Below are 56789 nucleotides of genomic sequence, written 5' to 3' on the forward strand. Positions count from 1 at the left end.
ATTAGTGGGTTGGCCGGCGCGCGCCGCGTAAGCGATGTCGAGCAACGCGAGTGCCAATGGGCCGTCGGAGATCGTGGTTCCCGGCGGCAACACCGACCCTGACAACGCCCGTTCGAGCGCAACCTTGAACTCACGCAGCAACTCGTCGTAGGACGTTTGCCGATGCGATGCATCGCTGAGCGCGTATTCCATTCCACGATCTCCCCGGTCAAGCGTCCACTTTGAGGCAGTAGATACCCGGCGGGGGCCAGCGCAAACCTGCTATCTGCGATAAAGCGCGGCGTCGTCGATGTCGGCCCGGGACCGGTTCGGCAGGGCAAGGCCGCATGCGACCGTGACGATGGCGGCGAAGACGATGTAGGCCGAGATCGCGTACGGCGTTCCGGTCTTGTGCAGCAACCACGTTGCGATCAGCGGCGCGGGACCGCCGGCGAAAACCGACGCCAGCTGATAGCCGAGGCCGGCGCCGCCGTAGCGCAGATGGGTGGGGAAATTCTCGGCGATCAGCGCGGCCTGCGGGCCGTACTGCAGCCCGTGAATGAACAACGACACCACCACCGCAAGGAAGATCAACCCGGCCCCACCGTGACTCAGCACCGCGAAGTACGGGTAGGCGATCGCGCCGGTGAGAATCGCACCGGTGAGGTATATCCGCTTGCGGCCGAATCGATCTGACAGATGCGAGAACAGCGGGATCGCGACGAGTTCACACACCGCACCCGCCAGCACGGCCTTGAGAACGAACGTCTTGGTGAACTCGTGCCGAGACACGACGTAGCTCAGCGCGAAAGTCGTGAACAGATAGAACGGCATCTGCTCGCTGAACCGCAGCCCCGCCGACAGCAGGATCTCGCGCCAGTGGTGCCGGATCGCGTCCGCCACCGGGATGCGGGCGGTTTTCCGCTCCTCGGTCACCTTGGCGAACATCGGCGTCTCGAGAATGGACAGCCGGACCAGCAGACCGATGCCCACCAGGACGAGGCTGAAGAGGAACGGAATCCGCCAGCCCCATGAGTTGAATTGCTCGGCCGAGAGCGTCACCGACAGCAACGTCATCCCGCCGGTGCCCAGCACCAGCCCCATCGGCACGCCGAGTTGCGCGAAGCTGGCAAGCAGCCCCCGCTTGCGTTGGTCGCCCCACTCCATCGCGATCAACACCGAGCCGCTCCACTCCCCGCCGATCGCGAGGCCCTGGACGAGTCGCAGCAGCACGAGTATCAGCGGTGCGGCCGCGCCGATGGTCGCGGTGCCCGGCAGAATGCCGACGACCGCCGACGAGATGCCCATCACCAGCAGCGTCACGATCAGCGTGGCCTTACGACCGATCCGGTCGCCCCAATGCCCGAAGATTGCCGCGCCGAGCGGGCGCGCGACGAACCCGACCGCGTAGGTCGCGAATGAGGCCATCGCACCCGCGTACGGGGTCGAGGCGGGGAAGAACAGATGCGGGAAAACCAGCGCCGCGGCGGTGTTGTAGAGGAAGAAGTCGTACCACTCGATCGTGGTACCGATCGAGCTGGCCAGCGCCGCGCGCCGAACCTGCGCCCGCTGTCCAGCCGGATCGACGTCCGAGCTGACCGCGACTCCGTCGTCTTTGACAACCACTCCCTCAGTGTGGAGGGAGTCACGTACCAGCACCGCGATACAGATGTTGCCCAGATGGCGACGGGGTGAACGTCAGGCGCTCAGAACCTTTGCGGCCGCACGCTCGAGACCTACGCTTGATCCATGAAGAAGCACATCGTGTCGCGCGCAGTTCTACTTTTGGCGGCGTGGGCGATCGGGCTGCTGATCGCGGCGCAGGTCGTCCCCGGAGTTTCGATGTCGATGTCGGGGTTCATCGTCGCGGTCGTGACTTTCTCGGTCGCGCAGGAGATGTTGTCGTTGTCGATTTTGAAGTTGCCCCACGCGTATGCCTCGCTGCTCCTCGGCGGCACCGGCTTGGCATTGACCGTTTTCGCGCTGATCCTCGCTACGGCGGAAACGCACGGGTTCACCATCCGCGGCATGGCGTCCTGGGTCGCCACGACGCTCGTGGTGTGGCTCGTGACAACGATCGGCGCGGTCACGCTGCCCGAGTTGTTGGGCCCTGAACAAGCCGGGGCGAATTGAGCATTTCGTCAGATCGGCCAACTGAGTAGCATTTTTCGTATCTCGTCCGACCACGGAGGGAGATGAGATGGGCGACACTCATCACGATCCGACCGATCACTCTCGGACCACGCAACCACATGCCGGCCTGGCCATGAAGGACAACTTCTACTGGCCCGGGCTGATCCTGTTGGCTGTGTCCGCGTTCGGGGTGATCTGCACGGTGGCGGCCGCCGCCTATCGACATTACGAATGGATCAGCACGACGGTGCTGATCGCGGCGCTCGGAGCGGTTGCCGGCGCATTGTGGCTCGTCGTCGAAAACCGCCGGGTGAGCACTGTCGAAAAGGCTTGGCACGCAGCGCATCCCGATGTTGAGGTGCGTTGATGGCCCGTCTCGTCCCGAAATTAAATGCGCAACGCGTCGAGCACGCCGAGGAACTTTTCCTCGGCGCGCGCATTCTTGACCTTTGACTCCAGGCTGGGCGGAAGCGGCCAGTCAGCCCCGACCGAGTAAGATTTAAACGCCGGTAATCTTGCCGGCCCTCAGGGCAGATCACTTGCTGAAGGTGGGGCTCATCGCCTCGCCACGATCCCGTCGCCTTCTCTGAGACTTCTCAGAGGAACTTATGTCTCCCCGCGCCAGCAGCATGCCTTTTCGCAACGCGTCCGAACAAAGCCTTCCCGCAGCTTCCTTTGCGCTGCCCGCCGGTTCCACCGCGATCGTCTACTGCGAGGGCGTATTCGGCGAGCAGGACGGTAAGACCGCCAACGGCCTGGTCCGGCACTCGGAGAAGTACGAGATCCTCAGTGTCATCGACAGCCTGCGGGCCGGAGTCGACGCCGGGAAGCTCCTCGACGGCACCGCGAACGGCATCCCGGTGTTGGCATCGCTCGCCGAGTCGATCTCGCACGCCGGCCACGTACCTGATTACCTGATCTGTGGGCTGGCGCCCGCCGACGGCCTGCTGTCAGACGAGCAGCGGGTCGTGCTTCTCGACGGCATCGCCCGCGGGATGCACATCATCAACGGCCTGCACGAGTTCCTCAACGACGACGCCGAGTTCGTGGCGGCAGCGTTGATCGCCGGTGTCACCATCACCGATGTCCGCCGACCCAAGGCCAAGCGCGACCTGCACCTGTTCTCCGGCCGGATCTTCGATGTCACATGTCCCAGAATTGCGATCCTGGGTACGGACGGGGCGATCGGAAAGCGCACCACTGCCACCTTGCTGGTCCAGGCGCTGAACGCATGCGGCATCAACGCGGTCATGGTCGGCACCGGTCAGACCACCTTGATCCAGGGCGGGAGGTACGGCGTCGCGCTGGATGCGCTGGTCCCCCAGTTCTGCTCGGGTGAGGTCGAGCACCAGGTCGTCGCCGCGTTCGAGGGTGAGGACCCTCACGTGATCGTGGTCGAGGGCCAGGGCGCGCTGAGCCACCCCGCGTACATAACGTCGGCTCACATCCTGCGCGGCAGCCAGCCGGCCGGCGTGATCGTGCAGCACGCGCCGAAGCGCAAGGTGCTCGGTGACTTCCCGATGGTGCCGATGCCGACCGCGGCGAGCGAGATCGCACTGATCGAGGCGTTCGCCGACACCCGCGTCATCGGGGTCACCATCAACCACGAAGAGATGACCGAGGACGAGCTGAATGACGCGATCTCTGAGCATCATTCGCAGCTCGGTCTCCCGGTCACCGACCCGTTGACGCGGCCCGCGTCGGAGCTGGTCGACATGGTGCTGACGGCCTTCCCCGCACTTGCGGCGGCGGTCGACGCGACGACCCCCGTGTGACGCTTCGGATCGAGACCGACCTCGACAAGATCGAGCAGAATACTCAGATCCTGGTTGACCGCCTTGCCTCCACCGGCATCCGGGTCACCGGGATCACCAAGGCCGTGCTGGGCTCGCCGGGAGTCGGCGCGGCGATGCTGCGCGGCGGCGCCCGCGGCCTCGGTGATTCCCGGCTGCCTAACCTCATTCGGCTGGCCGGGCTCGACCGACCGCCGTTCCGCACGTTGATCCGCTCGCCCATGCTCAGCGAGGCGGCACACGTCGTTGACGTCGCCGACATCAGCCTGAACACTGAAGCCGTCGTCCTGGCGGCGCTGAATCAAGCCGCGTCTCAACAGAAGCGGATACACGCCGTCGTGCTCATGGTGGAGCTGGGCGACCTGCGGGAGGGCATCGCGCTCGGCGACGTCCCCGAAGCCGTGCGGGCCGTCCTCGGTCACTCCTCCCTGCGGCTGGCCGGGGTCGGCGCCAATCTCGCGTGTCAGAGCGGTGTCGTTCCCGACGACCGGAACATGGGCATCCTCACCGGGCTGGCGGACGACATCGAGGCACTGCATGGCATCTCGCTCGACGTCGTCTCCGGCGGCAACTCAGCGAACCTGAACTGGGCCCTGCACACTCGCGACGTCGGCCGGATCGACGAGCTCCGACTCGGCGAAGCCATCCTTCTCGGCGTCGATCCGCTGTACCGGACACCGATCCCCGGCCTACACACGGACGCCTTCACCGTGACCGCCGAGGTGATCGAGGTCGCCACGAAACCGGCTCAACCCTGGGGAGATCGGGCTCAGTCGGCCTTCGGCACGGCGCCGGCCCGCAACGGCAGCAGCACTGTGCACCAAGCAATCCTGGCCGTCGGGCGCCAGGACGTGGACCCAGACGGTCTGCGGCCACCGGAGGGCATCACGATCCTGGGGACGAGCAGCGATCACCTGGTGGTCGACCTCGGCGATCACCGCGTGGCGGTCGGCGACGAGATCGGCTTCGGTGTCGCCTACGGCGCACTTGTTCGGGCGATGACGTCGCCCTTCGTCACCAAAGTCGAGCACCCTGGGCGGGCCGACGTACCAGTGCCAGACGCCGATGACGTCGGGGACCTGCCTTCGTTGTGAGTGCTGTTCGGGCTACGGTGCCGGTGTGGCGCGGTGCCCCTCCGACGAGGTGCCCGGGTGGCGAATCGTCTTGTGGCCGAGCTTGCGATTGTGCATGGGTTCGTGCGCCGACTTCTGGCGTTCGAGCTGCCGGATCAACTCGTGCTTGGCTTCGTGAAGGGCGCGGGTGATATCGCGGTTGTCGGCGACGGCCACCAGGGGCGGAAGCCCCGGCAAGGTCGTCCGCAACGTGACGCGCTGCTCCTTGCGCCCGCGGTCCTGCAACGAGACTTCCAGGCTGATGTCGGGCGGGTCCCATCGGCCCAGGTGCGGCTCGAGCGTAGCCAACGCCTCGAGCACATGTGAGCGTTCCTTGGCGACGAATCCCGCACCCATGTGCAGGACATATTCGCCGAGCGGATTTTGCGTTGTGTCGCGGGACCTTCTCATGGTGCTGATGGTGACCTCATTTCGGGTGATCTGGTTGCTGAACGATCGTGGCCAGCAGCTGCGGAAGCGACGCGGTGGTGAAGCCGATGGGGCCGTCGGCGACCCGCGCGACGGTCGCCAATCCACACGGTGTCGGTGAGTAGGTGCCGAGGAAGCCAAAGCTTGGCAGGTACGAAAAGTGTTGCATCCCAAAGGGAGCAATCAATGGCTGAAACAACGATGGAGCATTCAAAATTATCCCGACTGAGCGGTGAAACGATGTATCCGGCGTGAGCGGATGCTCGGGCAGATCAGCGTCAGAAGCTGAGCCGTACCGGATGGGTTGGGAGTACCAACACCGCTAAAGCTACACCCTCACGGGTGAAAAGGCGTGGTTGTGGCGAACTCAGGCCAGAGGACTCTAATCCCTGCCTTGACCAGGAAGCCGAAGAATCGGCCGAGGTCACGCTGCATTCGAAAACAGGTAGTGCACTACTCGTGTCGTTAACGCGGTGGTCAGCGAGCATGGCGTTGTCAAGTCGCACGCTGATAGGAGCACACCATGGTCGCCATCCCAGAAACACATCTGAAGGCCGCCACTGAGATACCGGATCGCTTTGTCATCAACGAGGTTCCGGTAGAACCGGGTATCGCACCGTTGGCGGCGACGCAGCCACCCCCGCCCCTGGGTCCCCTCGCGGCGTTCACCGGCACATTCACCGGCCGCGGCTTCAACACCATATTTCGCCCCCAGAACCCAACGACGCCAACCGAACTCCCCATCCCACAACCGAACAGCGACAACATCCTCGAGTTGAATCTGACAGCCGAGTCGTTGTCTTTCATGGATCCCTTGGGAAGTGTCCCGAACCGGGGCAGGGAACAAGCCGACATATTTCTGAACGGTGTTCCGTACCTGCAGTCGATCAGTGACGTCACCGACCCGCTGAAGGCCACCCCGATTCACCTGGAACCCGGCATCTGGGTCATCGTGCCTCCCACGACCGATCCCGCCCAGCCCGTGACCACGGTGGCGCGGATGGCCTCCATCCCGCACGGCACCACCATCAACGCGCAGGGCACGATCACGTCGATCGCGGGGGGACCGAAGACCGGAGGGCCAGCACCGGCCAAGCAGCAGATCCCGTTGGCGCCCAATGGAACCAGCGCGATTACCCCGTTTTCCACCGTCGGCGGAAACCCCTTTCGCTTTGACAGCCAAACGGTCACAAACGCCGGAACGCCGCGGATACCCCAGGATCTGTCCAGCGTTCCGGCGATCACCCAAGAGCTGCTCGACAACCCGAACAGCATGTTGAACGATCACATTGCGGGAGTGACGATCCTGTTCACCGACGTGCTCACCGTCGACACCCAACAGCCCGCGATACCCGGTGGCGGCACCGACAACATCGACTTTCTTGCCGGTGACGCTGCGGCTCCAAACGCAGACGCCCAACGCATGTCGACGATGTTCTGGATCGAGATCGTGCAAGCCCCGATCGAGATCGGTCCTCTCGGCGCCGGCGGGTCGCAGACCGTGTCACCGGTCGTCCCCGCCGGCGCGCCGGCACCGACGTTCACAGTGACGTCAGCATCGGCAATCACCGACAAACAAGCGATCACCGTGACCTACCGGCAGATCCAATACACCCAAAACGTGTCGCTCAACTTCGCCACCCTCACCTGGCCACACATGTCGGTAGCCACTCTGGTGCCATCCGCGGACATCGCGACAGAGGTCTATGTGGTGATGCCGGGTGACACTCTGAGCGGTATCGCCGGCCGGTTCGGAGTCACTCTGGGCGCACTGGAAGCGGCCAACCCACAGATCACCGATCCCGACCTGATCTTTCCCGGACAGGTCGTCGGAATCCCGAGCGACACTGTCGTCTACACAGTGCAGCCGGGTGACACGCTCAGCGGCATCGCCGGGCAATTCTTTGGCGTCACGCTCTCCGCGCTGGAAGCGGCCAACCCACAGATCGCCAACCCCAACCTGATCGTGCCGGGGCAGGTGATCAGGATCCCCTGACCGGTGCCGCCTCCGGCGGGAGAGCCGGCCGCGCCGTCGAAGGAGGCGCCGCCGTGGCCGTCTTAGCCGGACGGTGTCCGACCGCAAGCGGTCGCGTGAATTTGCTGGTCGACGACCTCGGCAAGGACGCGGAAGCCGCCGGATGCACGCATTTCCGCGGCGATGCGTCGGCTGGCTTCGCGGTAGCGGGGCTCACGAAGGACCTTGAGGATCACCCGCCGCATGGCCTTGGGGGTCGGCCGCTCGGACCGCAGCCGCAGGCCGGTACCCGACCATGCCACTCGCGCACCCACTTCGGGCTTATCTTCTTGACCGCCGGTGGCAACGATCGGTAAGCCGTAGCGCAGGGCGTATTGAACTCCGCCGTACCCGCCGTTGGTGACGAAAACGTCTGTGCGCGAGAGCAAGTCGTCATAGGGCAGGAACTCTGCTGCCCGCGCATTGGCAGGCAGCGGCGGCAGGGTATCAAGGGGACGACCGCCCGTCGCCACCGTCACCAGCACATCTTCGCCGGCGAGCGCTTCCAGCGTCGGCGCGATCACCTGGGCGTAATCCCTGTTTGCTGCCGTCCCTTGCGTGACGTGGATGACCGGGCGCGAGCCATCGAGATCGCCCCACCAATCCGGCCGTGGTGCTTGCGAGGAGGTGCAACTGAGAGGGCCGGCGAAATGAAGCGACGCCGGTGCATCCGAGCGGGGGTACTCGAACGACGGCACGGTGAACTGGACAACCGCGTCGGCCCAGCCGAGCCAGCTCACAATCTGGCCCGGCAGGGGCTGGCCGTGCACGGCGCGGTGGAGTTGGTCGAGGGTGCGGTCGGCGCCCGCCCAGACGCGGCGGCTCAGCGCGGCCAACACGGCGTTGCGCTGGCGGTTGAACAACCGCGCCGGGGGTAGGCCCATGCCGAACGGAGCGGTGTCGGCGCTGGGCATCACCAGCGGAATCACACTGCACACGACGACAACCGGACGTGTGGGACGCGGATGGGCGAGCAGGAACGCGCCGCCGAAGAAATTCTGCTCGACGAGCACGGCGTCGGCCGGCTGTGCAGAGTGGGCGCCCATGACCGCTTCGTACTGCAGTTTGGCCGGCTTGGCGAATACGTGCTCGATGTCAAATGCGGCCGCCCGCATGCCCTTTAGCCTGGCGCGCTCGGGATACGTCGCGACCAGAGCGTCCATGTCGAAGCCGGCGCCGAAGTCGGCTTCGGGCGGCAGCGCGATGTGCTTGGCGCCCGTCGCGGCAACCCGATCGGCGAAGGACGCTCCGGTGATGAACCGCACGTCGTCGCCGCGCTCAACGAAACCACTGGCGACAGCTAGCAACGGCGTGACATGCCCGTGGAATGGAACAGCGGCGAGGATGATCGACGACATCGCTCCCCCTTGGGGTCACGGTTTCAATGGTGTGATGTAGTATTCACTACCATGCCACAGGAGTCAATATCTCGGGTCTACCGGTCGGAATTACGCCAGCAGCAGGCAGAGCAAACGCGGCAAAAGGTGATCGCCGCGGCCGCCGAGCTGTTCGGCACCCTGGGCTATTCCCGCACGACCTTCGCGAAGATCGCGGCGGCGGCGGGTGTATCCGCTGAGACGGTCCAGGCGAACGGCCCGAAGGCGGCGCTCCTCAAAGCCGCGGGCGAATATGTGGTACTCGGCGCAGCCGACAAGGACGACGTGTTCGACCTGGAACTCGGCCAGCGTGTGCTGGCCATCGATGACCGCGACGAGTTCCTCAACTACATCATCACCGAGTGGTGCGAGATGTTCGCGCGCGGCGCGTCGTTGTGGCTGGCGCTGGCCGGGGCCGCGACCATGGACCCCGAGTTAGGCCGCTACCACGCCGATTTCGTGGCCGGCGTGACCCATCAGTACCGCCGACTACTTGAGGTCTGCCGCGATCGCGGATGGCTGCGGGATGACATTCCGTTCGACGAGCTCGTCGAAACGGCCGCAGTTCTCACAAGCGTGGAAACTTACCAGCGGATCGTGAATTACGACGGTTTTGGTCTTGACGCATATCGGAAATGGCTTCGGCGAATGCTGACCGAGACGGTTTTCAGCGCGAAGCAGTCGCCCCGTCGATAGACCACACGGCGCGAGCGTTACTGTCGCCTCCACGGCGATATGACGCGTGCTGGCCGGTTGGTGGTGACACGATATTGGCGTGTGCGGTGGATCGGCAGAGCAGAAGCAGGCAACGGCGCCATTTGTGCGAAAAGCAATTGCTGTTGGGACTCTCTTGCTTACCGTCGCGCCGACATCCTCGTGTGGCTATGCGGCGCACACTCCGCTAAGCGACGGCACGCATACGACGCCGGCGCTGGTTGCAAATCCCGCACCTCCGCCGGCACCAGACCCGGTTCCCACGCCTGCGGCGCCGACGCCCGATGCGGCTCCCGCACCGGACTTCGCGACGGTATCCAAGCTGATGAACGATGCGGTTGCGGCACATACGATCCCAGGTGGCGTGGTGATGATCGGACATGCCGGCAAGGTCGTGTTCCATCAGGCTTATGGCTCGCGCAAGCTGGAGGGTCAGCCGGGCCTAGATGGATCGCCCGCACCCGCGGAGCCAATGGCCGAAGACACCATCTTCGACATCGCGTCGTTAACGAAGCCCCTCGCAACGGCGACCGCGGTGATGCAGCTTTACGAGCGGGGCAAAGTTGCCTTCGACGATCCCGTGCAGAAGTATCTGCCCGACTTCAATGCGGCCAACGATCCACAGCGCGCAACTGTGACTGTTCGCATGCTGCTGACCCACACTTCGGGTGAACCGGAAGACGTCAACCTGGGGGATCCCTGGGGACTCGACGGCGCCGATAAACCAGAAGGCATTCACCGTGCGCTCACCACGCCGCTGCAGTCTGCTCCCAGTGAGGAATTCAATTACGCCGACATCAACTTCATCCTGCTTGGCGCGCTGATCGAGAAACTCACCGGTGAGGCTGAAGACGATTTCGTTCAGCGGAATGTCTTTGCGCCCCTTGGTATGACAGAAACCCGCTACCTTCCTCCGGCCAAAGCATGCGGTCCACATGTGTTGCGGGGAGCCGCGATTGGCTGGGCGCGCGCGCCGATAGGGGGGATGCCGGGGCCGTGTCCCGCGGGCACCTGGAGCACCAGCATCTTGCCGCGCGTCGCACCAACGGTGCCCGACGACGAAAGCAGGAATGATCCGGGTAAGAATCCCGATTTTGGTTTCCTGCTCCGGGGCGCCGTGTTTGACCCGTCGACGCGCCGCATGGGTGGGGTGGCCGGGCATGCCGGTGTGTTTTCGACAGCGCACGATGTCGGCCTCTTTGCGCAGGCGTTGCTCGATCGGCTTGCGGGCCGCCCCAGCAGTTTTCCGCTCAAACAAGCGACGCTGGAGTTGATGACGAGTCCGCAGCAGCCCGGACATACCCCGGGTCAAGTCGAGGCAGCCAACAATGCGTCCCAAGAAGCCATTGCGAAGACACCGAACACATACGATCCGATGCTCGCTCCGCGCTATCCGGCGATCCGGGGACAAAACCTGCGTGGATTCGGCTGGGATATCGATACCGCATATTCCGGCACGCGCGGCATGATTTTTCCCATCGGCAGCTTCGGCCACACTGGCTTTACTGGAACCTCAATGTGGATGGACCCACGTTCGGATACCTACGTCATTGTGCTCACGAGCGCGATCGATCCGCGAGACGATCCACCGATCGCGTATCTGCGAGGTGACGTGGCTACGGCGACAGCTCGGGCCCTGCGCTGAGCAGTGCGTGAACTCCATGCATTCTGACCTGCGGTTTCCTAAGTGGAGCTAAGGGGACTCGAACCCCTGACCCCCACACTGCCAGTGTGGTGCGCTACCAGCTGCGCCATAGCCCCGAAGATGTGCCTGTCGAAGTTACACCACGGCCTGCCCGCCTTCAAAGTCGCTGATCAAGCGGGCTCGGGCTCGGGATCCCAGTCGTTTTGCGTCAGCGGGTCGAGGTGCTGGGTTTCCGGTGCGAACATCCACACGACGGCGGCGCACAACATGACGAACGCGCTGACGATGAAGCCCCACTCGAAGCCGAAACGTTCGGCGATCTTGGCCACGCCCAGCGCGCCGGCAACGGCACCGAGGTCGGCCATCATCTGGAACGTGGCGACGGCGGTGCCCGCCCGCGCCGCGTTGCCCAGGATGTCGGCGATCGCGGCCTGCTGCGGCGAGGCGAACACACCCGAGGCCGCACCCGCCACGCACGCGGCGACCAGGAACACCGTCATCGACGACGAAACGCCCAACCCGACCGTCGCCACACTGCACGCGAGCAGGCCGCCGATCAACAGCCCGCGCCGACCCATCCGGTCCGATAGGTAGCCACTCGGCATCACCACGATCACGTTGCCGACCGCGAAGACCGCCAGCGCCACACCGGTCATCTGCGGCCCACGATGCAGCACGTCCGAAATGAACAGCGGCACAACGGCCATCCGCAAACCGAACACCGACCAGCCGGTCGCGAAGTTCGACAGCAGCGCCGAGCGGTAGGCGCGGTGTCGCAGCGCGGTACGCAGGGTGACAGGCGGATCGATGTGCTCCGCCGGCGCACCGAGTTCCGACCCGCGCAGGCTATAGGAGACGATGAGGGCGGTGAACAGCATGACCACGCCGTAGATGAAGAACGGCGCCCGCAGCCCGAAACCCGCTGTGAGACTGCCCATTAGCGGCCCACCGACCAAGCCGATCAGAAACGAGCTGGCGAACAATCCCGCAACCCGGCCGCGGGCATCGGGCGGGCTGATCCGAATCATCAAGCCCAGCGCGGAAATAAAGAACATCGTCGAGCCGATGCCGCCGATCGCGCGGAACACCAGCAGCTCCTGGTAGTTGTGCACGAATGCGCACGCGCCAGTGGACACCGAGACGATCAACAGTCCGGCCACGTAGACCGGCCGCTCCCCTATCCGCTGAACCAGCAGCCCGCTCGGTGGTGCGAAGCACAGCCGCATCACCGAGAAGATCGTGATCGCGAACGTCACCGCCTCGATGCTGACGCCGAACGTGCGGGCAAATGTCGGCAGCACCGGCGACACGACGCCGTAGCCCAGGGCGGCCACCACGTTGGCCGCGATCAGCACCCACGCTTCACGCGGCAACCTCGTCTTTTCGCGACGCCACGACGTCAGACGGGCCCGTGGAGAGACGAGGATCACCCGATGACTTTATCCACCACCTCTTGCGCCTCGCGCTGCACCTCGGCTAAGTGCTCAGGTCCGCTAAACGATTCCGCGTAAATCTTGTACACGTCCTCGGTCCCCGACGGCCGCGCGGCGAACCAGGCATTGGCGGTGGTGACCTTCAAACCGCCCAGCGCGGCGCCGTTGCCGGGGGCCGTCGTCAGCTTCGAGGTGATCTCTTCTCCGGCCAGTTCGGTGGCGCTGACCTGCTCCGGCGAGAGCTTCGACAACCGGGCCTTCTGCTCGCGATCCGCGGGCGCATCGAGCCGCGCGTAGGTCGGGGCGCCGTATTTGTCGGTCAGCTCGGCGTAGCGCTGCGACGGCGTCTTGCCCGTGACGGCGAGGATCTCGCTGGCCAGCAGCGCAAGGATGATGCCGTCCTTGTCGGTGGTCCACACCGATCCGTCGCGGCGCAGGAACGACGCCCCGGCCGACTCCTCGCCGCCGAAGCCGATGGTGCCGCCGATCAGACCTTCGACGAACCACTTGAACCCGACCGGCACCTCGACGAGTTTGCGGCCCAGGCCGGCCACGGCTCGGTCGATGATCGACGAGCTGACCGCGGTCTTGCCGACCGCGACCCCGTCCGGCCAGTTGGGCCGATGCGTGTAGAGGTAGTCGATCGCCACCGCCAGGTAGTGATTCGGGTTCATCAGGCCGCCGTCGGGCGTGACGATGCCGTGCCGGTCGGAGTCGGCGTCGTTGCCGCTGGCGATCTGGAAGTGCTCCCGGTTGGCGATCAGTGACGCCATCGCGTCCGGAGAGCTGCAGTCCATCCGGATCTTGCCGTCGTGGTCGAGCGTCATGAACCGCCAGGTCGCATCAACCAGCGGGTTGACCACGGTCAGGTCGAGGTTGTGCCGCTCCGCGATCGCCGCCCAGTAGTCGACGCTGGCCCCGCCGAGCGGGTCGGCGCCGATCCGAATGCCTTCCTTGCGGATGACGTCGATGTCCACCACGTTCGGCAGGTCGGCCACGTATGCGTCCATGTAGTCGTGCCGCAGGACGGTCTGCAGCGCTTTGGCCAACGGCAATCTCTTGACCGCCTCGCCGCCTTTGAGAATCTCGTTGGCGCGCTTGGCAATTGCGTTGGTCGCGTCGGTGTCCGCCGGTCCGCCGTTGGGCGGGTTGTATTTGAAGCCGCCGTCATACGGCGGGTTGTGCGACGGCGTAACGACGATGCCGTCGGCCAGGCCGTCGCCGCGGCCGCGGTTGTAGGTGAGGATCGCGTGGCTGACCGCCGGAGTCGGGGTGTAGCGGTCGGCGGAGTCGACGGCCGCGACCACCTCGTTGGCGGCGAGCACCTCCAGCGCCGACACCCACGCCGGCTCCGAGAGCCCGTGGGTGTCGCGTCCGATGAACAACGGACCGGTGGTGCCGTGCGCGGCGCGGTATTCGACGATTGCCTGGGTGATGGCCAGAATGTGCGCCTCGTTGAACGCGCCGTTGAGGGCCGACCCGCGATGGCCCGACGTTCCGAACGCGACCTGCTGGGCGACGTCCTCGGGATTGGGTTCGATCGAGTAATACGCCGTGATCAGATGGGGTAGGTCGACGAGGTCTTCGGGCAGGGCCGGCTGACCGGCGCGAGGGTTGGCCACCATGAGACCAATTCTGCCGAATAAGCTGCGTGAGCACTCCCTGCAAAGGAAGGGATTTCGACGAGTGGCCAGCTCTGCGTCGCCGCGCGACTACCGGGAGTTGGCCGCCGTGTTCGTCGGGGGCGCGCTGGGCACGGTGGTGCGCACCGGCCTGGGTCTCCTGGTGACCACCGATCCGGCGAGCTGGCCGTGGCCGACTTTCACCGTCAACATCGTCGGCGCCTTCCTGTTGGGCTACTTCACGACGCGACTGCTGGAGCGGCTGCCGCTGTCGAGTTATCGCCGGCCGCTGCTCGGCACGGGCGTGTGCGGCGGCCTGACCACCTTCTCCACCATGCAGGTCGAGACGCTGAGGATGATCGAGCATCACCACTACGGCCTGGCGATCGGATACACCTGCGCCAGCATCGTTTTGGGGTTGCTCGCCGTACATCTGGCGTCGGCGCTGGTTCGCCGGGCGGCGGTCCGTTGAACATGATCTGGATCGGGGTGGTTCTCGCGGGCGGCGTGGGTGCGGTGCTGCGGTTCCTGCTGGACGGCGCTGTCGCGCGCCGCGCGGGCAAGTCCCTTCCCTTTGTGGGCCTGCCGTTCGGGACATTGGCGGTCAACGTCAGCGGCGCGGCGCTGCTCGGCTTTCTGGGCGCCCTGGCGTTGAATCGCTACGCGGCGTTGCTGGCCGGCACCGCTTTTGTCGGCTCGTACACCACGTTTTCCACCTGGATGCTGGAGACGCAGCGGCTCGGCGAAGAGCGGCAGGTCCGCAACGCCGTCGCCAACATCGTCGCCAGCATCGTGCTGGGCCTCGGCGCCGCGCTCGTCGGGCAATGGGCGGGGAGCCTGCTGTGAGCCAACCCTGCCTCAAGCTCACCACTTACTTCGGTGAACGCCAGCGTGCTGTCGGCGATGGTCATCGACCCGGCTTTCTGGCCGACACGATGCTGGACCTGTTCGACACCCGGGAGATCGCGACGAGCGTAATGCTGCGCGGCATCGCCAGTTTCGGACCCCGGCACGTGCTGCGCACCGACGAGTCGTTGAGCCTGTCCGAAGACCCGCCGGTGGCGATCGCGGCGGTCGATGTCGAGCCGAAAATCGGCAGCCTGGTCGACGACGTCGTCGCGATGACGGGGCACGGTCTGGTGACCCTGGAACGAGCACGGTTGCTCAGCCGCGACGACGCGGTTGACGTCGGCCCCCACGACGCCGTCAAGCTCACGGTCTACGTCGGCCGTCAAGAGCGTGTCGGGGGTCAGCCCGCGCACCGCGCAGTCTGCCACCTCTTGCATCGACACGGATTCTCCGGTGGCGCAGTCTTTTTAGGCGTCGACGGCACCGCCCACGGTGAGCGTTACCGGGCGGCGTTCTTCAGCCGCAACGTCAACGTTCCGCTGATGATCATCTCGGTCGGGACCGGGGGGCGCGTGTCGGCGGCGATCACCGAACTCAGCGCGCTGACGCCTCGCGCGTTGCTGACCGTCGAGCGCGTCCGGCTGTGTAAACGTAGCGGCGAGTTGCTCGCTCGACCACATCGGCTGCCTGACAACGACGCCCAGGGTCGTCCACTGTGGCAGAAACTGATGGTGCACACCAGCGAAGCCACCACCCACGGCGGCGTACCGATCCACCGCGCACTGGTGCATCGACTACTGGACTCTGGGATGGCGCGCGGGACAACAGCGCTGCGCGGCGTGTGGGGCTTTCACGGCGACCACAAACCCTACGGCGACAGGCTCTTTCAGCTGACCCGTCGAGTTCCGGTGGTGACGATCATCATCGACACCCCGGAGTGGATCGCGCGCAGCTTCGACATCGTCGACGAGCTGACCACCGAGCACGGCCTGGTCACCAGCGAGATGGTGCCCGCGGTGATGTCGATCAACGGGTCCGACCGCGACGGCGATGGCCGGCTGGCCCGCCACGACTATTGAGTGTCAGCGTTTCCGCAGTAGCCCGGCGAGCACAGCGGCGTGACTGCCGTCGATGTCGCGGGTGGCGGTCACCAGCGTCACGACGCCGCTTTTGGTGAGCTTGCGCAGGCCGTCGAGTGGCGCGCTGTCCCGCAGCTCCTCGCGGTAACGCGCGACGAACTCGTCGAAACGCTCAGGCCGGTGGTGGTACCAGTCGCGCAGTTCCTTCGACGGCGCAGCGTCTTTGAACCACGTGCCCACCCGCGGGTCGTCCTTGCGGAATCCCCGCGGCCACAGTCGGTCGACCAGGATGCGCTGGCCGTCGTCGTCGCTCGGTTCGTCATAGACCCGGGCCACCCGGATTCGGGACGTGGCGCTCATGCCGCCAGCGTAGCGCCGTCAGCGCAGTGCCGGCAGTACCTTGTCGGCCAGCAGGTGCACGGACTTCCACGCTTCGTCGACCGGCATGCCGCCGACCAGGGGATGCAGCACCAGCGGGCCGTAGTCCGGTGCGGCGCGGACTTCGGCGATCAGTTCGTCAGGCGTCAGGAAGCGGTAACGTCCTGAGGCGCGCACCTCGTCGAGCGTCTTGACGCCGGGCAAGTGCATCAGCGACCGTTGGTCCGACGCCCATCCCCCGTAAGTGACTGCCTCCCAAAGGATGTGCTCCCCCAGCTCGGTCCATCCCCGGTCGGGATCCTCGTGCAGATAGATCATGCCGCGGTTGACCGGACCCGGCATGATGATCAGCGGGGCCAGCCCCGACTCCACGCACAGTTCCCGGTAGTGATCGGCGACGTCGGGCAGGTGGTCGGCGAGGCTGAGCGGTAGCCGAAACCGTGCCGCCCGCCGCGCGGTGACACGGGCGCCACCACCGATGTACAGCGGTGGATGCGGCCGGGTATAGGAACCGATCTCCGACCAGACCGAGAGCATCCGCTCGATCAGGCTGTCCATCAGCGGGCCACGCTCGCTGAAATCGACTCCGAGGGCCTCGTATTCGCTCACGCGATAGCCGAGGCCGACCGTAGTGTGCAGTCGGCCACGACTCATGTTGTCGACCAACGCAATGTCTTCGGCAAGCCGGACGGGGTTCCACAGCGGGCCGAGGGCACAGTCCACGCTGACGATCAGCGTCGACGTGCCCGACAGGAACATCCCGGCCGCGAGGACCGGGTTACAGCTCCACCCGTGCCCGGTCGCATGGTGCTCGTCGACGCTCACCGTCATGATGCCTCGTGACTCACCCCACTGTGCCAATTCGACTGCCGCGCGGATCAATTCACCTTGGGTACGGGGATCTCCATGCGGCGAGGCGAAGTTGAAGCGCAGGACCGGTAGCACGTCGCGCCTATCAGGACCCGGCCGACGCCGACTTCAGGAACGCCGGAAAGTCGGGAAACAGTTTGCGGTCGACGATTTCGATGCGGGTGCCGAACGCGTCGATGTAGTAGGCGAACAGCGCCAAATCCGGCGGCGAAACGTCGGCAGTCGCCTCGAACGCGAATCCGTTGGCTTCCAGTGCTTTCGCGGTCTCGGCGAGGTCGTCGACGAAGTAGCCCAGGTGGTGCACCGAATTACCGGCCGCCGCCGTCCACGGGCTCTCGGGCACCTGCTGGATGAGCTCGACGTGCGGGGCCTGCAACGAGTACACGAACGTCGAGGTGAGCTCGCGCGAGCCGTTCACCGTGCGAAAGGGCAGCGTGTACGTCATCGGGGTGATCCAGCTGTACCCCGCCACCGCGCTGAGTCGCTCCATCGCAACGTCCAGATCAGGCACCACGATGCCGGTGTGATAGTAATCCTCTGGGTTGAGCGCGAATGTCATTGATTTCCTAACTGTTTCAGACGCAATCCGACGCGCCGTCGACAACGAATACTGCTCCAGATGTGTAGCTGCTCTGTTCGGTGCACAAGAACGCGATTGCGGGTGCGATCTCAGTGACGGACCCGAACCGTCGCAGCGGAATATGCGCCAGTTCGGCGTTCACGAGCTCGACCGCGCCGTGCATCGGCGCGGTCATCGGGGTGTCGATCGCCCCGGGCGCGACGGCGTTGACCCGAATTCCCTTGTCCGCCCACTTGACCGCGAGGTTTCGGGTGATATTGATGATGCCGGACTTGGCGGCGCTGTAGCCGGGCACCATCGGCACCGAGCGCAACGCCGACATCGACGCCAGGTTGACCACGCTGGCTCCGCCGGCGGCGGTCGATGCCTTCAGCGCACGATAGAGCCCAAGGGTCAGCCGGTACGGTCCGGTCAGATTGAGGGCCACCGATGCGTCGAACCCGTCGGGCTTCGACTCGTCAAGGCCGCCAGGGAAATTCGCGCCCGCATTGTTCACCAGCACGTCGAGTCGGCTGAAGCCGGCGGTCAGTGCGTCGACCGAGTCGTGGTCGGTGATTGCGAGCTGGTGATAGGTCACGCCGGACAGATCTGCGTCGTAGTCGGTGGCGGCCGGCTTGGTGCCGGTGACGGCGACATCTGCGCCGGCGTCGCGGAACAGTGACGCCGTCGCATGGCCGATTCCACTGGTCCCACCGGTGACCAGCACCGTGGTGCCGGTGAAGTCGAAACTAACCCGAGCTGTCATGAGTTTTTCTCGATCTGTTCGGTGAGCCAGGCGCGTTCCCAGAAGTTCACGCTCTGCTCCAGCAGCTTTTCGTGTGCCCGCTTCAGCACATCACGACCGCCGGCCTGGTCGGCCACCAGCTCGGCCAAGTGGATGGCGTGCAGCGGTCGTCCGGCGTCCAGGTGTTCGCCCGCCCGCCGCACGAGCGCGTCGGTACCGGCTAGTTCGACTACGTCGGCGGCCACCTCGTCGAAACCCACCGGGTATAGCTCTGTGGTCGAGCGGTGATGGAACCAGCCCGAGTAGTTCTCCCAGATGGCCCGCACATCCCAGGCCACCTTTCCGTAGCCTTGGCCCACTTCGTATTCGGCGGGCAGCACGATGTCGCGCATCAACGTCCGCACATCCTTGCCGGTGTTCATGCCGTCCACTGTCTGGTCGTGGATGTAGCGCAGGGCCTTGCGTAATCGGGTCAGCTCGGCATCGATGCGATCCGCGCCGGCGATCGGCGCGAAGTGGCCGGTGACCAGCAGCTCGGGCCGCAGTGCGCGGACCCGCTCGACCGATGCGATCGCGGTCAGCGCGTCGCGGTAGCGGTCCCCGCGCATCGTCACCAGGTTAGGAATGTGTCCAAATATCGGTCCGAACGTGTTCCCGCACAGGCAGATTCGTTCGTCGGGCAGCCACACCACCAGCGAGTCGTTGGTTTCCCCGCCCGGCACCGCGATCAACTCGATGCGCCGTCCGCCCACGTCGAGCGTCAGGGTGTCCTCGAAGTCGACGTCGACGACCGGAACGCTCTGCCCCGGCAGGCGCTTGGTGCCGAGTCGACGCTGGATCGCCTCAATCCCGGTCGCCAGGGTGTGCTTGAACGCGAACGCGCTTCGGTTGGCTCGGTACGGGATCAGGCGTTCGTTGTCGTCCCGCCACATCGTCCAGTTTTCCTGTGCGACAACGATGGTGTCGGGGTCGCGAACACTGTCCAGCCCACCGACGTGGTCGACGTGGCCCTGCGTGAAGACGATGTAGCGCACCGGCGAAGAGTCGACGGCGTCGAAGTTGGCGCGGTGCACCGGCCCTTCGAAGCCCATCCCGGTGTTGACGATGACCCGGCCCTCGTCGGTGGTCAGCAGGTAGGCGTTCGACAGACCCGGCGAGCACCAGAGCCCAGGGGCGATCTGCTCCGCCGCCTCGGCGCAGGCCGGGGACAGGGCGTCGGCGCCCGGCCGGCTGCGATAGATCGGCTCGAACATCGCTGGTGACTCCTTCATTCGGGCCGCACGTCGAAGCGTTCGAAGTAGAAGCCAAACCGCTGTCGCAACTCCTCAGGCGATACGCCGAAATGCCGTTGCAGATCGTAGCGAATGCTGCCGTGTTTGCCGCGCGGATTGCTATCCAAGTACTGCTGAAACCGCTGGCGCACTTTGGGTGTCAATTCCACGTCGCCGCGCCGGTAAAGCTGTTCCAGCAGCGGCATTTCGTTGCCGTTGAGGTGGTGGAAGCCGATGTCGATGCTACGATCCTCGGGCACCAACTCGCGGTCGCGCACGCACGCGCTGAGCAGTCGGTGCACGCGATCGGACCAGTAGTCGAGTAGCCAGCCCGGCTCGATGCTGGTGCGGCGCAGCCGATCCGAATAAGCCATCATCGTGATCGCCGACTGGATCACCGCGACCGGGTCACGGTGGGTGAAGGCAACCGTCGCGTCGGGGAAGGTCGCGATCAGCGGACCGAGTTGTTCGCAGTGCTGCGGGCTCTTCAGGATCCAGGTCCGTGGGCCCCGCAGGAACGTCAGAGCCTGCAACACCTTTCGCAGGTATGCGTAATGCCGATGCTGATCGAGGCCGAAGTAATAGTCGCGCCAATCCGGCACGCGCGCATGCCATTCCAGTACGTAGCCGGCCAGATCGAGGTCCAGCAGCTCGACCTCTTCCTCGATCGCTTCCGGGAAGCGGTCGTGCATGGCGGCCACCAACGGCGCGCTGGCCATCAGCGCGTCGTGTTCGGCCTTCGCGCGCGCATAGCGGGGATCGACGCCGAAGTTGTCGGGGCCCTGGCCGACAGCGGGAATCGGATCCTGGCTCTCCCAGTACGGCAACGCCCGTCGACGCGGATCGGCGGCGATCAGATTCACCAGGTGCGTAGTCCCCGACCGCGGCATCCCGACGACGATGAACGGCTTCTCGATCGGGATCGACTCGATTTCGGGATACCGCTTGACAAGCTCGGTCAGCGACAACCGGTTACGCAGCAGACGAACCACACGCTGCCGCAGCGACGAACGGGTGAGCTGGGTCAGGCCGTGGTCGGATTCGATCGCGGCGACGTGAACGGCCAACCGATCGCCGAACCCGTCGCCGTCATCGAGATCGCCACCGACCGAGGCCTGCTCGACGGCCTCGGCGAGCATCCGCTCGATGTCGAACTCAACGGGTCGGGCTTCGGTGTACGCCAGGATCTGGCGCTGGACCTCGGTCAGCTGCGGCGACAACAGATCGTCGACGTCGATGTCGCGATCCGAAGGGCTCACGCGGCCGCTCCTCCTCTTCGACGCAGCGCCGCATGCAGACTAGCGTCCCCTGGCCCGGCGTTTAGCCGCATTCTGCGGGGGTACGCCGAACTCGGCCGGTTGACGGCCGTTAATTCATCGACTCATGCAGCGCTGGGAGCAAAAATGTCCGAGATGATTATCGAGTCACCTGACGAGGTGATCGCTTTCCTGAAGGCACAGCACAACCTCATCGAGGACATGTTCGACCAAGTGCTGAACGCCTCGGACCCGCACGCCAGGGAGAAGCCGTTCGTGCAGCTGCGGCAATTGCTGGCCGTGCACGAGACCGCCGAGGAGATGGTGGTGCACCCGCGGGCACGCCGCGCCAAGGAACCCGTCGACTCGATCGTCGATTCCCGGCTCGAAGAAGAGCATGACGCCAAGCAGTTGCTGTCTCAGATCGAGAAGATCGACATCACGTCGCAGCAGTTCATCGAGGAGCTCACCAAGCTTCGGGATGCGGTGTTGGATCACGCGCAGCACGAAGAGACGTATGAGTTTCCGAAGCTGGAGAAGCAACTCGACGCCGAGGAATCCAAGCGCCTGACGACGGCAGTGCGCGCCGCCGAGGCCATTGCGCCGACCCGCCCGCACGCCGGTGTCGAGTCGGCCAAGTTGAACTTCGCGGTCGGACCATTCGCGTCGATGCTCGACCGCGCGCGCGACCTGATCGAGCACGGGCTTGGCTGAACGGCGTCGCTAACCGGTCAGGCTGCTGATCCGCCGGATGACTTCGTCGCGGCCGAGAGTGCGCGCGATCTGGAACAGGTCGGGGCTCTTGGTCGAACCGGTCAGGCCGACACGGATCAACTGCGATGCTTCCCGAATCGAGCCGGGATAGGCCTCGGGGTTCTTCTTGTATTCCTTGGCGTTGCCGGCGAAACCGAACTTGTCGGCCAGGTCGCGGATCTGCTGGAACCACTGCACCGGGTCGTCGAGGTCTTGGTAGGCGGCGACGAAGTCACCCGCGAACGACCGGACCAAGTCCACCGGCAGCCCGCCCAACCGTGAGTCGTCAGCGGCCACCGTCGTGAAAAGGTCGGCGAAGAAGAAGCCGTAGGCGTCGCGGAAGTCAGACCACTTCCGCAGGTCCTTGCGCGGATTCTCGACGCCGTCGCGCTCGACGGCCAGCGCGGCCAGCGTCTGCTCCGGGTGAGCCTCGATCACACCGAGCAGTTCGGGATCGAACTCCGCGGCCCACACCGTCAGCGCGCCATAGATCTGTTGCCCGCTCAGCGTGGCGATGTGGTCGGCGCTGATGTCTTCCAGCTTCACCAGATCCACCAGCGGGCCGGCGCCGCCGCACTCGGCGAGCGAGATCGGCGCGGCAAGCGCTTCGGGCAGCGGGATCTCTGCCAGCCGACCGTTGGCCAGACCGCGCAGGTAATACAGCACTGCGTCGGCGGGGTAGCCCGAACGGATGTAGAAGTCGACGTCGGCTTCGGGGTCCTTGCGCTTGGACAACTTGCGCTTACCGCCCGGGATCTGCTTCATCAGCAAGGCGATATGCGCGTAGGTCGGCGCCTGGAAACCCAGCGCCTCGAACAGCTGCAGATGCAACGCCGTCGACGACAACCACTCCTCGCCGCGGATCACCAGATTGCACCGCATCAAGTGGTCGTCGACGGCGTGCGCGAAGTGGTAGGTCGGAAGCTGCACCGCCGCAGACGATTTCAGGATGACTACGTCGTTGTAGTTGTCTTCCATGGACAGCTCGCCGCGGATCGCGTCGGTGAACGTCGCGCGTTTCTCGGTGCGGCCTGGCGACCGGAAACGCACCACATAGGGCGCACCCTTCTCTAACTGCTCGCGAACGGCGGCGTCGTCGGCGTCACGCCAGATCGCCCACTCGCCGTAGTACCCGGTCGGGCGCTTGAGCTGTTGCTGACGCGTGCGGATCTCGGCGAGTTGCTCAGAGGTGGCAAAGCACAGGTAGGCCTTGCCGGAGCGCAACATCTCTCGGGCATAGCTCAGATAGATCGTCGCCCGCTCCGACTGGCGGTAGGGCCCGTAGTCGCCGCCGGCGCCGACACCTTCGTCGGGGACCACCCCGAAGTAGGCGAACGCGCGATCGAACTGCTCGTAGGCGCCCACCACTTCCCGCGACTGGTCGGTGTCTTCAATCCGGACGAAGTAGCGGCCACCGGTCTCGTGTGCGACGGACATGTCGATCACCGCGGTGTAGATGCCGCCGAGGTGGATGAAGCCGGTCGGCGACGGCGCCAGCCGGGTCGCCTGAGCACCGGCGGGCAGGTCACGCGGCGGGTAGCGCTGTTCCCACGCAGCCGTCTCGGGCAGGTCGGCGGGAAAGAGGCGGTCGACCTCGTGCGGCTCCAGCATTCCGGTGACGACTCCTTTGACGAAGGTGTGCCTGGTCATGTTAGTCACGCTGGTCACGGGCCGGGCCGCCCGTAGGCTGGGCGAGATGAGCGTCGCACCGGACACCACCATTGCCCTGCAGAACCGCTTCGCCAGCGATCTGCCGGAGATGGCCGTGGCTTGGCAAGCTCAGACCTTCCCGGATCCGCGGCTGCTGACGTTCAACGCACCGCTGGCCGGTGAGCTGGGGCTCGACCCGGGGTGGCTGCAAGGTCCCGACGGGCTGCGATTCCTGATCGGCAATTACGTTCCCGACGGCGCGGCCCCCGTCGCGCAGGCCTACGCGGGCCATCAGTTCGGCGGATACGTGCCGCAATTGGGCGACGGGCGCGCCTTGCTGCTGGGAGAGCTCGCCGACGCCGACGGGCGGCTGCGCGACGTTCACCTCAAGGGCTCGGGTCCCACGCCGTTTGCCCGCGGCGGCGACGGGCTGGCGGCGGTGGGGCCGATGCTGCGCGAATATGTGATCAGCGAGGCGATGCACGCGCTGGGCGTCCCGACCACGCGATCGCTGGCGGTGGTGGCGACCGGTGCCGTCGTGCAGCGCGAGACGCCGCTGCCCGGCGCCGTGCTGACCCGGGTCGCTGCCAGCCATCTGCGGGTGGGCAGCTTCGAATACGCGGCCGCCACACGAAATCTCGACCTGCTGCGGCGCTTGGCCGATCACGCGATCACCCGCCACTATCCCGGCGCGGCGATGCTCGACAATCCCTACCTCGCGTTGTTCGAGGCGGTCGCCGCGGTGCAGGCATCGCTGGTGGCCCGCTGGATGCTGATCGGATTCGTCCACGGCGTGATGAACACCGACAACATGACGATCTCCGGCGAGACAATCGACTATGGCCCGTGCGCTTTCATGGAGGCTTACGACCCCGACACGGTGTTCAGCTCGATCGACCACTGGGGCCGCTACGCCTACGACAACCAGCCGGCGATCGCCGGGTGGAACCTGGCCCGATTCGCCGAGGCCCTACTGCCGCTGCTGGCAGACACCGTCGACGAAGGGGTTGCCCTGGCGCAGAAGGCATTTCAGGTTTTCCGCGACCAGTACGACGCAACCTGGACCGACGGGATGCGGGCCAAGCTCGGGCTGCCCGCCGACGTCGACGCTGCGACGGTCACGTCGTTGTCGCAGGACCTGCTTGCGTTGCTCAAGGAAAGCCGCGTCGACTACACCTCGTTCTTCCGCGCGCTGAGCCACAGCCCCGACCGTCTCGACGTGGCCGGCATCGACGGGTGGATCCCGCGCTGGCGAGCGCTGAATCCCGATGCGGCGCGGATGGATCGGAGCAACCCGCTCTACATCGCGCGCAACCACCTCGTCGAGGAGTCCCTGACGGCGGCGACCGCCGGCGACCTGAATCCACTGCAGCAGTTGCTCACTGCCGTCAGCACCCCGTACGACGAGCGACCGGGCCTCGAGCGATACACCCTTCCGGCGCCGGAAGGTTTCGGCGACTACCGAACGTTCTGCGGCACCTGAGATATCGGGGCATGCTGGGTCAGCGCGGCCCGCAGGATCGAGCCCGCGGTCACGAATGCCGGTTTATCGCGGTCAGCGGGCATGATCATCAAACCGGCGGCTCGACGGAGCACCATCAGCGCCAGCGCGCTATGCGTGGTGTACGCGACAATCAACAGCCTGACCTGCGCCTTGTCGCCGACGACGGTGATCACGTGCTGCGGTTTGGTTTCCCACCCGGGCCAGTTGAAGTCGGGCGGTCGCTGCAGGTGCGGCCAATTCACGTTGATGGAGGTGATCTCCCCCAACGACGGGGTCAGAGCGTCAATGAGACCCGGCAGTTCGACCGTCATGCGATCGACTCGCGGCCACCACGCTCCGTCGATTTCTCCGCCCAACTCACTGGCAAGCGATAGCCGGACGGGGTTCGCCGACCGCCAGCGCGTCATCTGAGCGGAAATCGATGTAGGGCGAAAACATTGCGTTCCAACGGGATTCCTTCACGGCTGGCGTCACTCCCTGCCAGCGCAGAGATGCGGAGGAATCCCATTGCCCGCGAGTGCCATGCTCACGTGTCGCGGTGAATTACTGCTGACAACGAAAAGGCTCACTTGCCACGCTACGCCACCAACTGCGGGGTCGGGTAGCCCGGCACACCGCTGTCGGTCTTTTCCGGGTAGAGTGAGGAAAACCCGTAAGGAACTAGTGGTCATTCAAAGTTGGCACGACGCGCCTGAGATCCACCCGTCGCAGATCCGTGTGGGCGACACCATCGGCACACTTCGCGAGACGGCCTTGCGCTACACCGTCAAGCTCATCAGCACCCCACAGCAGACTCCCCGCAAGTGGACGTTCTTCGGCCGCGACGACAAAGGCGCGGACTACGCGAACGTCTTCGGAGAAAGCGATCTCGTTCGCCGGTACGCCAAAGCGTCGTGACAACCGCTCAGCGAGCGACCTCCGCCACCTGATGCGATTGCGGTGCCGACCCCAGCTTGAATGATCGACGAATACCGCTATCCAGCACGCGGGCCGGAGCGAACCTCTTCAGCAGCGCCAACCGCCGCGCGAGCGGTCCGGCGGGGTACCGCAGCTTGGGCGTGGCGCTCGTCGCGGCCTTGAGAACGACGGCCGCCACCACTGCGGGGTCGTCTCCGGCGGGAATCGCGTCCGCGAGCACCTTTTTGACGTGATCACGGATGGGCGCGTACCCGTCGATCGGCGAGTCGGCGTCAGTGGCGCTGGCCTCGAAAGACGTGTGGGTGAAGCCGGGCTCCACCACCAACACCCGAACGCCGAACTCGCGCGTCTCGTGGTCAATTGATTCCGAATAGCCCTCGACTGCGTGCTTGGAAGCGGCGTAGAGCGCACTGTAGGGCGCCGGCAGAAAACCGAGCACCGAGCTGATGTTGATGATCCGCCCGCTGCGCTGCGCCCGCAGATACGGCAGTACTTCCCGGGTCACCCGCACCAGCCCGAAGAAATTCGTGTCGAACAGCTGCTGAGCCTGTGCGGTCGAGCTTTCCTCCGCGGCACCAAGGACGCCGAACCCGGCGTTGTTGACCACGACGTCGATGCGACCGGCGCGCTTGACGACCGTCGACACCGCCCTGGCCACCGACTCGGGATCGGTGACGTCGAGCTGCACGAACTCCACGCCGGCGATCGGCTCGGTACGAGCTGGGTTCCGACTGGTGCCGAAGACTTCAAAGCCCTTCTCCGCGAAGGCCCGCGCGATGGCCTCCCCTATCCCCGAAGATGCGCCGGTAACCAGCACCACGGGCGATCGCTGTGTCATATCTACTCCTAGTAAACCGATTGGTGTACATCTGCTGTCGCCACGCTACACGCACTAGCGGACAATGTAAACCGTTCGGTATACTCCTGACATGAACAAGGTTGCGCCTACCAAGGGCGGCCGGGGCGCGCGCCAACGCATCCTGGACACAGCCGCCGAGCTTTTCTACCGTGACGGTATCAACGCCACCGGCGTCGAAAAGCTTGCCGCGGAATCGTCGGTCTCCAAACGCACGCTCTACCAACACTTCCCGAGTAAGACGGCGGTGGTCGAGGAATATCTTCGCGGCATGGAACAACGCATCGCCGCTAGCGTGATGCATTCCGACCCCCACCAGACACCGCGCGCGAGGATGCTGGCCGCCTTCGATGGCCACACCGCCGACGGCGAGACGTTCCGGGGATGCCCCTTCCACAACGCGGCCGTCGAGGCGGCCGGGACCATGCCCGAGGTTCAGGAGATCGTGCGGGCGTCCAAGCTCGGCTTCGCCGACTGGCTCACCGAGCTGGGCGAGCAGGCCGGGGCCGCGAATCCCAGAGAGCTCGGCAACCAACTCGCCGTGTTGTACGAAGGCGCCGGGGCGCTGGCGACATCTCTCGACGACCCCGAGCCGTGGGCCCGGGCCAAAAAGGCCGCCGAAGCACTGATCGACCAATCAACGGCGCGAGCAGTCCCCCGCAAGCGGGAAGTGCCCCCAGCTAAATCGCCCTAGGATCCGAAATCCTGGGCGATTTTGCGTCTGCTCGCCGAGGTCAGCGCGCGCCGCGAACCAACCGGCCGGGCCGCGCGCCGGTGTCGGCGCCGTCGCGACGGGTCACTACGCCGTTGACGATCGTGGCGTCGTAGCCTGATGCGCCCTGCACGAGTCGGCTGCCCCCGGCCGGCAGGTCGTAGGCCATCCGGGCGGGATGCAGGGTGATCGCGTCCATGTCGATCACGTTGACGTCGGCCCGCTTGCCGATCTCGATAATGCCGCGATCGGAGAGTCCAAAAAGCTGCGCGGTGTCATATGACTGCTTGCGGATGACGTATTCCAACGGCAGCTTCTCGCCCCGATGGCGGTCACGCGCCCAGTGAGTCAACAGGAAGGTGGGATACGACGCGTCGCAGATCATGCTGCAGTGCGCGCCGCCGTCGGACAGCCCGACCACACCCGCGGGATGCAACAGCATCTCGCGGATCGCGTCGTGGTTGCCATGGCAGTAGTTGTAGAACGGCAGCATCAGCATCGACGTTGCGTCGGCCTCGAGCATCAGGTCGTAGAGCGTGGCCAACGGGTCCTCGCCCCGCTCGGCGGCGATCTTCTCCACGGTGCGGTCGTCGGTCGGCTCGTAGTCGGGCGGGTCACCCAGCGCGTAGAGCCGGCCGAGCGAATACTGAGCGAGCGCAAACATGTTGTCGAACAACTTGTTTGGGTCCACCGGAAGGTCGTCCTCGGACAGGATCGCGGCTTTGACGGCCGGATCCGCGAGTCGCTGTGCCAGTTCCTCGCGGCTGCATTCGGCCGTCAACCGACGGAAGGTCGGGCGGTGGGTGAAGGCGTGGTGGCCAGGGAAGCCGAACAGCATGCCGAACGGGCGCGCGGCGATCTGCGGGTATAGCCGGCTACCTGCGGCGTGCGCGGCCGCCGAGATGTCCAGCTGTTCGCGCCATAGCTCTGGGGCGGCGTCGACCTGGATCATGCCGAACGAGATGGGGCGGTCGATTTCGGCGCCCAGCCGCTGCATCCAGTCGAGTTCTTTCTTGGGCGCGATGATGTCCTCTCCGGCCACGCCCTGCGGAGCCAGCTCGAAGACAGCCTGACCCCCGGCCGCCATGGCACGACCCAGTCCGAACAACTCGTCCTCTGCGGCATAGGTTCCCGGCACCGGTTCGCCGTCGATGGCCCGGTGGCCGATAGTGCGTGAGGTCGAAAAGCCCAGCGCCCCAGCCTCGATCGCTTCCTGAACCAGACGCGCCATCGCCTTGATGTCGTCGGGCGCGGCGGGCTCGTTGCGGGCGCCGCGCTCGCCCATCGCGTACGCGCGGATCGCGCCGTGGGCCACCTGGCTGCCGACGTCGACGGCGAAGTTCTTGCGTCCGATGACGTCGAGGTATTCGGCGTAACTCTCCCAGCCCCATGAGATGCCTTCAGTGAGTGCGCTGCCGGGAATGTCTTCGACGCCTTCCATCAGGCCGATCAGCCAGTCCTCGGTACCCGGTCGGACCGGCGCGAAGCCGACGCCACAGTTGCCGGTGACGACGGTCGTCACCCCGTGGCTGCTGGACGGCTCCAACATGTCGTCCCAGCTGACCTGCCCGTCGTAGTGGGTGTGGATGTCGACGAACCCAGGAGCGACGATCTTGCCGGTGGCGTCGATGGTCTCGGCGGCATTGCCTTCCAGTGGCGGACCGTCAGGCCCACGGCGCCGAATCTCGACGATCTTGCCGTCTTTGACGGCGATGTCGGCGTCGAATCGGTCCGCGCCGGTGCCGTCAACGACGGTGCCACCGGTGATTTTCAGGTCAAACACGATTACTCCCTAGGCTGCCGCAGGCTACAGTGACCACTGACAGCGAATGTAACACCGTTACAGAGGCTCCGGGGAGTACTTCGATGACCACGCACGCATCGCCTGAAGTCCGGCGTGAGGATGCGATCGGCACGCCACCGCGGCGGCCGACCCTGGTGCCCGCCGAGCGCTACCACTCCACGGCCTTCGCGAAACTCGAGGTCGAGCGGATGTGGCCGAAGGTCTGGCAGATCGCGTGCACGGTCGACCACGTCGCCGAGCCCGGTGACTACTTCGAATACCGTTGCGGGCCTTACTCGGTGCTCATCGTTCGCGGCGACGACGGCACATTGCGGGCCTTCCAGAACGTCTGCCGTCACCGCGGCAACTCGCTGTGCGCAGGTTCCGGCACGGACCTGCGCGAGCTGCGCTGCGGCTACCACGGCTGGACGTGGGATCTGGCCGGCGCGCTCAAGCGGGTCCCACACCGCAAGGGCTTCGGCGCGCTGCCGATGGCCGAACTTCCGCTGTTCGCGGTCCGTGTCGACACCTGGGAGCGGCTGGTCTTCGTCAACCTCGACCTCGACGCGCCGCCGCTGGCCGACTACCTCGAGGCCGTGCCGGACGACATCGCCTGGCTGGGGCTCGGCGACTTCCGTTGCTACGCAACCATGACCGTCGACGTCGACGCGAACTGGAAGACGATTGCCGACGGGTTCAGCGAGACCTATCACATCCAGACGCTGCATCCCGAGCTGCATCGGTGCATGGATGACGTGTATGCACCACAAGTGATTTGGGGTCATGCCGGCAAGTCCGAGCAGCTCTACGGTCTGGCGAGCCCGCATCTCAAGCAGGCGTTGAGCGATGCCGAGGTGTGGGAGGCCTACGTGACCACCCAGGGCGCACTGATGGGAGTCGCCGAAGGCACCCCGTTCCCCGGCGGCCGTCCTGTGATGGAGGTGATCGCCGATCACATCAGGGCATTCGCCGCCGGCCGCGGCGTCGACGTGAGCTGGGCCAGCACCGATCAGTTGATGCGGCTGCACCAGTACAACGTCTTCCCGAATCTGACCGTGCTCGCCAACGCCGACCACCTCACGGTGATGTGCTCACGGCCAGGGTCCGATCCCGACCATGGCGAATTGGTGATGATGTTGTGGATGCGTATGCCGCCCGGCGCCCCGCGCGTCACACCCGCCGACGTTCGGCTGACGGCGGACCAGGCCGAGCCGGGTCTGGTTCTGACCCAAGATATTTCGGTGTTGGCCGGGCTTCAGCGCGGCCTGCATCAGCCCGGCCTCACCCATCTGACCCTGTCGGCCGAAGAGCGGCGGGTGATCAATATGCATCGCAACCTCGATCGCTACCTCGACCTACCGCAAGGGCAACGCATCAGTGGGGGTGAGCCCAGTGCCGAAAGCCCTTAACGCGGCGACGATCCTCGACACCGCCGCGGGCCTGATCGAACGCCAGGGCGTGGAGGCGTTCAGCATGCGAGGCCTCGCCGAGGAACTCGGTGTGGCGGTCACATCGATCTACTGGCACGTCGGCGGCCGCGACAAGCTCTTCGACAGCTTGGTAAATCGACTGCTCAGCGAGATGGCGCACCTGCCCATCGATGGCGACACGACACTGGAACGTATTGCTTCCCTTGCCCGTTCGCAACGTAGTGCGTTGATCGATCGTCAGCACCTGCTCGCGATCGCACATGAGCGCGACCGGACGCCCACCCTGTTCCTGCCGATCCAGCAGAAGCTGGCCGCCTTGCTGGCGGACTTGGGCGTGACCGGGACCGAGGCCGCGCTGGTCCTGCGCGCGGTGCAGGTCCACGTCATATCGTCGGCGGTGATGCAGTTCTCGGCGGTTCGCGGGGCCAAACACGAAGAGGAAGACCCCTCGCTGTGGGACGACGGCTGGCCGGATCAGGCTCTGGTGCAGGCACTTCAGTCCCCCACCGACTACGACGCCGTCTTTGAGTACGGGCTCAGCGCGCTGCTGAGTCAGATGCCCTCGGGCGCCTGAAAACACGCGACCAAGCTCCCGACATCGCGCCGCCGCGACTCGGCCGGCCACACGACCCAGGTACGCCGCACCAACGGGTTCCCGACCAACGGTGACCAGCTCACATTGTCGGGCAGCGGTTGCAGCCCGTGCTCAGGAGCCAGCGCGAACGCCCGTCCACTGCTGACGGCCGCGAATTTCACAGCGGCGATCACTACATGATCGTCGGCCACCGGAGGCCCCGTGTCGATGCCGTGACTACGCAGGATGCCGGTCAGCTCGTCATACCAGGCGGGGCTACTGGAGCGCGGAAAGCCGACCCACTGCAACTCGGCGAGTTGGTCCAATTGGATGCCGGCGGATTCAGCCAGTCGCGCAGCAACTTTCGACGAGGTGAGCACACCAAGAGATTCTTGAGCGACCAGCATCGCGTCGCATTCAGATCCGGAAGGGCGTTCCCGGACCAGACCCACGTCAAGTTGATCGTTGCGCAAGGCCTTCAATTGCGCTGCCGTCGAGAGATGCTGCGGGACAACTTGCGTGTTCGGGTATTCCACCGCGAATTTGGCGAGCGCGGTTGGCAGCACGTCTGGAGCCAACTCCAATGGGATGCCGAGCCTGATAGCTTCGCCGGACACGGTGCCGTAAGTGCCCATTGTCCGCACAGCCTGGTGGTAGCGAGCCAGGACCGCACGCGCCTCGGCGAGCAATGTCGTTCCCGCATCGGTTGGGCGCACACCAGTACTGAAACGATCCAAGAGCGTCACCCCGAGTTCGCGCTCCAGGGCAATCACCGTCTGCGACAACGCCGACTGGCTGACATGCAAGCGACGCGAGGCCGCGGACATCCCGCCTTCTTCCACGACCGCCACGAAGGCCCTGAGGTCTCGCAATTCCATGATCGTTGGGCCGCCTCACGCCGAAGCCGATTGGCTATCAGCCGAGCTTATAACGGCTGCTAATAGCGGCGATAAGCCTGATCGATCACCCGCCCGCCACGGCGGAATGGATGGATTTCGGTCGGCGCTACTACGCACAGCATTCACCGACGATCTCCCCTAAGGAGCAGATTCAATGACAACAACACTCGAGGGTTCGACCGCATTGGTAACCGGAGCCACCGCCGGCATCGGTCGCGCGGCAGCGTTGCAACTCGCCCAGCTCGGCGCCGAGGTCATCGTGCACGGGCGGAGCGCTGAACGCGGCGCCAAGGTCACGCAAGAGATCCAAAACGCAGGGGGCAAAGCACTTTTCATCGCAGCCGATCTTGCCGATGCCGACGACGTACGCCGGCTGGCCGCCGAAGCGGGATCGGTCGACATCCTGATCAACAATGCCGGCGTCTACAAGTTCGGCACAACCGTCGACACCGACGACGCGTTCTTTGACGAGCACATCAACATCAACCTGCGCGCACCGTACATCCTGGTGCAGAAGTTGGTGCCGGGTATGGCCGAGCGGGGCCACGGCGTTGTCGTCAACGTCAGCACCGTGGCTGCCACCACTGCGGCCAAGACCGGCGGTATCTACGGTGCCAGCAAGGCCGGCGTCGAACTGCTGACGCGGGTCTGGGCTGACGAGTTCGGTCGGTCCGGCGTGCGGGTGAACGCCGTGCAACCCGGGCCCGCTGAAACCCCAGGCACTGACGCGACGCCGGGCCTTGCAGATGCGTTTGCCGCCTACACCGCAATCGGGCGGCCCGCCTCGCCCGATGAGATCGCCAACGCCATCACATTTCTGGCCTCTTCGTCGGCGAGCTATGTCAACGGCGCCGTCCTGCAGGTCACCGGCGGTCAGCTAGCGATCGGCGGCTAGCGCCTCTGCAGCAAGAAGTCGGTCACAATTCCGGCCATGTCGTCGATTGCCGCACGCCGAATGACTTCGAAGCCATGCGTACTCAGCGTCGGCAGACATAGCAGTCCCGCACGTGGAGTCAATCCGCTGGCCTTGGAGTGAGAGGCGTCGGATTCGAAGGCGCCCAGCGTGGCCGCCTGCGGCGAGAGCCCGCGATCGGTGGCGATCTTCATCAGGCGATCGGCGACGTCTTTGTCATAGACGCAAAGCTGGTCGTTGTAGCCGACGATCGGGCCGCCGCTGACAGTGGTCCCGTACTCCCGCTCGGTCGGACCGACCTCCAGAGCGATCGTGAGGGTGCCAGGCAGCGTGGCGCTCGCGTAGGTGCCCCCGACCCCACCGATCTCCTCGTTGGTGGTGAAGACCAGATACACGTCCTCGGGCGGCCGTTGCTCACGCTCGCGTAGCTGGCGCGCGGCGCCAAGCAGGGCCGTCACCGCGGCGCGGTCGTCCAGGAAGTAGCAGCCGATGTAGTCGCCGAGTTCGACGAGGTCTCGCTTGCTGCGGTCGACGCAGACCCGCGTTCCGGCGTGCACCCCAGCGGCGGCGAGGTCGTCGGGAGTGCGCCCGGTGAACACGTAGACGTGTTGCCAATCCAGTGCGCGGTCACCCTTGTCGGGCTTGGTCTCCCAGATTCGGGGACTCTCCTTGGTGGTGTGCTCGGAGCCGAGCGTGAGCACACCGGTCAGGGTCTGCGCGTCACCGAGGACGGCGACCGGGCCGAATCCGAAGTTGCCCGGGTACATCGTGCCGAGCTGCGTCATGTGCAGAGTGCCGTCGGCTTCGATGCGCTTGACCAGCATGCACAGTTCGTCCATGTGCGCCATGACCCGTGTTGCCGAACCGCCGGAAATCGAACTCGTGCGCTGCCGGTGATCGGTCGACTCCGACGGGTTCGCCGCGATGTACCCGATCAGGTTGCCGGCGTCGTCGGTCCACACGTCGTCGACAACAGGTTCCAGTTCACGCTCACACACCGCGCGGACCGCGTCCTCCTGGCCGCCGGGTCCGTAGGTCCACAGCAGTTCCTGCAAGAGGCCATCGGTCGAATCGAGATCGCGCTGCCGCACCCGGTTCCCCTCCCGTCTCTGTCAACGATAGCCACCACGCGCCTGTGGTTTGCCCGGGCAGATGAAGTGGTAGCCGCAATATCGACGATGCGCGATGCTGGAAAGCAGCGGGTCGACGACGGGATCGCGGAGGTATCGACATGAACGACGAGCAACTCGAAGAGATGAGGTCGGGCCGAGGCTTTATTGCCGCATTGGACCAAAGTGGCGGCAGCACTCCCAAAGCGCTGGCCCTCTACGGGATCCCCGAGCATTCCTACGGCAACGAGGGCCAGATGTTCGACCTGATGCATCAGGCGCGCGCCCGGTTGATCGAGAGCCCCAGCTTCACCGGCGACAAGATCCTGGCGGCGATCCTCTTCGAGCAGACGATGGATCGGACTGTCGCCGGTGAGGACACCGTCAGCTTCCTGTGGAAGCAGAAGCACATCGTGCCGTTCGTCAAGGTCGACCAGGGTCTCGCCGACGTGCAATACGGCGTCCAGCTCATGAAGCCGCTGACGAAACTCGAAACCCTGCTGGAGCGCGCCGTCGCCAAGGGCGTCTTCGGCACCAAAATGCGCTCGTTCATCCAGGAGGCCAACGGGGGCGGCATCGCAGCGATCGTCGACCAGCAATTCGAGGCCGCCGAGACAATCTCGCGGCATGACCTGATGCCGATCATCGAGCCGGAGGTCAGCATCAAAACGGCGGACAAACCGACCGCGGACCGGCTGTTGGTCGAGGCGCTGCAGGCAAAGCTCGACGAGCTTCCCGATGACCGCCAGGTGATGCTCAAGCTGACATTGCCCGACGAAGCCGATCTCTATACGCCGCTGATCGAGCATCCGCGCGTGCTGCGGGTCGTCGCCCTGTCCGGTGGCTACAGCCTCGCCCAGAGCGCCGACATGCTGTCCCGCAACCACCGGCTGATCGCCAGCTTCTCGCGGGCCCTGACCGAGGGCCTCACCGTCGACCAGAGCGATGCCGAATTCGACGAGAAGCTCAAGGCGAACATCGACGAGATCTATGACGCGTCGGTGACCTAACCGCACCACAAGCGACGGACTTTTAATAAACTGTCGCTCAATGCTGAAAGTCCGCCAGGAGCCGACGGCTCCCACCCGAACCCTGCGACTCGCATCGGGCGACCGGATCCCAGCGCACCGGCACGACGATCACCAGATCGTCTATGCGGGCAGCGGAGTCCTGGCGGTGACGACGGACCGGGGATCCTGGGTCGCCCCGGCGACCAGGGCAATCTGGATTCCTGCGGGCACATTCCACGCGCACCGCGCCTACGGCGAACTCAAGTTGCACACCGTTGGCCTGGGCGCCGCCGACAATCCGCTGCACCTCGACTCGCCAACCGTGCTGACGGTAGGCCCGTTGCTGCGCGAACTCATCATCGCCTACACCGACGGCGACGCCGACACCCCGGAACGACACCGGTTGCGGGCCGTGTTGCTCGATCAGTTGCGCAGCTCGCCTCAGCAGCCGTTGCATGTCCCGACCCCGACCACCCCCCTGCTCGCGGCGGTCTGCGACATCCTGCAGGCCGATCCCGGCGACAGTCGTACGCTCGCCGAGCTCGGCCGGGTGGTCGGCGCGAGCGATCGCAGTCTCTCGCGGCTGTTCCGTCAAGACCTTGGCATGACATTCCCGCAGTGGCGCACCCAGTTGCGTCTGCACCGCGCGCTCATCCTGCTCGCCGAGCGAACACCGGTGACAACGGTGGCCCACCAATGTGGTTGGTCGTCGGCGAGCGCATTCATCGAGGTGTTCCGGCGCAGCTTCGGCCACACCCCGGGCGCCTCGGTCCGCTCGCACAGCCTCGAATTCGACTCCGCCGCAAACTAGTTGGGCTTGGTGGCGCGCCAGCGCATCCGCATACCGGCGACGTCAATGTGAATGTCGCCGAACCCGGCCGCACCGAGCCGCGTGCGCAACTCGTCCGGTCGAATGGGGTTGTAGGTGTCGCGGATGTGGATCAGCCGGAACATCGCCGACCCCAAGCGGTCGCTGCCGGCGAACACGCCGCCGGGTCGCAGCACCCGAAATGCCTCCGCGAAAAGCTGGTCCTGCAGCTCATCCGTGGGCACGTGATGAAGCATCGTGAAACACACGACGGAGCTAAACGCGTTGGTGGGCAACCCCGTATCGCTACCGTCACCGTGAATCACCCGGGCTCGATCGCCATAGAGCCGCACCAGACGGTCGGCCATCGGCTTGTCGACTTCGACCGCGGTAACCGTGCCGGCCCGGTCGACGAGTGCTCTCAGCGTTGCCCCGTATCCGGGTCCGATCTCGAGGGTCTGGTCACCCAGTTCGACATCGGCAAGCGCCCATGGCAACAGCTCGTCGCGAACCACTTTGGCCCAGCCCGCGGAATTACACCGTCGCTGATGCAACACGTTCATCGCCATGAGATGACGCCTTTCTGTCGAGAACCTTCACGCACTTCGCACGCTACGAGACACGACGCATGCCAGCTTCCGAAAATATGCCTGGCTATATCGAAAATCCGCCAAGGCGTGATGGCGGGCCCATGCGCCGATACCGCACATTCAGCCGCCTATTGTTAACTGTCCGTTGCTGATTCGTTCACACCTGACCGATGGTGGGCGGCGATATGCTGGTGTCCTTACCCGGTGTCGTCCGTCCAGCGTGGGCGGGTGACCGCCTTATTAGGAGGACCTATGACTCGGACTCGCGTGCTCGGCGGCGGCGCAGGCGGCGGCAAGTTGCTGGGCGGCGGCGCAGGCGGCGGCAAGTTGGTGGGCGGCGGTGCCGGCGGCGGCAAGTTGGTGGGCGGCGGTGCCGGCGGCGGCAAGTAGTCCCGCTTCCCCGAACGTCAGAAACCGGTCTTGCCTCCTGTTGGGGCAAGATCGGTTTCTTTTGCCTACACGGTCACGGGTATCGCCCAAATCGACGTTAGCGCGGTGGTCACTCGCACTTCTTCGCACCAACGTCGATCTCGATGGAGGTCACGACCCTCAGCGAGTAGCCGCTTCGAGGAAGCGGCCGGCGTGCAGTTCGGTGCCGAAGCCGGGTGCGAATTCGCCTGCGCTGTACACGATGTGGCCGCCGACAATTGTCGCGCTGACAAGTCCGTCGTTGCGGTTGACCATCCGGTTGACGTCCGGCGCTCCGGGATATGGCGCCTCGGCGTAGGCGGCGCTGGACCCGTCGAATCCGGCCGGGTTGATGATCGCGATGTCGGCCCGCTTTCCGTCGCGGAGGTAGCCGGCGTCGAGGCCGTACCAATCCGCTAGCTCACCGGTCAGGCGCCGCACGGCAGTCTCGACGGGCATCGAACCGCGGAGGTAGACGCGTTCCAGCATGCGGAGCCCCGAGTTGTAGAACGCCATATTGCGAAGGTGCGCGCCCGAATCCGAGAAGCCGATCTGCACGTTCGGCGAGCGTTGCATGCGGTCCAGCACGTCTTCGCGGTCGTTGGCGACGACAGTTCGCCAGCGCAGCCGGGCGCCATGTTCGACGGTCAGGTCGAGCAGAGCGTCGGCGGGTTCAATCCCCCGCGCCGCCGCGACGTCGGCGAACGATCGGCCGACAACGGAACTATCTGGGCACTCAACAATTTCGGCGTCGGACAAGTCGCGACTCCACACCCGCGGGCCGAACTGCCTGGCCATGTCTTTACGGAACTGGCGGCGATATGACTCGTCGGCCAGCAGTTTTCCGCGGCTCATCTCGTCACGGAAATTGAGCGCGGCCGAGCCGGAACCGAACTCCTCGAAGACGACCAGATCGACTCCGTCGGCATACATTTCGAACGGCACCGGGAGATGCTGCCAGCGGAAGTTGCCGCCGGCCCGGTTGGTGAGGCTCGCGGCCAGCAGTGTCAGGCGCGCCGCCCTGCGGTCGGCCTTGACATCGGCGGCCGCGATCAACGTGGTCTTCAGCGGCCGCCGGAAAACACCGCCGATACTTTGGCCGAGATACCGCGATACCTCGGCCTGGCGCGCCAGGTTCGGCGTGCTCTGGTGCACCCGACCACGTTGCCGCAGAACGCTGTTCAGAGCGCCGAACTCCGACCACTTGGCGTAGGTCGACGGCAATTGCCGCGCCGGGAATCGGGTGCCTTCGAGCTTGGAGAACGAGCTACGCAGGGTCGACAACCCCAGGAAGCCGGCATCAAGTGCCTCAGAGAGCATCTGTTGCATGCGACTGATTTCGGCGCGGGTCGGCCGATAACCGGCATCAACCGACCTGCCGAGGCCCAACACCGACGCCCGGATGTCGGAGTGGCCGATGAAGGCGGCGACGTTCGCCCCGAGCGGCAACGAGTCCAGCGTCTTCACGTATTCGCCGGGGCCACTCCAGGTTTTGGCTTCTTTGACCGCATCGTGCACGATCTGCCACGGCAACGCCTCGACGCGCGCGAACATGTCCGCGCAATCGTCGGCGTCGCTGTAGACCGTCGACAGCGAACAGTTGCCAAGGATCACCGATGTGGTCCCGTGCCGAACGGACTCGCCGAGTCCGGGGCTGAGCAGAACCTCTGCGTCGTAATGGGTGTGTACGTCGATGAGTCCGGGCATCACCCATTGACCGCGGGCATCGACCGTGCGGGCCGCGTCCGGCAGACCACGCCCGATGGCAACGACCTTGCCGTCTCGAGTCCCGACGTCCGCCGTGATCGGCGCCGCACCGGTGCCGTCGAACACGGTTCCGCCACGGATGACCAATTCGAGGTCCGACATCACTAGCCGCCTTTCGATACTCGCTGGTATCCAGTCGATACCCGGGAGTATGCTCATCCGCATGTCGCCTGTCAAGCCGCCGCGGATCCGTCCTACCAGGGGTGAGGTACGAGACCGCATATTGGACGCCGCCTCGAAGGTCTTCGCCGCCGAGGGCTTCGCTGGGGCCACCATCGACGCGATCGGCCAGGCCGCAGGATTCACCAAGGGCGCGGTCTACTCGAACTTCGGCTCGAAGGACGAACTGTTCCTGGCCCTTCTCGACCGCGAATTCGAGCTTCGCGGCGAACAGATCGCGACGGCGCTGGAAAGCGGCGGCGACATCGCCGCGTCCGCACGCTCGTTGAGCCGGTCGGTACTCGACTCGGTTCACGACCACGCCGACTACTACGTGCTGTTCGTCGAGTACTGGCTGCGTGCGGTGCGCGATCCCGACCTGCGCGAGCGCCTGATCGCACGTCGTCGCGCCGCCGCCGCCGAGCAAGCCGCCAACTTCGCGGAATCGGCCGCCGCAGTACCGTCGGGCCGACCGCTGGCCCAACTCGCCCAGCTCGTGGTCACGATGAACTTGGGCATCGCGATGGAAGAAGTCCTGCAGCCGGGGACGATCGACCCGGGTCTGCTCGCACAATTGATCACCGCCCTGCTCGGATCTGTTGCCGGCCAAGGCGATTAGGAGCGATACATGGACACGAAGGACGGCAACGACGCGCCGGTGGTGATCACCGCGACCGGGTTGGGCGTCGACGGCGAACACGGGCCGCTGTTCTCCGGTATCGACTTGGCGCTTCCCGAGGGATTTCATGCCATCCAGATGCCCGGCGGACCCGGGCAGACCACCCTGCTGATGACGCTGGCCGGCCGCTTCAAGCCCACGCACGGAACCCTGACGGTGTGCGGCGAAACGACGCCCCGCGCGATTCGCCGGCACTGCGCGATCGCCGCTTTCCCAGACATCGACGAACTCGAGGAGTCGGTGACGGTGCAGACGGTGCTCGCCGAGCAGCAGCGGTGGCTGGCGCCGTGGTACGCGCAAATACCCCGCGAGGCCGGCCAGTCGAAAATGACCGAAGTATTCGGCGACACCCCGGCACCGTCCCCGGGCACCTACATCGTCGAATTGTCGGATCTGGAGCTGTTTTTGCTGCGGATCACGCTGGCGACGCTGTCAAACCGTCCGATCCTGGTGGTCGGCGACCTCGAACAGGTACGCGACAACCGGCGCCGCGCGATCGCGGTAGACCGGTTGGGCGCACTCACCGATCAATGCACCGTCGTCGTCGGGGTGACCAATCCGCTCGGCGCCGAGGCGCCCGACCACGAACTACACGATCACCGCATCCTGACCGAAGGGGACTGACGATGCTCGCTGGACTCGCATTCGGCTCCGAAATCAAACGTTTCGGCCGCAGCCGACTGACCCGGGTGGCCATCGTCGTGCTGATGCTGCTGCCTCTGGTTTACGGGGCGCTGTATCTCTGGGCGTTCTGGGACCCGTTCGGCCACGTGAATAAAATGCCTGTGGCGCTGGTCAACTCGGACAAGGGCGCGGTGGTGTCCGGGCAACAGTTCAACGCGGGCACCGAGATCGCGAAAAGCCTGACCGCCGACCACAGCCTCGACTGGCACGTCGTGAACCTCAAGGAAGCCCACGACGGGGTCGAGCACGGCAAGTACTACTTCATGGTCGAGTTGCCCCCAGATTTCAGCGAAGCGATCGCGTCACCGGTGACGGGACAACCCAAGAAGGCCAACCTGATCGCCGTCTACAACGACGCCAACAACTACATCTCGACCAGCATCGGCCGCACCGCGATCGGCCAGGTGCTCAACGCGGTGTCGTCGCGGATCTCCGGGCAGGCGGTCAATCAGATGCTGTCCGTGGTGGTTTCTTCGGGATCCGGCATCAAGCAGGCGGCCGACGGGGCCGCCCAGCTCGCCTACGGAGCGAATCAGCTAGCGGGTGGCCTGGACACCGCCCGGTCCGGCTCGTCGGCACTGGCGACCGGTTCGCGCCAACTCTCCGACGGGATCAACTCGGCCACCGATCCCCTCCTCGTGGTGACCAAGGCCCTGTCCCAGATCGGCGGCAGCACAGAACAATTACAGCAGGGTGCCACCGCACTGCAGCAGGCCAACGACCAGATCGGTGCGATCGCCGCCGCGCAGGACAACGCCGCCAACGCGCTGTCGGCGGTGATCGACCAGCTCTCAGCGCGACAGGATCCGCTGGCCAACAATTTGCGCGGTGTGCAGGATCAGTTGCGCCAGCACCAGTTCACCCCGGAGATTCGACAACGCCTCACCGACGCCCAGAACGCGGCAATCAACATGACGGCCGGGCTACGAACACCGGGCAGCCCGCTCGCGTCCGCCCTCGACCACGCCGGCGCCAAAGGCCAGGAGCTGACCAACAAGCTCACCCAGCTGCGTGACGGCGCCCAACAGGTGGCCGACGGTAACGCCCAGTTGGCAAGCGGCATAGCCAAACTCGACGACGGCGCGCAGCAGCTCAAGTCCGGTTCGGCCGAACTGGCAACCAAGCTTGCCGACGGGGCCAAGCAGGTGCCCAACTGGACTCAGCAGCAGAAGGACGCTGTCGCGGACACCATCGGCGGCCCGGTCCAACTCGAGACCTCGCACGAGAACGCCGCACCGAACTTCGGCACCGGCATGGCGCCGTTCTTCCTCACGCTTGCGTTGTTCTTCGGCGCATTGGTGCTGTGGATGGTGTTGCGGCCCTTACAGAGTCGCGCGATCGCCGCTGAGGTGCTACCGATCCGGGTGGCGCTGGCGAGTTATCTTCCCGCTGCTGCGATCGCGATGTTCCAGGCGATCATCCTGTACAGCGTGGTGCGGTTCGGTCTCGGCATGCACGTGGTGCACCCGGCCTCGATGCTCGCCTTCATGATCCTGATTTCGTTCGCGTTCGTGGCCGCAACGCAGGCGATCAATGCGTTGGTCGGTCCGGCGGTTGGCCGCGTGTTGATCATGGCGCTGCTCATGCTGCAACTGGTCAGTGCCGGCGGCATGTATCCGGTCGAGACCACCTCTAAACCCTTCCAGTTCCTGCACCGCTTCGACCCGATGACCTACGGCGTCAACGGACTTCGGCAGCTCATCCTCGGCGGCATCGACGGCCGGCTGTGGCAGGCGATCGTGGTGCTGATCGGCATCTGGCTCGTCGCGATCGGAGTCTCCTGTCTATCCGCCAGACGGGATCAGCTGTGGAACATCGACCGGTTGATACCGGCGATCAAGATGTAAGATCCTACGCATGCAGAGCTGGGCAAACGGCGCTAGCGGGACGGCAGACGGCCGAGCCGAGTGAGGCGCCGAGGGAGCACACAACGATGACGTCATTGGAGCTAACCAGTAGCGGCACAGCGGATTTCAACGAAGGCAGTGTTTACTTCATCGGTAATGCCACGACAGTGATCCGCTTCGGCGGACTGACTATCCTGACCGATCCCGCATTCCTCCACAAGGGCGAGCACGTTTACCTGGGTCATGGCATATGGGCGCGCCGTGAGGTTGAGCCGGCTTGTCAGATCCGCGACCTGCCGCCGATCGACGTGATTGTGTTGTCGCATTACCACGGCGACCACTTCGACGACGTCGCCGCCAAAGAGCTCGACAAGGAACTGCCCATCGTCTCCACCGCTGACGCGGTGGAGAAACTCAGCGCGTTGGGCTTCCGGCACGGTCACCCCCTGAGCACCTGGGAATCGCTGGAAGTGCACAAGGGCGATGCGACGGTGACGATCACCGCGATGCCGGCCAAGCATGCCACCGACGAAGCGGTCAACGAGTTGCTGATGCCGGTCAACGGGCACCTGCTCGACTTCAGCCGCAACGGCACCCACCTCTACCGCCTCTATATCACCGGCGACACAATGCTCGTCGACAGCCTCGAGGACATCCCACGGCGTTACCCCGGCATCGACCTCGGTCTCATCCACACCGGCGGCACGACCTTCCTCGTCACCGTGGTCACGATGACCGGCGAGCAGGGAGTGCAGGCCGTCGAGATCACCAAGCCGCGCACCGCCATCCCGATTCACTACAACGACTTTTCGGTCTTCCTATCCGGGCTGGAAGATTTCAAAAAAGCTGCCCAGGCTTCGACCGCGGAGACCGAGTTCGTCTACCTCGCGCACGGCGAGACCTACACCTTCACACCCAGCGCCTGACCGGACAGCTCTGCGTCGCGGGCCTGTGAGCTTTCGTTAACTCAGCCGACGTCAATTGCGCGCCTGTTGTGCAGACGTCGCTGCCACAATGACCGGCGTATCGAACCGATCGAGGGAGTAGGACCCACCATGACCGATGTCGACCAGACACCCGCGGACGGAAAGTCCGCCACCGTACGGGCCGACCTCAGCGAGCACTCCCGCACCGGCATGGGCGCGCACGCGCTGCAGCGTGCAATCACCGATCACCTCCGCTACTCGATCGGCCGGCCGGCCGCCGCGCTGAAACCCGAGCACTACTACCGCGCACTGGCGCTGGCTGTGCGCGACCGGATGCAGGACCGCCGGGTCGCCTCGACGCAGACCTCCCTCGACCTCGGCCGCAAGGTCACCTGCTATCTGTCCGCGGAGTTCCTGATGGGCCCGCAGCTGGGCAACAACCTGCTGAACCTGCGTCTGGAGCAGGCCGCAAAGACCGCGTTGGCCGCGATGGGCCAAGACCTGGACGAGGTGCTGGCGTGTGAGGCCGAGCCCGGTCTGGGCAACGGCGGCCTGGGCCGGCTTGCCGCGTGCTACCTGGACTCGCTGGCCACCCTCGAACGCCCGGCGATCGGCTACGGAATCCGCTACGAGTTCGGCATCTTCAACCAGGAGATCCGCGACGGCTGGCAGGTCGAGAAGACCGACAACTGGCTGGTCAACGGAAACGCTTGGGAGATAGCCAAACCCGACGTTAACTACTTGGTGAAGTGGGGTGGCTACGCCGAGCACTACACCGACGACGCCGGCCACGACCGTGCCCGGTGGGTGCCGGGTCGTGTGCTCAAGGGGGTCGCCTACGACACCCCGATCCAGGGCTACGGCGTCAACACGTGCAACGTGCTGACACTGTGGAGCGCTCGGGCCGTCGAATCCTTTGCCCTGGAAGCCTTCAACACCGGGGACTACTACAGGGCCGTCGAAGACGAGGTGACCTCGGAAACCGTCACCAAGGTGCTCTACCCCAACGACGAGCCCGACGCCGGCAAGCGGCTGCGCCTGCTGCAGCAGTACTTCTTCGTGTCGTGCTCGCTGCAACACGTGCTGCACATCATGGATGACCTCGCCGACGCCGGAGTCCACGAACTTCCACAGCGATTCGCCTTGCAGCTCAACGACACTCACCCGTCGATCGGCGTAGCCGAGCTCATGCGGCTACTGGTCGACGAGCGCGGCCTGGACTGGGACGAGGCGTGGACGATCACCGTCGCAACGTTCGGTTACACCAACCACACCCTGCTGCCGGAGGCGCTGGAGAAGTGGCCGCTGGAGCTGTTCGCCGACTCGCTGCCGCGCCACCTCGAGATCATCTACGAGATCAACAGGCGGTTCCTCGACGAGGTGCGCGCCAAGTTCCCGGGTGACGAAGACCGCGTTCGCCGCATGTCGCTGATCGGCGAGGACGGCGGCAAGAACGTCCGGATGGCGCACCTGGCCACCGTCGGCAGCCACGCCATCAACGGTGTCGCCGCCCTGCACTCGGAGCTACTGAAAGACAGTGTGCTCAAGGACTTCTACGAGATGTGGCCGGAGCGGTTCAGCAACAAGACCAACGGTGTGACGCCGCGACGCTTCCTGGCACTGGCCAACCCGGGCCTGCGTGAGCTGCTGGACCGGACCATCGGTGAAGGGTGGCTGAAGGATCTCGACCGCCTCCGGGGTCTGGAGCCGTTCGTCGAAAATGCGTCGTTCCGCGCGCAGTGGCGTGACATCAAGCGTGGCAACAAATCCCGGTTGGCCAAGTACCTGCGCACGGCGACAAGTATCGAACTCAACCCCGACTGGATGTTCGACATCCAGGTCAAGCGGATCCACGAATACAAGCGTCAACACCTCAGCGTGCTGCATATTGTCGCGCTCTATCACCGCCTCAAGCAGAACCCGCAGCTGTCGATTCCGGAGCGCGCGTTCATCTTCGGCGGCAAGGCGGCGCCCGGCTATTTCATGGCCAAACGAATCATCAAGCTGATCAACGCCGTTGGCGAGACCATCAACAACGACCCGCAGGTCAGCAAGTCCCTCAAGGTCGCGTTCGTGCCGAACTTCAGCGTCAAGAACGCACAGCTGATCTACCCGGCGGCGGACCTGTCCGAGCAGATCTCCACCGCGGGCAAGGAAGCCTCGGGAACCGGGAACATGAAATTCATGATCAACGGCGCCCTCACCATCGGCACGCTCGATGGTGCCAACGTCGAGATGCGCGATGAGGTCGGCGCCGAGAACTTCTTTCTGTTCGGGCTGACCGAGTCCGAGGTCGAAGCCGTCAAGGCCAACGGCTATCGCCCGCAGGATTACATCGACGGCAACGACGAACTGCGGGCTGTGCTGGATCTCATTGCGGGCGGGGCGTTCTCGCACGGCGACACCGAGGTGTTCAAGCCGCTGGTTGACAACCTGCGCTACGACGACCCGTTCCTGGTGTGCGCCGACTTCGCGTCCTACGTGGCCGCGCAAGAGCTGGTCAGCGCCGCGTGGCAGGACAAGGACGCGTGGACGAAGATGTCCATCCTGAACACTGCGCGCAGCGGCAAGTTCTCGTCGGACCGCGCGATCGCCGAGTACTGCGACGAGATCTGGAACGTATGGCCGCTGACCGTCACGATGTGACGTCACGCCTCGGCGGGATCGGCAGCCGCGCGCTTTCGTCGAGGTCGACGTCGAGCGCGTTGAGCGCCAGCGCCAGACCGGCATAGCGGTTGATCACCATCAGCACTTCGACGGTGGCCTGCGAGCCGACCGCTCGGTGAACCCGGTCGAACATCTCCGCCGAGACGTGCTGGGTGGTCAGCAGCTCGCTGGTCAGCTCGAGTACCGCAAGCTCGGTCCCCTCGAGCGGCATTTCCCGCCAGTCGGACTCGGAAAGAATCGCGTCGATCTCGTCGGTACCGACGCCGGCGGTGCGGGCGATGTCGCGGTGCTGGCCGAGTTCGTACGCGCAGTCCATCAGGTATGCGGTGCGCAGCACGACGAGTTCTCGCAGCCTGAGCGGCAGTGTCGGGCTGGTGAGGGCCGCGTCACCCGCGACCATCCACCCAGTGAACACCTTCTCGGCGTTGGCCAAAGCGCGGTAGACGTTGAGATTGCCACGGGCATTGGTCAATTCGCGAGCCCGAGGTGTCATGTCGGACGGGTCGCGGTAGGCGATGCGTGTCATCGGGCGTCGACCTCGACGTCGACGGCGTTGAGCACCAGGGCCAGCCCGTAGTAGCAGCCGACGAGCATTAGGAGTTCGGTGATCGCCTCATCGCCGAAGATGCTGTGAGCCTTGGTGAATGACGCCTCACTGAGTCGTCGGGTGACGCACAGTTCGGTGACGACGTCGAGGAGGACGCGTTCGGTGTCGTCGAAGTCGGCCGCGTCGAAGTCATCAGTCTCGACGATGGCACTGATCTGGTCTTCGGTCAGGCCGGCGTCGAGGGCCATTACGATGTGATGGCCGAGTTCGTAGCGGGAGTTCTGCAGTCTGGCCACCCTCAGGATGACCAACTCCCGCGTCCGCGGCTTAAAGGTCGGGCTCTCGAATAATTCGCCGACCATCTGTGCCCAACCCACGAAGACGTCGGGCGCGTTGGCGAGCACCCTCAGCACGTTCACCGCGCGACTACGGACCATCAACTCGCGGACGGGTTCGGGTTGCTGTTCGACGTCGACTAGCGGTATCCGCGACATCTGTTTCCTCCCTTGGCTATTCGGCGGCCAGTGTAAAGGTCCAGTCCAAGGTCACGAACGGTTCGTCGACCGTGGTCCCGTCGGGGGTCTGACCGGGTTCGTGCCACACAAAGTCAGCCATCAGCGAATCCTGGTCGGCGAAAACGGCGTCGTGCCCGATGTACGGGTCGTCCCGCCGGAACAGTTGAGTGATCAGCGGCCGGTAGCCCTCCGCTTTAAACCAGAAGTGCACGTGCTGCGGTCGGACCGGCGAACGATTCGCCGCGCGGAGGATTTCGCCGCACGGCCCGTCGGTGGGCACGGGGTAGTAGCGCGGTGTGATGGACCGATACCAAAACCGACCGTCGTCAGTGGTGGTCAGCAGCGCCCGCATGGCGAACTGGTCGCGCGGCTTCTCAGTCCGCTGAACGTCGTAGAAGCCCTCGCCGTCGCTGTGCCAGGTGTCGACCTTCGCGCCGGCGACAGGGGTGCCGTCTTCGTCGACGACCCGGCCTGTGACGAACATCGGCCTGCCGCCGACGCCTTCGGAGATGTCATCACCGTTGGCGGCGCTCGGCCGCCCCTCAACATAGAACGGACCGAGCAGTGCCGAGTCGGTCGTCGACGCTCCGCTGCGCTGGTTGATCTTGTCCAGCAGCATGCTCAACCCCAGGATGTCGGAGAGCAAAACGAACTCCTGCCGCGCCGGGCTGGAGATCTTGCCGGTGCGTTCGAGGAAATCCATTGCAGTGAACCATTCGTCGCCGGTCAGTCGAACCTCACGTGCGAAGTCGTGCAGATGCTGGACCAGGCAATCGAACACCTCGCGGAATCGCGGGTCGGTGGAGTTCGCGAAGGACTGTCGCACCGCGGCGGTGAGCGTCTGCTCGGTCAAGTTGGATGACATCGGTGTGCCTCGCTTTGTCAGGGCCGGATCACGACGCGGCCGGCGGTGTGGTCGGCCACGGCCTGATAGGCCGCGACTGCGTCGTCGAGCGGGTAGGTGGCGGAGATCGGAAGCGGGCGGAACTCCCCCGACGCGAAGTAGGGCGCCATCTGCTCGAGGCGGCGCGCCGAATCGACGATCGTCAGCTTTCCGCTATCGACGCCGAGGATGCGAGATTCGTTGCGGTACAAGTCGCGAACGTTGACCTCGACGACGGGCGATCCGATCGCGCTGATCACCACGAGCCTGCCCCGGCGGGCCAGCGCGGCCAGCGCCGCGGGCGTCGTCGCGCCGCCGACCGCGTCGTACACGACGTCCGCTTTGATGTCGCCGGCCATGTCATAGGTGACGAATTCGTCGATCACGGCAGCCGCGGGAGTGTCGCCTTCGGGTGATCGCCTCCCCACACCAATGACTTTGGCGCCGAGCGTGTGCGCGATCTGCGCGACCGCTCCCCCGACACCGCCCGTCACTCCGAAGACGGCGACGGTTTCGCCGACCGCCAGTTGCGCCGTTTGCACCAGCCCGTACCACGCGGTGACGAAGTTGACGCCGACCGTAGCGGCTTCGTCGAAACTGAGTCGTTCGGGCTTTCGAGCCAGGGCTGCGGCGGGAACCGAGATCAATTCGGCGTGTGACCCGTCGCGATTGAAGCCGGTGTCTCCCCCGGTTCCCCAGACCGCCACGCCTTCCCATTCCGGTGGGCCGCCGACGACCACACCCGCGAAATCACGTCCAGGTGTGCGCGGCAGGATCGTCCAATCCATAGCGCCGCCAATGTTTTTCACATCGGACGGGTTGATGGATGCAGCCTCGACGCGAACGACCGCTTCGGCCGTCGTCGCGCACGGATCGGGAACGTCCTCGACCCGCAACACACCGAGGTCGCCGAACTCGTGGAAACGCAGCGCCCGCATGCGTCAGTCGTCGACCGGTGCCGGCGCCCCGACCTTGCGACGGGCCGCTCCCCACAGTCCGGTGCCGACGCCGACGACGGCGCCGCCCAGCCCGATCAATTGCTGCGACCGCTTCATCTCGTGGTGGACGCTCATGCCGCCCAGCAGATCGGCGGCGTCAGCGCCGGCGGAAGCGAGAAACCAGCCGCGGGTATTGCTGCCGCGCAATGCCGACGCGGCCAACAATCCGCCGATCAACGCGTCACGGTAACCCATTGAGCGCAGTAATAACTGCGCGGTCGGCGACGGTCTATCCCTGTCGCCCCACAGCCGGTTCGCCCGCAAAGGGTCGACGAGAAACGAGATACCGGAGGCTAGTCTGATTGTGCCCACGGCCAGCGCCGCACGGTCGATAGTCATGAGATACGAGCCTAGATGCTCGCCGAGCGTCGAGTTGTCGCGTTGTTATCGTGCGATGTTCCCATCGTGTCGACGTTCGTGCCCGCAGCGGGATGTCAGAATTCAGGTCATGATCGAAACGTCCCCGCCAGCCTCAGCACCACGGTTCGAGCCGGATGAGGGCTGGGTGCCCGCCGACGAGCGAAGGTTCGGGCTGGACCGGCGCACGCTGCGCCCGACCCTGGCCGTCTTCGCCCTGGTCGTCTTGATGTCGGTGGTCTTGCCGGTGATCAACGCGTCGGTCCCGTACCACGACATCGTCCGGCCCGGCGACGTCATGCAGATCGACGGCGACGTGACCTTCGTTCCCGAGGCCGGTTGGGGTATCACGTCCGGTGTGCGCGCCGGCCACGCCCCGATCTCGGGGCAGTATCCCGCCTCGGCCACCGTCGAAGACGGTGCGCTGAAGTTCACGCTGCGCACCGGACAGTTCCACGGCGACGCGGACCAACTGCTCGATCAGATCGAGACCACCTCAGAAGCGCTGAACCAAGGGCGCGGCGTGCACATCACCGGCGCGCCTGCCACCATCGTCACTTCGCAGGGCAAGCAGGGCGCAACCGTGCGAGTCACCGGACCGCACACCGGAGGCCTGATCGCCGCGTTCGTGTTCGACGGCCGAGGAGTCGAAGCGGTGGCGACCGGTCCGACCGACGCCGGCACCGACCGGAGCGCCGCGGTGTTGCGGATGATCGACAGCATCAACAAGCCCAAGCAGGAACAGCGATGACGACTCTGGCCCAACTCGATCGGACGCGCGACGCCGCGCTGGACCTTTCCGGCTGGGGCCGACGGTTCGTGTTCTACCAACCGCGCAACTTCGCGTTCTGGGGCTACTTGACGCTGGTCGGAATCGGTGTGCTGACGTTCTTTTCGACGCTGGCCCGTGAATACAACGCCTACGGCGAAGCGATCGGGCTGGCGGTGACGTCATTCGCCATCTACGCGGCGCTGTTCTGGTGGTTCACCGATCGGATCGACCACTACGCCAAACTGCCGCACAAACTGATGGTCGTCGCGTTCCTGTGGGGTGGCTTCGCAGCCACCGGCGCGATGGCCGCCAATGCCAATGACGCGATGCTGGCCCTGTACGGCAAGAACTTCGGCCAGGTGTGGGCACTCAACTGGGGTGCCGGGCTGGCCGCGCCGTTCACCGAGGAACTGGCCAAGGGTTCGGGACTGTTGTTGCTCATCGCCCTGGCGCAGCGACACGTGCGGACCGCGTTCGACGGGTTCATCCTCGGCGCGTTCATCGGCCTGGGATTCCAGATTGTCGAGGACATCACCTACGCCATGACGTCGGCCGGTACTCAGTTTGGCGCCAACCAAATTGGGGCCTCGGTCGGCACGATCATTCTTCGGATGCTCACCGGGGTGGCCGCTCATATTCTGTACAGCGCCATCTTCTGCGCGGGTGTGGTCTATCTCTTCGGCCGTCCGGCGGAACCGCGCAAGGTCGGCCGTGGCCTGATCCTGATCGCGATACCGATGCTGCTGCATGGGACCTGGGATTCGGTGGCCACCATCGCCGGCCAAAACTCGCTAGCGCTGATCGGTCTGCTGATCGGCACGATCATCGTCGCGCTGATCGTCGTTGCGCGGGTATACAAGTTGACTGTCGCAAGAGAACGCGGCTTCGTCCGTGACGTGATGGCCCCCGAGCAGGCCCGCGAGATCATCACCCCGCTGGAGCTCGACGCGATGGCCGGTAATCGCAAGGCCCGCAAGGCGTATCGCAAGGCTGGCCGCAATCGGCAGGAACGCCGGCGAGCGCGCTACATCCTCAACGCCGGGTACGCGCTCGCCGACGAGTTGGCCGCCGCCCGCGGCGCCGACACCGACCGGGTGCGTTTCGCACGCTCGGAGGTCGCCCGCATCCGGGCGGGCATCCCCTCGCCGTGGTGACGCTATCTGATAACTGAGTCGTCGGGCACCCGGGGCGATTCCTCGGGGGTCCAGGCGAACGGCTGGCCAGGCTGACCGGGAAACAGGTAATCGATGAAAGCCGCTGCGGTGGGCTGTGGTTCGTGGTTGGCCAGGCCCGGCCGCTCGTTGGCCTCGATGAACGCGTACTCCTCGCCGGTGACATCGGGGACGAGCAGATCGATGCCGGTCACTGGGATACCGATCGCCTCGGCAGCAGCGACCGCGACCTTGCACAGCTCGGGATTCACCTCGGGCGTGACATCGTGGATCGTGCCGCCCTGATGCAGGTTGGCGGTGTGGCGCACGCGCAGCCGATTACCTTGGGGCAGAACGTCGTCCAGCTGCCATCCGGCTTCGTTGACCGTCGACTCGGTGATGGCGTCGAGCGGAATCTTGGACTCGCCACCGGTGGCCGCCGAGCGCCGTCGACTCTCGGCCACGATCAAATCCCGCACGGTGTGCTTGCCGGTGCCGATGACCTCCGGCGGCAGCCGGAGGGCCGCGGCGACGACGCGGCCGTCGATCACCACCAGTCGAAGGTCGTCGCCGGTAATCCGCTGCTCGATCAGCACCTCGGGATACTGCTCGCGCGCCCGCGCCAGCGCCGCGGTGAGGTCGTCGGGTCCGTTCTCAGCCGTCACGCCGACCGTGATGCCCTTGCCCTGTTCACCTCGAGTGGGTTTGACGACAACTTCCCCGACATCTTTCAGAAAGGCGAAGTCGTCCTCGTCGAACGTTGCCAGCCGAGCGCGCGGTACGGTGATACCCGCGTCCGACACCAGCCGGCGGGTCAACCTCTTGTCGTCGCAACGGCACATCGCGATAGCCGAGGTGAACTCCGACAGCGACTCTCGGGTGACGACGCTGCGACCGCCGTGGGTGAGGCGCATTTCGCCGGTTTCGGCGTCGAGTACCTCCACCCAGATGCCGCGACGCAATGCCTCGTCGGCGATGATCCGCGCGTAGGGATTCAGATCGTCGACCGTCTCCGGCGGCGGGCTGAACAGCGGTTGGTTGATCGCATTCTTTCGCTTGATCACCAGTACCGGGACGCGGCGAAAGCCCAGCTTCTCATAGAGTCGGATCGCCGCCGAATTGTCGTGGGTAACAGACAGATCCATGTACGCACGGCCTGCACGACGGAAGTGTGAGGCCAACTTCTTGGTCAGCGCGATGCCGATGCCGGGTATCCCCGCAGCTGGATCGACGGCCAACGTCCACAAACTCGAGCCCTGCTCGGGGTCGTTGAACAGTAGTTGGTGGTCGACGCCGGTCACCGTGCCGACCACGGCACCGTCGTCGTCGCGTACCGCGAGCAGGTACGTGACGGCCGGCTGGTTCAGGTTGTTGTCCCAGATCGTGTCGACCGGCGAGGGAACCATCCCGCAGCGGACGAATACGCGATTCATCGAGTCGGCGTCGGACGAGTCGTCGAGCGGGCGAACGGTGACACCCACCGGGGAGGGAGCGGTGTCGTCCTCCTCCGACTCGTCACCGAACCGCAGTCGATACGTGTGACTGGGGTCGATGAACAGCTCGGAAGGCGCTCCGGCAACCACGATTTGGGGTTCGCGCGCATAGATGCAGATATCACGCCGCCCGGGCGCCTCCCGTCGAAGTGCATCGGCCAACTTACCGGCGTCGGCATATGTCTGGCCGAAAATGAGTTTGCCCCAACCCAATTCGAGCTCGACGTCCTTCGCCATGGCGTCCACCAGATCCGGCGGTGACGCGTCGTGCAGACCGAGCGTGATCGCCTCGGTGTGGTCCTTCGACGGACCGACGGAGGTCATGCGGCCGGCCCGGTCACACCATGACGTTGTAACCAGAGCTCAAGCAGCGCAATCTGCCACAGCTCATTTCCGCGAAGCGGGGTCAGGCGCCCGTTGGGGTCGGCCAGCAACGCGTCCACCGCTCCAGTATCGAACAATCCACGCTCCTTGGCGACCGGTGCGTAGAGAGCATCGCGGACCATGTCGAGGTACGGACCTTCGAGGTGGGTCAGCGCCGGCACCGGGAAGTAGCCCTTCGGTCGGTCGATCACCTCGGACGGAATCACCCGTCGCGCAGCCTCTTTCAGGACGCCCTTGCCGCCGTGAGCAATCTTCAACTCCGGCGGACAGGTGGCGGCCAACTCGACCAGTTCGTGGTCCAGGAACGGGACCCTGCCTTCGAGCCCCCAGGCCATCGTCATGTTGTCGACCCGCTTGACCGGATCGTCGACCAACATCACCATCGTGTCGAGCCGCAGCGCGCGGTCGATGCCCGTTTCGGCGCCGGCCCGCGCGAAATGCTCGGTGACGAAACGCAGGCTGGGATCGCCCGGTGCCAGGTAGCCCTCGGCCAGCAGGGCGGCCAGACCCGCCTCGTCACGATCGAAAAATGCGCCCCGATATTGCGCGACCGAGCCCTCGATGCTGGCGGCGGCGGGTTCACCCATCGGCGGGTACCAGTGATACCCAGCGAACACTTCGTCGGCGCCCTGGCCCGACTGCACCACCTTGACGTGCTTGGCGACTTCTTGGCTGAGCAGGTAGAAGGCGACACAGTCGTGGCTCACCATCGGCTCACTCATCGCACCGATCGCCCCGTCGAGTGCGGGCAGCATCCGCTCGGTGCCGATCCGGATCTGGTGGTGGTCGGTCTCGAAGCGCTTGGCCACAATGTCGGAGTACTGGAATTCGTCGCCTTTGATGTCGCCGGCGGACTCGAAGCCGATGGAGAACGTCGACAGCCCATGCTGCCCGGCCTCGGCGAGCAGTCCGACGATCAGACTCGAGTCGACCCCGCCGGAGAGCAGGCAGCCGACCGGGACATCGGCTACCAGTCGACGCTCGACCGCGGTGCGAAGCGACGACAACACGGCGTCTTCCCAGTCGCGCTCGGACCAGTCGGCGCGGTCGTCGCGCCGAGTGAAGTCGGGCAGCCAGTAGGTGGTGGCGACGCGACGCCCGTCCGGTTCGATGGCCAGCAGCGACCCGGGCGGGATCTTGCGCACGCCACGCAGGATGGTGGCCGGTGCCGGCACCACCGAGTGGAACGTCATGTAGTGGTGCAGCGCGTCGTGATCGATGCGGGTGTCCACACCGCCGCCGGCCAGCAACGCCGGTAGCGTCGACGCGAACCTGACCCGATGGCTGTCCTCGGTCACATACAGCGGTTTGATGCCCAGCCGGTCGCGACCGAGCAGCACTCGACCGCTGTCGCGTTCGACGATCGCGAAGGCGAACATGCCCATGAAGTGGCTGACGAAGTCGTCGCCCCAGCGGTGGTAGGCCTTAAGCAGAACCTCGGTGTCGCTGGTCGAGAAGAAGCGGTAGCCGTAACCCTGAAGCTCGGTGCGCAACTCTTTGTAGTTGTAGATGCAACCGTTCCAGGCGATCGTCAGGCCCAGGTCGGAATCAACCATGGGCTGCGCGCCGTGTTCGCTCAGATCGATGATTTTTAGACGACGATGACCAAGCGCGACTCGACCTTGTGACCAGACGCCGGCACCGTCGGGACCCCGCGGCGTCATGACGGCAGTCATTGCTGCCACCGCCGCTACGTCCGGCGCTCGCCCGTCGAGTCGCACCTCACCGGTGGCTCCACACACCTGAATAACCCTACAGAGGTCGATTTCGGTGCGCGCGGCGCTGACCCGACGAGGGGGTGCGCGCGCTTGCTGTCCGGCGTATTCGTTCCACGTAGTGACTCACTTTCTGTTCATCGCGTTGTCTTGACCACAGTCCCGGGGAAGGCGCTGAAGTTTCTCGGCGTCCTCGTTTTCCACCTGGAGGTAACGACGCCCGTTGGGGTCCGTGGCCACGTTGATCGCCGGCCCGTCGCCGCTGACGCTGTCCGGTGCCATGAACAGCTGCAGTTCACCGGAGTCGACGTACAACATGGCGTCGTCGTTGGATAGCTTCCACGGGTGGCCGTCGGTCGGCCAGCGCCCACCGACGAGCCTGATGCCTGAGCTGTTGCCGTCCTCGTCCTGGTGGACGGCCACGCTGCCGATCCACAACTTCGACGGCAGTGGGCGGAAGTACACGGCGAGGCGTTGACGGTTGAAATCCACATCGACCGGGATGCCGATGGGCGGCAGCGACGTGCCTTCGGGCCGATCGTTCAGCGACTGTTTCACCTGGCGCGATCCCAAGCCGACGCCGAACCAGTCGATTGTCAACACGGTGGTGAGGTACTGCACGATCGCCAGGGTCAGCAGGCCGCCAGCGCCGGCGGCGCCGATTCCGGCCGCCCCGGCGACCCACGTCACCGGCAGAGCGAGCAGTCCCACGGTGGCCACGGCGCCAGCCGCCGCCGCGACCTTGCCAGGCACGGTCAGGCTGAAGTCCGGGTTGACCTCAGCCTCGGGCGGATTCTGGGTCGGTCGCACCCCCACGGTTTTCGGGAGGGCGTCTAGCCGCTCGTGGACGCGTTTGACCTCCGCCTCGTAGTCCTCGGTGCTGAGCTGCCCGGCGCGCTTTTGTTCGCCGGCCGCCCGCAACGCCTGCTGGAGACTTTCAATGGTTTCCAGGTCGGCTCGCAGCGTCTCGTGACCGTCGGGGTCGCGCGGGATGTCGTCCAAGGTCATTTCGTAGGTGACATGGAACGTGGCATTGAAGTCGTAGAGCGTGGTCTCGGCGCTGACCGTACCGTCGACGACGAGCCGACCGTCCTGGGTTCGCGGGACGATGTCGGCGTCGAGTGCCTGTAGGCAGCGGTCCTGCCCGCCGATGGTGATGGTTTTCGGGCCGTTCAACAGGCATGGCACGTCGGCGTCGAAGTCGCTTTCATTCAGATCGAAGGTGTTCATCACGGTATCGCGTACCTGCCGCAGGATGCTCCACCCGGTGACCGCCAATCCCGTTTTCTCGTGCGGGTTTTCGGCCAGGATCGACGGAGGCAGCTCCTCACCGGACGGCAACTCCCGCACGGTTTGCAGCTGGATCACCATGGATTCGTTGGTCGACCCGTCGACGTCGAAACGCTGCACGACGGCGTCAAGTGCTTTGACGGTCGTGTCGTCACGCGATCCCGGGTCGACTTCCATGGGGGTCGGCATCAGGTCCATCACGCCGGCCTCCCCCATCTCGGCGAGCTTTGGGCGGACGGCGTCGGAGACCTGGGCGGCCAGCGAGTCGAGCACCCTAAGCCTGGCCTCGTCATCGGAAAGCGTTGGATGTTGCAGCTTTTCGAGGTTCACCATCAGCTCGCCGGCGATGCTGTGCGTGATCCAGTAGGCCTCGGCGTAGTCGAGTTGCCACGTGATGCGCGGGTCTTGGTCGGTGAAGGCGATGCTGCCGTCCACACGCCGCTCGATGTGCGCGCCGAACAACTGTGGCGCGTATTCGTGTTGGACCGGGGTCGCAAGCAGCACGGGCGCATCTTGAGCGTTGAGATCCAGCGCGATGGTTCGCTTGCCCGGCTCGGTTTCGCGTGACTCGAGCTGATCGTGGACGGTAAGCCGACCGAACAACGGGATCTCGTTGTACGGGATTTCGCGAGACTCGTTGGCGCGTGGCCCATCCGGGATCGTGATCGTTGCGGGCGGCAACGAGACGAGCGGTATGCAGGTGACCGAGTCGATGGTGATCTTCGAGTCGAAGATAGCTAGATCGATCGCGAAATGCCTTAGCGGATCGCGGGTTTCACCA

Annotated in this window: 56 protein-coding genes and 1 tRNA gene (1 of these 57 running past the window's edge); 27 read left to right on the forward strand and 30 right to left on the reverse strand. The window is 65.2% G+C overall.

Going from position 1 to position 56789, the window contains the following annotated elements:
• Together A5658_RS03505 and A5658_RS03510 are read right to left on the reverse strand one after the other, a co-directional pair.
• Window positions 1-192: hypothetical protein (locus A5658_RS03505; protein ID WP_156751242.1), on the reverse strand; the 192-nt coding region annotated here is incomplete at its 3' end.
• 69 nt (window positions 193-261) lie between these two features.
• Window positions 262-1605, reverse strand: coding sequence for an MFS transporter (locus A5658_RS03510; protein ID WP_067331208.1), 1344 nt, complete (start codon window positions 1603-1605; stop codon window positions 262-264).
• Between the two features lie 123 nt (window positions 1606-1728).
• On the opposite strand from A5658_RS03510, the gene A5658_RS03515 reads away from it, so the two are divergent.
• From A5658_RS03515 to A5658_RS03530, 4 genes are all read left to right on the forward strand, one after another.
• On the forward strand, window positions 1729-2112 hold the full coding sequence (locus tag A5658_RS03515; RefSeq protein ID WP_067331210.1) for a hypothetical protein: 384 nt from the start codon (window positions 1729-1731) through the stop codon (window positions 2110-2112).
• Window positions 2113-2179: 67 nt separating this feature from the next.
• The gene (gene usfY, locus A5658_RS03520) at window positions 2180-2479 is read left to right on the forward strand and encodes a protein UsfY (protein WP_067331212.1); all 300 of its coding nucleotides are present in this window, start codon (window positions 2180-2182) and stop codon (window positions 2477-2479) included.
• Window positions 2480-2741: 262 nt separating this feature from the next.
• On the forward strand, window positions 2742-3887 hold the full coding sequence (locus A5658_RS03525) for a DUF1611 domain-containing protein (protein ID WP_231997197.1): 1146 nt from the start codon (window positions 2742-2744) through the stop codon (window positions 3885-3887).
• Window positions 3884-4999 carry an alanine/ornithine racemase family PLP-dependent enzyme gene (locus tag A5658_RS03530; RefSeq protein ID WP_067331214.1) on the forward strand — a complete coding sequence of 372 codons (1116 nt, stop codon included), beginning with the start codon at window positions 3884-3886 and terminating at the stop codon, window positions 4997-4999. The genes A5658_RS03525 and A5658_RS03530 overlap by 4 nt, the downstream gene beginning before the upstream one ends.
• A gap of 12 nt (window positions 5000-5011) precedes the next feature.
• Here A5658_RS03530 and A5658_RS28640 read toward each other — a convergent pair whose 3' ends face one another.
• Window positions 5012-5428: a hypothetical protein gene (locus A5658_RS28640; RefSeq protein WP_231997198.1), complete on the reverse strand. Its 417-nt coding sequence runs from the start codon at window positions 5426-5428 to the stop codon at window positions 5012-5014.
• Between the two features lie 16 nt (window positions 5429-5444).
• Entirely contained in the window at window positions 5445-5615 is a 171-nt protein-coding gene (locus A5658_RS28340) for a hypothetical protein (protein ID WP_197503033.1), read from the reverse strand.
• Window positions 5616-5969: 354 nt separating this feature from the next.
• Between A5658_RS28340 and A5658_RS28345 the strand changes: the two genes are divergently transcribed.
• A complete protein-coding gene (locus A5658_RS28345) occupies window positions 5970-7442 on the forward strand; it encodes a LysM domain-containing protein (RefSeq protein ID WP_197503034.1) in 1473 nt (490 codons plus the stop codon).
• A gap of 62 nt (window positions 7443-7504) precedes the next feature.
• Here the strand turns inward: A5658_RS28345 and A5658_RS03545 are convergent, their stop codons facing one another.
• Window positions 7505-8818: a glycosyltransferase gene (locus tag A5658_RS03545; RefSeq protein ID WP_067331216.1), complete on the reverse strand. Its 1314-nt coding sequence runs from the start codon at window positions 8816-8818 to the stop codon at window positions 7505-7507.
• Window positions 8819-8869: 51 nt separating this feature from the next.
• Here A5658_RS03545 and A5658_RS03550 point away from each other — a divergent pair, with 51 nt between their 5' ends.
• Both A5658_RS03550 and A5658_RS03555 read left to right on the forward strand, forming a co-directional pair.
• On the forward strand, window positions 8870-9532 hold the full coding sequence (locus A5658_RS03550; RefSeq protein ID WP_067331218.1) for a TetR/AcrR family transcriptional regulator: 663 nt from the start codon (window positions 8870-8872) through the stop codon (window positions 9530-9532).
• 79 nt (window positions 9533-9611) lie between these two features.
• Entirely contained in the window at window positions 9612-11195 is a 1584-nt protein-coding gene (locus tag A5658_RS03555; protein WP_067331220.1) for a serine hydrolase, read from the forward strand.
• A 43-nt stretch (window positions 11196-11238) separates the two neighbouring features.
• On the opposite strand, the gene A5658_RS03560 is transcribed toward A5658_RS03555, so the two are convergent.
• The 3 genes from A5658_RS03560 to pgm all read right to left on the reverse strand — a co-directional run bounded on the left by A5658_RS03560 (window position 11239) and on the right by pgm (window position 14253).
• Window positions 11239-11311, reverse strand: a tRNA-Ala gene (locus A5658_RS03560).
• A 54-nt stretch (window positions 11312-11365) separates the two neighbouring features.
• Window positions 11366-12625: an MFS transporter gene (locus A5658_RS03565; RefSeq protein ID WP_231997199.1), complete on the reverse strand. Its 1260-nt coding sequence runs from the start codon at window positions 12623-12625 to the stop codon at window positions 11366-11368.
• Window positions 12622-14253: a phosphoglucomutase (alpha-D-glucose-1,6-bisphosphate-dependent) gene (gene pgm, locus A5658_RS03570; RefSeq protein ID WP_067331223.1), complete on the reverse strand. Its 1632-nt coding sequence runs from the start codon at window positions 14251-14253 to the stop codon at window positions 12622-12624. The genes A5658_RS03565 and pgm overlap by 4 nt, the downstream gene beginning before the upstream one ends.
• 61 nt (window positions 14254-14314) lie before the next feature.
• Here pgm and crcB (A5658_RS03575) point away from each other — a divergent pair, with 61 nt between their 5' ends.
• The 3 genes from crcB (A5658_RS03575) to A5658_RS03585 are packed head-to-tail and all read left to right on the forward strand — an operon-like array spanning window position 14315 to window position 16178.
• Window positions 14315-14722 (forward strand): fluoride efflux transporter CrcB, encoded by a 408-nt coding sequence (gene crcB, locus A5658_RS03575; protein WP_067331225.1) that lies wholly within the window; start codon window positions 14315-14317, stop codon window positions 14720-14722.
• Between the two features lie 2 nt (window positions 14723-14724).
• Window positions 14725-15096 (forward strand): fluoride efflux transporter CrcB, encoded by a 372-nt coding sequence (crcB, locus tag A5658_RS03580; protein ID WP_067331227.1) that lies wholly within the window; start codon window positions 14725-14727, stop codon window positions 15094-15096.
• Entirely contained in the window at window positions 15093-16178 is a 1086-nt protein-coding gene (locus A5658_RS03585; RefSeq protein WP_082992928.1) for a DUF190 domain-containing protein, read from the forward strand. Before crcB (A5658_RS03580) ends, A5658_RS03585 begins: the two co-directional genes overlap by 4 nt.
• 3 nt (window positions 16179-16181) lie before the next feature.
• Here the strand turns inward: A5658_RS03585 and A5658_RS03590 are convergent, their stop codons facing one another.
• Genes A5658_RS03590 through A5658_RS03615 form a run of 6 tightly spaced genes read right to left on the reverse strand, consistent with a single transcriptional unit; the run spans window position 16182 to window position 21260 of the window.
• Window positions 16182-16538: a DUF488 domain-containing protein gene (locus A5658_RS03590; protein WP_067331231.1), complete on the reverse strand. Its 357-nt coding sequence runs from the start codon at window positions 16536-16538 to the stop codon at window positions 16182-16184.
• 18 nt (window positions 16539-16556) lie between these two features.
• The gene (locus A5658_RS03595) at window positions 16557-17501 is read right to left on the reverse strand and encodes an LLM class flavin-dependent oxidoreductase (protein ID WP_067331233.1); all 945 of its coding nucleotides are present in this window, start codon (window positions 17499-17501) and stop codon (window positions 16557-16559) included.
• A 10-nt stretch (window positions 17502-17511) separates the two neighbouring features.
• Complete coding sequence (locus A5658_RS03600; protein WP_067331235.1) at window positions 17512-17985, reverse strand: VOC family protein; 474 nt, start codon at window positions 17983-17985, stop codon at window positions 17512-17514.
• A gap of 16 nt (window positions 17986-18001) precedes the next feature.
• Window positions 18002-18751 (reverse strand): SDR family NAD(P)-dependent oxidoreductase, encoded by a 750-nt coding sequence (locus A5658_RS03605; protein ID WP_067331237.1) that lies wholly within the window; start codon window positions 18749-18751, stop codon window positions 18002-18004.
• A complete protein-coding gene (locus A5658_RS03610; RefSeq protein ID WP_067331239.1) occupies window positions 18748-19983 on the reverse strand; it encodes an MBL fold metallo-hydrolase in 1236 nt (411 codons plus the stop codon). The genes A5658_RS03605 and A5658_RS03610 overlap by 4 nt, the downstream gene beginning before the upstream one ends.
• A gap of 14 nt (window positions 19984-19997) precedes the next feature.
• On the reverse strand, window positions 19998-21260 hold the full coding sequence (locus A5658_RS03615) for a sulfotransferase (RefSeq protein ID WP_067331241.1): 1263 nt from the start codon (window positions 21258-21260) through the stop codon (window positions 19998-20000).
• Window positions 21261-21404: 144 nt separating this feature from the next.
• On the opposite strand from A5658_RS03615, the gene A5658_RS03620 reads away from it, so the two are divergent.
• Entirely contained in the window at window positions 21405-21971 is a 567-nt protein-coding gene (locus A5658_RS03620; RefSeq protein WP_067331242.1) for a hemerythrin domain-containing protein, read from the forward strand.
• Window positions 21972-21980: 9 nt separating this feature from the next.
• Here the strand turns inward: A5658_RS03620 and A5658_RS03625 are convergent, their stop codons facing one another.
• Entirely contained in the window at window positions 21981-23660 is a 1680-nt protein-coding gene (locus A5658_RS03625; protein WP_231997200.1) for a glutamate--tRNA ligase, read from the reverse strand.
• A 46-nt stretch (window positions 23661-23706) separates the two neighbouring features.
• Here A5658_RS03625 and A5658_RS03630 point away from each other — a divergent pair, with 46 nt between their 5' ends.
• A complete protein-coding gene (locus A5658_RS03630; protein ID WP_067331315.1) occupies window positions 23707-25143 on the forward strand; it encodes a YdiU family protein in 1437 nt (478 codons plus the stop codon).
• Here the strand turns inward: A5658_RS03630 and A5658_RS03635 are convergent.
• Entirely contained in the window at window positions 25119-25571 is a 453-nt protein-coding gene (locus A5658_RS03635; protein ID WP_067331243.1) for a DUF5994 family protein, read from the reverse strand. The two genes, A5658_RS03630 and A5658_RS03635, sit on opposite strands and share 25 nt — an antisense overlap.
• Before the next feature lie 256 nt (window positions 25572-25827).
• Here A5658_RS03635 and A5658_RS03640 point away from each other — a divergent pair, with 256 nt between their 5' ends.
• Entirely contained in the window at window positions 25828-26061 is a 234-nt protein-coding gene (locus A5658_RS03640) for a hypothetical protein (protein WP_067331245.1), read from the forward strand.
• 7 nt (window positions 26062-26068) lie between these two features.
• On the opposite strand, the gene A5658_RS03645 is transcribed toward A5658_RS03640, so the two are convergent.
• Window positions 26069-26920 carry an oxidoreductase gene (locus tag A5658_RS03645; protein ID WP_067331247.1) on the reverse strand — a complete coding sequence of 284 codons (852 nt, stop codon included), beginning with the start codon at window positions 26918-26920 and terminating at the stop codon, window positions 26069-26071.
• Window positions 26921-27011: 91 nt separating this feature from the next.
• Between A5658_RS03645 and A5658_RS03650 the strand changes: the two genes are divergently transcribed.
• Window positions 27012-27632: a TetR/AcrR family transcriptional regulator gene (locus A5658_RS03650; RefSeq protein WP_067331249.1), complete on the forward strand. Its 621-nt coding sequence runs from the start codon at window positions 27012-27014 to the stop codon at window positions 27630-27632.
• A 40-nt stretch (window positions 27633-27672) separates the two neighbouring features.
• On the opposite strand, the gene A5658_RS03655 is transcribed toward A5658_RS03650, so the two are convergent.
• Window positions 27673-29433 carry an amidohydrolase family protein gene (locus A5658_RS03655; RefSeq protein ID WP_067331252.1) on the reverse strand — a complete coding sequence of 587 codons (1761 nt, stop codon included), beginning with the start codon at window positions 29431-29433 and terminating at the stop codon, window positions 27673-27675.
• Between the two features lie 83 nt (window positions 29434-29516).
• Here A5658_RS03655 and A5658_RS03660 point away from each other — a divergent pair, with 83 nt between their 5' ends.
• Window positions 29517-30842, forward strand: a complete 1326-nt coding sequence (locus tag A5658_RS03660; RefSeq protein WP_067331254.1) for an SRPBCC family protein — start codon at window positions 29517-29519, stop codon at window positions 30840-30842.
• The gene (locus A5658_RS03665; protein ID WP_231997201.1) at window positions 30826-31437 is read left to right on the forward strand and encodes a TetR/AcrR family transcriptional regulator; all 612 of its coding nucleotides are present in this window, start codon (window positions 30826-30828) and stop codon (window positions 31435-31437) included. Before A5658_RS03660 ends, A5658_RS03665 begins: the two co-directional genes overlap by 17 nt.
• Here the strand turns inward: A5658_RS03665 and A5658_RS03670 are convergent.
• Window positions 31416-32315 (reverse strand): LysR family transcriptional regulator, encoded by a 900-nt coding sequence (locus A5658_RS03670; RefSeq protein ID WP_067331258.1) that lies wholly within the window; start codon window positions 32313-32315, stop codon window positions 31416-31418. The two genes, A5658_RS03665 and A5658_RS03670, sit on opposite strands and share 22 nt — an antisense overlap.
• A 175-nt stretch (window positions 32316-32490) precedes the next feature.
• Between A5658_RS03670 and A5658_RS03675 the strand changes: the two genes are divergently transcribed.
• Window positions 32491-33231 (forward strand): SDR family NAD(P)-dependent oxidoreductase, encoded by a 741-nt coding sequence (locus tag A5658_RS03675; protein ID WP_067331260.1) that lies wholly within the window; start codon window positions 32491-32493, stop codon window positions 33229-33231.
• On the opposite strand, the gene A5658_RS03680 is transcribed toward A5658_RS03675, so the two are convergent.
• Entirely contained in the window at window positions 33228-34340 is a 1113-nt protein-coding gene (locus tag A5658_RS03680) for a M42 family metallopeptidase (protein ID WP_067331262.1), read from the reverse strand. The two genes, A5658_RS03675 and A5658_RS03680, sit on opposite strands and share 4 nt — an antisense overlap.
• Before the next feature lie 140 nt (window positions 34341-34480).
• Between A5658_RS03680 and A5658_RS03685 the strand changes: the two genes are divergently transcribed.
• The gene (locus A5658_RS03685) at window positions 34481-35368 is read left to right on the forward strand and encodes a fructose bisphosphate aldolase (RefSeq protein WP_067331265.1); all 888 of its coding nucleotides are present in this window, start codon (window positions 34481-34483) and stop codon (window positions 35366-35368) included.
• A gap of 40 nt (window positions 35369-35408) precedes the next feature.
• Window positions 35409-36179, forward strand: coding sequence for a helix-turn-helix transcriptional regulator (locus A5658_RS03690; RefSeq protein ID WP_067331267.1), 771 nt, complete (start codon window positions 35409-35411; stop codon window positions 36177-36179).
• Here the strand turns inward: A5658_RS03690 and A5658_RS03695 are convergent.
• Entirely contained in the window at window positions 36176-36745 is a 570-nt protein-coding gene (locus A5658_RS03695; RefSeq protein ID WP_067331269.1) for a class I SAM-dependent methyltransferase, read from the reverse strand. The genes A5658_RS03690 and A5658_RS03695 overlap by 4 nt on opposite strands.
• Window positions 36746-37018: 273 nt before the next feature.
• On the opposite strand from A5658_RS03695, the gene A5658_RS27895 reads away from it, so the two are divergent.
• A complete protein-coding gene (locus A5658_RS27895; protein ID WP_156751243.1) occupies window positions 37019-37156 on the forward strand; it encodes a hypothetical protein in 138 nt (45 codons plus the stop codon).
• A gap of 159 nt (window positions 37157-37315) precedes the next feature.
• On the opposite strand, the gene A5658_RS03700 is transcribed toward A5658_RS27895, so the two are convergent.
• Window positions 37316-39043, reverse strand: coding sequence for an amidohydrolase family protein (locus tag A5658_RS03700; protein ID WP_067331271.1), 1728 nt, complete (start codon window positions 39041-39043; stop codon window positions 37316-37318).
• Between the two features lie 49 nt (window positions 39044-39092).
• Here A5658_RS03700 and A5658_RS03705 point away from each other — a divergent pair, with 49 nt between their 5' ends.
• From A5658_RS03705 to A5658_RS03725, 5 genes are all read left to right on the forward strand, one after another.
• The gene (locus A5658_RS03705) at window positions 39093-39719 is read left to right on the forward strand and encodes a TetR/AcrR family transcriptional regulator (RefSeq protein WP_067331273.1); all 627 of its coding nucleotides are present in this window, start codon (window positions 39093-39095) and stop codon (window positions 39717-39719) included.
• A gap of 9 nt (window positions 39720-39728) precedes the next feature.
• Window positions 39729-40403: a hypothetical protein gene (locus tag A5658_RS03710; protein ID WP_067331275.1), complete on the forward strand. Its 675-nt coding sequence runs from the start codon at window positions 39729-39731 to the stop codon at window positions 40401-40403.
• A gap of 2 nt (window positions 40404-40405) precedes the next feature.
• Window positions 40406-42310: a YhgE/Pip domain-containing protein gene (locus tag A5658_RS03715; RefSeq protein WP_067331277.1), complete on the forward strand. Its 1905-nt coding sequence runs from the start codon at window positions 40406-40408 to the stop codon at window positions 42308-42310.
• Between the two features lie 86 nt (window positions 42311-42396).
• Window positions 42397-43236 carry an MBL fold metallo-hydrolase gene (locus A5658_RS03720; protein ID WP_067331279.1) on the forward strand — a complete coding sequence of 280 codons (840 nt, stop codon included), beginning with the start codon at window positions 42397-42399 and terminating at the stop codon, window positions 43234-43236.
• Window positions 43237-43446: 210 nt separating this feature from the next.
• Window positions 43447-45882, forward strand: a complete 2436-nt coding sequence (locus A5658_RS03725) for a glycogen/starch/alpha-glucan phosphorylase (protein ID WP_067331317.1) — start codon at window positions 43447-43449, stop codon at window positions 45880-45882.
• Here the strand turns inward: A5658_RS03725 and A5658_RS03730 are convergent.
• The 5 genes from A5658_RS03730 to A5658_RS03750 are packed head-to-tail and all read right to left on the reverse strand — an operon-like array spanning window position 45872 to window position 49185.
• Window positions 45872-46429, reverse strand: a complete 558-nt coding sequence (locus A5658_RS03730; protein ID WP_067331281.1) for a carboxymuconolactone decarboxylase family protein — start codon at window positions 46427-46429, stop codon at window positions 45872-45874. The genes A5658_RS03725 and A5658_RS03730 overlap by 11 nt on opposite strands.
• Window positions 46426-46944: a carboxymuconolactone decarboxylase family protein gene (locus tag A5658_RS03735; RefSeq protein WP_067331283.1), complete on the reverse strand. Its 519-nt coding sequence runs from the start codon at window positions 46942-46944 to the stop codon at window positions 46426-46428. The genes A5658_RS03730 and A5658_RS03735 overlap by 4 nt, the downstream gene beginning before the upstream one ends.
• 16 nt (window positions 46945-46960) lie before the next feature.
• Window positions 46961-47830 carry a dioxygenase gene (locus A5658_RS03740; RefSeq protein WP_067331285.1) on the reverse strand — a complete coding sequence of 290 codons (870 nt, stop codon included), beginning with the start codon at window positions 47828-47830 and terminating at the stop codon, window positions 46961-46963.
• A gap of 17 nt (window positions 47831-47847) precedes the next feature.
• Window positions 47848-48786, reverse strand: coding sequence for a zinc-binding alcohol dehydrogenase family protein (locus A5658_RS03745; protein ID WP_067331287.1), 939 nt, complete (start codon window positions 48784-48786; stop codon window positions 47848-47850).
• A 3-nt stretch (window positions 48787-48789) separates the two neighbouring features.
• Complete coding sequence (locus A5658_RS03750) at window positions 48790-49185, reverse strand: DUF4267 domain-containing protein (RefSeq protein WP_067331289.1); 396 nt, start codon at window positions 49183-49185, stop codon at window positions 48790-48792.
• A 109-nt stretch (window positions 49186-49294) separates the two neighbouring features.
• Here A5658_RS03750 and A5658_RS03755 point away from each other — a divergent pair, with 109 nt between their 5' ends.
• The gene (locus tag A5658_RS03755) at window positions 49295-49954 is read left to right on the forward strand and encodes a hypothetical protein (protein ID WP_067331291.1); all 660 of its coding nucleotides are present in this window, start codon (window positions 49295-49297) and stop codon (window positions 49952-49954) included.
• The gene (locus A5658_RS03760; RefSeq protein ID WP_067331294.1) at window positions 49951-51129 is read left to right on the forward strand and encodes a PrsW family intramembrane metalloprotease; all 1179 of its coding nucleotides are present in this window, start codon (window positions 49951-49953) and stop codon (window positions 51127-51129) included. The genes A5658_RS03755 and A5658_RS03760 overlap by 4 nt, the downstream gene beginning before the upstream one ends.
• Before the next feature lie 2 nt (window positions 51130-51131).
• Here A5658_RS03760 and ngg read toward each other — a convergent pair whose 3' ends face one another.
• The 3 genes from ngg to A5658_RS03775 all read right to left on the reverse strand — a co-directional run.
• Window positions 51132-52943, reverse strand: a complete 1812-nt coding sequence (gene ngg, locus A5658_RS03765; RefSeq protein ID WP_067331296.1) for an N-acetylglutaminylglutamine synthetase — start codon at window positions 52941-52943, stop codon at window positions 51132-51134.
• Window positions 52940-54745: an N-acetylglutaminylglutamine amidotransferase gene (locus A5658_RS03770; protein WP_067331299.1), complete on the reverse strand. Its 1806-nt coding sequence runs from the start codon at window positions 54743-54745 to the stop codon at window positions 52940-52942. The genes ngg and A5658_RS03770 overlap by 4 nt, the downstream gene beginning before the upstream one ends.
• A 99-nt stretch (window positions 54746-54844) precedes the next feature.
• Window positions 54845-56789, reverse strand: partial view of a hypothetical protein gene (locus A5658_RS03775; RefSeq protein ID WP_067331301.1) — the 3' portion only. 197 nt of this gene lie beyond the right edge of the window; only the last 1945 of its 2142 coding nucleotides appear in the window; its start codon lies beyond the right edge, outside the window; its stop codon occupies window positions 54845-54847.

This window comes from Mycobacterium sp. 1245111.1, from assembly GCF_001673405.1.
Taxonomy (GTDB): Bacteria; Actinomycetota; Actinomycetes; order Mycobacteriales; family Mycobacteriaceae; genus Mycobacterium.

Bases quoted from the DNA above. Each gene is read 5' to 3' on its own strand.
- A5658_RS03685 (WP_067331265.1), top strand. From the start codon at position 34,481: ATGAACGACGAGCAACTCGAAGAGATGAGGTCGGGCCGAGGCTTTATT.
- A5658_RS28640 (WP_231997198.1), bottom strand. From the start codon at position 5,428: ATGAGAAGGTCCCGCGACACAACGCAAAATCCGCTCGGCGAATATGTC.
- A5658_RS03660 (WP_067331254.1), top strand. From the start codon at position 29,517: ATGACCACGCACGCATCGCCTGAAGTCCGGCGTGAGGATGCGATCGGC.
- A5658_RS03710 (WP_067331275.1), top strand. From the start codon at position 39,729: ATGGACACGAAGGACGGCAACGACGCGCCGGTGGTGATCACCGCGACC.
- ngg (WP_067331296.1), bottom strand. From the start codon at position 52,943: ATGACCTCCGTCGGTCCGTCGAAGGACCACACCGAGGCGATCACGCTC.
- A5658_RS03545 (WP_067331216.1), bottom strand. From the start codon at position 8,818: ATGTCGTCGATCATCCTCGCCGCTGTTCCATTCCACGGGCATGTCACG.
- A5658_RS03690 (WP_067331267.1), top strand. From the start codon at position 35,409: ATGCTGAAAGTCCGCCAGGAGCCGACGGCTCCCACCCGAACCCTGCGA.
- crcB (WP_067331227.1), top strand. From the start codon at position 14,725: ATGATCTGGATCGGGGTGGTTCTCGCGGGCGGCGTGGGTGCGGTGCTG.
- A5658_RS03625 (WP_231997200.1), bottom strand. From the start codon at position 23,660: ATGACCAGGCACACCTTCGTCAAAGGAGTCGTCACCGGAATGCTGGAG.
- A5658_RS03550 (WP_067331218.1), top strand. From the start codon at position 8,870: ATGCCACAGGAGTCAATATCTCGGGTCTACCGGTCGGAATTACGCCAG.
- A5658_RS03645 (WP_067331247.1), bottom strand. From the start codon at position 26,920: ATGACACAGCGATCGCCCGTGGTGCTGGTTACCGGCGCATCTTCGGGG.
- A5658_RS03650 (WP_067331249.1), top strand. From the start codon at position 27,012: ATGAACAAGGTTGCGCCTACCAAGGGCGGCCGGGGCGCGCGCCAACGC.
- A5658_RS03735 (WP_067331283.1), bottom strand. From the start codon at position 46,944: ATGTCGCGGATACCGCTAGTCGACGTCGAACAGCAACCCGAACCCGTC.
- A5658_RS03740 (WP_067331285.1), bottom strand. From the start codon at position 47,830: ATGTCATCCAACTTGACCGAGCAGACGCTCACCGCCGCGGTGCGACAG.
- A5658_RS03720 (WP_067331279.1), top strand. From the start codon at position 42,397: ATGACGTCATTGGAGCTAACCAGTAGCGGCACAGCGGATTTCAACGAA.
- A5658_RS28340 (WP_197503033.1), bottom strand. From the start codon at position 5,615: ATGCAACACTTTTCGTACCTGCCAAGCTTTGGCTTCCTCGGCACCTAC.
- A5658_RS03755 (WP_067331291.1), top strand. From the start codon at position 49,295: ATGATCGAAACGTCCCCGCCAGCCTCAGCACCACGGTTCGAGCCGGAT.
- A5658_RS03695 (WP_067331269.1), bottom strand. From the start codon at position 36,745: ATGGCGATGAACGTGTTGCATCAGCGACGGTGTAATTCCGCGGGCTGG.
- A5658_RS03670 (WP_067331258.1), bottom strand. From the start codon at position 32,315: ATGGAATTGCGAGACCTCAGGGCCTTCGTGGCGGTCGTGGAAGAAGGC.
- A5658_RS03525 (WP_231997197.1), top strand. From the start codon at position 2,742: ATGCCTTTTCGCAACGCGTCCGAACAAAGCCTTCCCGCAGCTTCCTTT.
- pgm (WP_067331223.1), bottom strand. From the start codon at position 14,253: ATGGTGGCCAACCCTCGCGCCGGTCAGCCGGCCCTGCCCGAAGACCTC.
- A5658_RS03600 (WP_067331235.1), bottom strand. From the start codon at position 17,985: ATGACATTCGCGCTCAACCCAGAGGATTACTATCACACCGGCATCGTG.
- A5658_RS03590 (WP_067331231.1), bottom strand. From the start codon at position 16,538: ATGAGCGCCACGTCCCGAATCCGGGTGGCCCGGGTCTATGACGAACCG.
- A5658_RS03610 (WP_067331239.1), bottom strand. From the start codon at position 19,983: ATGTTCGAGCCGATCTATCGCAGCCGGCCGGGCGCCGACGCCCTGTCC.
- A5658_RS03605 (WP_067331237.1), bottom strand. From the start codon at position 18,751: ATGACAGCTCGGGTTAGTTTCGACTTCACCGGCACCACGGTGCTGGTC.
- A5658_RS03675 (WP_067331260.1), top strand. From the start codon at position 32,491: ATGACAACAACACTCGAGGGTTCGACCGCATTGGTAACCGGAGCCACC.
- A5658_RS03760 (WP_067331294.1), top strand. From the start codon at position 49,951: ATGACGACTCTGGCCCAACTCGATCGGACGCGCGACGCCGCGCTGGAC.
- A5658_RS03730 (WP_067331281.1), bottom strand. From the start codon at position 46,429: ATGACACGCATCGCCTACCGCGACCCGTCCGACATGACACCTCGGGCT.
- A5658_RS03750 (WP_067331289.1), bottom strand. From the start codon at position 49,185: ATGACTATCGACCGTGCGGCGCTGGCCGTGGGCACAATCAGACTAGCC.
- A5658_RS03630 (WP_067331315.1), top strand. From the start codon at position 23,707: ATGAGCGTCGCACCGGACACCACCATTGCCCTGCAGAACCGCTTCGCC.
- usfY (WP_067331212.1), top strand. From the start codon at position 2,180: ATGGGCGACACTCATCACGATCCGACCGATCACTCTCGGACCACGCAA.
- A5658_RS27895 (WP_156751243.1), top strand. From the start codon at position 37,019: ATGACTCGGACTCGCGTGCTCGGCGGCGGCGCAGGCGGCGGCAAGTTG.
- A5658_RS03715 (WP_067331277.1), top strand. From the start codon at position 40,406: ATGCTCGCTGGACTCGCATTCGGCTCCGAAATCAAACGTTTCGGCCGC.
- A5658_RS03515 (WP_067331210.1), top strand. From the start codon at position 1,729: ATGAAGAAGCACATCGTGTCGCGCGCAGTTCTACTTTTGGCGGCGTGG.
- A5658_RS03705 (WP_067331273.1), top strand. From the start codon at position 39,093: ATGCTCATCCGCATGTCGCCTGTCAAGCCGCCGCGGATCCGTCCTACC.
- A5658_RS03725 (WP_067331317.1), top strand. From the start codon at position 43,447: ATGGGCGCGCACGCGCTGCAGCGTGCAATCACCGATCACCTCCGCTAC.
- A5658_RS03620 (WP_067331242.1), top strand. From the start codon at position 21,405: ATGTCCGAGATGATTATCGAGTCACCTGACGAGGTGATCGCTTTCCTG.
- A5658_RS28345 (WP_197503034.1), top strand. From the start codon at position 5,970: ATGGTCGCCATCCCAGAAACACATCTGAAGGCCGCCACTGAGATACCG.
- A5658_RS03700 (WP_067331271.1), bottom strand. From the start codon at position 39,043: ATGTCGGACCTCGAATTGGTCATCCGTGGCGGAACCGTGTTCGACGGC.
- A5658_RS03745 (WP_067331287.1), bottom strand. From the start codon at position 48,786: ATGCGGGCGCTGCGTTTCCACGAGTTCGGCGACCTCGGTGTGTTGCGG.
- A5658_RS03635 (WP_067331243.1), bottom strand. From the start codon at position 25,571: ATGACGCGCTGGCGGTCGGCGAACCCCGTCCGGCTATCGCTTGCCAGT.